This is a genomic window from Stieleria sp. JC731, from assembly GCF_020966635.1.
Classification (GTDB): Bacteria; Planctomycetota; Planctomycetia; order Pirellulales; family Pirellulaceae; genus Stieleria.
This window is the reverse complement of sequence record NZ_JAJKFQ010000001.1, coordinates 1,614,800-1,672,470: the sequence shown is the minus strand read 5'-3', so window position 1 is coordinate 1,672,470 and position 57,671 is coordinate 1,614,800. Positions and strand designations below refer to the sequence as shown.

General features: G+C 54.0%; 39 protein-coding genes and 1 tRNA gene (2 of these 40 running past the window's edge). 15 read left to right on the top strand and 25 right to left on the bottom strand.

The features are described 5' to 3' along the window. Both LOC67_RS05665 and LOC67_RS05660 read right to left on the bottom strand, forming a co-directional pair. Window positions 1-730, bottom strand: partial view of an HD-GYP domain-containing protein gene (locus LOC67_RS05665; protein WP_230261531.1) — the 5' portion only. 455 nt of this gene lie to the left of the window's left edge; only the first 730 of its 1,185 coding nucleotides appear in the window; it begins with the start codon at window positions 728-730; its stop codon lies off the left edge, out of view. Window positions 731-1,049: 319 nt separating this feature from the next. Continuing rightward, window positions 1,050-2,261, bottom strand: coding sequence for a YdjY domain-containing protein (locus LOC67_RS05660; RefSeq protein ID WP_230261530.1), 1,212 nt, complete (start codon window positions 2,259-2,261; stop codon window positions 1,050-1,052). A 281-nt stretch (window positions 2,262-2,542) separates the two neighbouring features. Here LOC67_RS05660 and LOC67_RS05655 point away from each other — a divergent pair, with 281 nt between their 5' ends. Together LOC67_RS05655 and LOC67_RS05650 are read left to right on the top strand one after the other, a co-directional pair. Next, window positions 2,543-4,522: a hypothetical protein gene (locus LOC67_RS05655; RefSeq protein ID WP_230261529.1), complete on the top strand. Its 1,980-nt coding sequence runs from the start codon at window positions 2,543-2,545 to the stop codon at window positions 4,520-4,522. Continuing rightward, window positions 4,519-5,214 (top strand): YggS family pyridoxal phosphate-dependent enzyme, encoded by a 696-nt coding sequence (locus LOC67_RS05650; protein WP_230261528.1) that lies wholly within the window; start codon window positions 4,519-4,521, stop codon window positions 5,212-5,214. The genes LOC67_RS05655 and LOC67_RS05650 overlap by 4 nt, the downstream gene beginning before the upstream one ends. On the opposite strand, the gene LOC67_RS05645 is transcribed toward LOC67_RS05650, so the two are convergent. The 6 genes from LOC67_RS05645 to rpsL all read right to left on the bottom strand — a co-directional run bounded on the left by LOC67_RS05645 (window position 5,211) and on the right by rpsL (window position 11,319). After that, on the bottom strand, window positions 5,211-6,047 hold the full coding sequence (locus LOC67_RS05645) for a hypothetical protein (protein WP_230261527.1): 837 nt from the start codon (window positions 6,045-6,047) through the stop codon (window positions 5,211-5,213). The two genes, LOC67_RS05650 and LOC67_RS05645, sit on opposite strands and share 4 nt — an antisense overlap. Before the next feature lie 367 nt (window positions 6,048-6,414). Further along, entirely contained in the window at window positions 6,415-7,104 is a 690-nt protein-coding gene (locus LOC67_RS05640; RefSeq protein ID WP_230261526.1) for a LuxR C-terminal-related transcriptional regulator, read from the bottom strand. 161 nt (window positions 7,105-7,265) lie between these two features. Continuing rightward, a complete protein-coding gene (locus LOC67_RS05635) occupies window positions 7,266-8,009 on the bottom strand; it encodes a DUF456 domain-containing protein (RefSeq protein ID WP_230261525.1) in 744 nt (247 codons plus the stop codon). Between the two features lie 110 nt (window positions 8,010-8,119). Next, window positions 8,120-10,213, bottom strand: a complete 2,094-nt coding sequence (fusA, locus tag LOC67_RS05630; protein WP_230261524.1) for an elongation factor G — start codon at window positions 10,211-10,213, stop codon at window positions 8,120-8,122. A gap of 187 nt (window positions 10,214-10,400) precedes the next feature. Next, window positions 10,401-10,877 (bottom strand): 30S ribosomal protein S7, encoded by a 477-nt coding sequence (rpsG, locus tag LOC67_RS05625; protein WP_230261523.1) that lies wholly within the window; start codon window positions 10,875-10,877, stop codon window positions 10,401-10,403. Window positions 10,878-10,953: 76 nt separating this feature from the next. Next, a complete protein-coding gene (rpsL, locus tag LOC67_RS05620; protein WP_149496243.1) occupies window positions 10,954-11,319 on the bottom strand; it encodes a 30S ribosomal protein S12 in 366 nt (121 codons plus the stop codon). Between the two features lie 105 nt (window positions 11,320-11,424). Here rpsL and tsaD point away from each other — a divergent pair, with 105 nt between their 5' ends. Beyond that, the gene (gene tsaD / locus LOC67_RS05615) at window positions 11,425-12,447 is read left to right on the top strand and encodes a tRNA (adenosine(37)-N6)-threonylcarbamoyltransferase complex transferase subunit TsaD (protein WP_230261522.1); all 1,023 of its coding nucleotides are present in this window, start codon (window positions 11,425-11,427) and stop codon (window positions 12,445-12,447) included. 33 nt (window positions 12,448-12,480) lie between these two features. Here the strand turns inward: tsaD and LOC67_RS05610 are convergent, their stop codons facing one another. After that, complete coding sequence (locus tag LOC67_RS05610) at window positions 12,481-13,059, bottom strand: class I SAM-dependent methyltransferase (protein WP_230261521.1); 579 nt, start codon at window positions 13,057-13,059, stop codon at window positions 12,481-12,483. 161 nt (window positions 13,060-13,220) lie between these two features. Here LOC67_RS05610 and LOC67_RS05605 point away from each other — a divergent pair, with 161 nt between their 5' ends. The 3 genes from LOC67_RS05605 (at window position 13,221) to LOC67_RS05595 (ending at window position 15,876) form a co-directional block, all read left to right on the top strand. Beyond that, window positions 13,221-14,837: an anthranilate synthase component I family protein gene (locus tag LOC67_RS05605; protein WP_230261520.1), complete on the top strand. Its 1,617-nt coding sequence runs from the start codon at window positions 13,221-13,223 to the stop codon at window positions 14,835-14,837. A 209-nt stretch (window positions 14,838-15,046) separates the two neighbouring features. After that, a tRNA-Lys gene (locus LOC67_RS05600) sits at window positions 15,047-15,119 on the top strand. A gap of 385 nt (window positions 15,120-15,504) precedes the next feature. Next, window positions 15,505-15,876 (top strand): endonuclease domain-containing protein, encoded by a 372-nt coding sequence (locus LOC67_RS05595; protein ID WP_230261519.1) that lies wholly within the window; start codon window positions 15,505-15,507, stop codon window positions 15,874-15,876. A 5-nt stretch (window positions 15,877-15,881) separates the two neighbouring features. Here the strand turns inward: LOC67_RS05595 and LOC67_RS05590 are convergent, their stop codons facing one another. Beyond that, window positions 15,882-20,747, bottom strand: coding sequence for a DUF4011 domain-containing protein (locus tag LOC67_RS05590; RefSeq protein WP_230261518.1), 4,866 nt, complete (start codon window positions 20,745-20,747; stop codon window positions 15,882-15,884). Window positions 20,748-20,948: 201 nt separating this feature from the next. Beyond that, window positions 20,949-21,263, bottom strand: coding sequence for a hypothetical protein (locus LOC67_RS05585; RefSeq protein ID WP_230261517.1), 315 nt, complete (start codon window positions 21,261-21,263; stop codon window positions 20,949-20,951). A 336-nt stretch (window positions 21,264-21,599) separates the two neighbouring features. Between LOC67_RS05585 and LOC67_RS05580 the strand changes: the two genes are divergently transcribed. From LOC67_RS05580 to LOC67_RS05570, 3 genes are all read left to right on the top strand, one after another. After that, complete coding sequence (locus tag LOC67_RS05580; protein ID WP_230261516.1) at window positions 21,600-21,971, top strand: carbon storage regulator; 372 nt, start codon at window positions 21,600-21,602, stop codon at window positions 21,969-21,971. A gap of 570 nt (window positions 21,972-22,541) precedes the next feature. After that, the gene (locus tag LOC67_RS05575) at window positions 22,542-23,798 is read left to right on the top strand and encodes a DUF1559 domain-containing protein (protein ID WP_230261515.1); all 1,257 of its coding nucleotides are present in this window, start codon (window positions 22,542-22,544) and stop codon (window positions 23,796-23,798) included. A gap of 146 nt (window positions 23,799-23,944) precedes the next feature. Next, entirely contained in the window at window positions 23,945-24,103 is a 159-nt protein-coding gene (locus tag LOC67_RS05570) for a hypothetical protein (RefSeq protein WP_230261514.1), read from the top strand. Between the two features lie 95 nt (window positions 24,104-24,198). Here the strand turns inward: LOC67_RS05570 and LOC67_RS05565 are convergent, their stop codons facing one another. From LOC67_RS05565 to purM, 3 genes are all read right to left on the bottom strand, one after another. Continuing rightward, the gene (locus tag LOC67_RS05565) at window positions 24,199-25,152 is read right to left on the bottom strand and encodes a hypothetical protein (protein WP_230261513.1); all 954 of its coding nucleotides are present in this window, start codon (window positions 25,150-25,152) and stop codon (window positions 24,199-24,201) included. Window positions 25,153-25,217: 65 nt separating this feature from the next. Next, a complete protein-coding gene (locus LOC67_RS05560; RefSeq protein ID WP_230261512.1) occupies window positions 25,218-26,816 on the bottom strand; it encodes a BBP7 family outer membrane beta-barrel protein in 1,599 nt (532 codons plus the stop codon). Window positions 26,817-27,134: 318 nt separating this feature from the next. Beyond that, window positions 27,135-28,193 (bottom strand): phosphoribosylformylglycinamidine cyclo-ligase, encoded by a 1,059-nt coding sequence (gene purM / locus LOC67_RS05555; RefSeq protein WP_230261511.1) that lies wholly within the window; start codon window positions 28,191-28,193, stop codon window positions 27,135-27,137. 487 nt (window positions 28,194-28,680) lie between these two features. On the opposite strand from purM, the gene glgX reads away from it, so the two are divergent. The 5 genes from glgX (at window position 28,681) to LOC67_RS05530 (ending at window position 35,094) form a co-directional block, all read left to right on the top strand. Then, complete coding sequence (glgX, locus tag LOC67_RS05550; RefSeq protein ID WP_230261510.1) at window positions 28,681-30,783, top strand: glycogen debranching protein GlgX; 2,103 nt, start codon at window positions 28,681-28,683, stop codon at window positions 30,781-30,783. 274 nt (window positions 30,784-31,057) lie between these two features. After that, window positions 31,058-31,633: a dCTP deaminase gene (gene dcd / locus LOC67_RS05545; RefSeq protein WP_230261509.1), complete on the top strand. Its 576-nt coding sequence runs from the start codon at window positions 31,058-31,060 to the stop codon at window positions 31,631-31,633. Window positions 31,634-31,662: 29 nt separating this feature from the next. Next, complete coding sequence (locus LOC67_RS05540) at window positions 31,663-32,244, top strand: DUF2141 domain-containing protein (RefSeq protein ID WP_230261508.1); 582 nt, start codon at window positions 31,663-31,665, stop codon at window positions 32,242-32,244. Continuing rightward, a complete protein-coding gene (locus LOC67_RS05535; RefSeq protein WP_230261507.1) occupies window positions 32,244-33,860 on the top strand; it encodes an ABC transporter permease in 1,617 nt (538 codons plus the stop codon). The genes LOC67_RS05540 and LOC67_RS05535 overlap by 1 nt, the downstream gene beginning before the upstream one ends. 139 nt (window positions 33,861-33,999) lie before the next feature. Then, window positions 34,000-35,094, top strand: a complete 1,095-nt coding sequence (locus tag LOC67_RS05530; protein ID WP_230261506.1) for a DUF1570 domain-containing protein — start codon at window positions 34,000-34,002, stop codon at window positions 35,092-35,094. A gap of 15 nt (window positions 35,095-35,109) precedes the next feature. Here the strand turns inward: LOC67_RS05530 and LOC67_RS05525 are convergent, their stop codons facing one another. The 11 genes from LOC67_RS05525 to LOC67_RS05475 form a co-directional block, all read right to left on the bottom strand. Beyond that, complete coding sequence (locus LOC67_RS05525; RefSeq protein ID WP_230261505.1) at window positions 35,110-37,092, bottom strand: hypothetical protein; 1,983 nt, start codon at window positions 37,090-37,092, stop codon at window positions 35,110-35,112. Window positions 37,093-37,368: 276 nt separating this feature from the next. Beyond that, entirely contained in the window at window positions 37,369-38,697 is a 1,329-nt protein-coding gene (locus LOC67_RS27530) for a L,D-transpeptidase (protein WP_230261504.1), read from the bottom strand. Window positions 38,698-38,909: 212 nt separating this feature from the next. After that, the gene (locus LOC67_RS05515) at window positions 38,910-40,511 is read right to left on the bottom strand and encodes a Na+/H+ antiporter NhaC family protein (RefSeq protein ID WP_230261503.1); all 1,602 of its coding nucleotides are present in this window, start codon (window positions 40,509-40,511) and stop codon (window positions 38,910-38,912) included. Between the two features lie 126 nt (window positions 40,512-40,637). Continuing rightward, window positions 40,638-42,032: an asparagine--tRNA ligase gene (asnS, locus tag LOC67_RS05510; RefSeq protein ID WP_230261502.1), complete on the bottom strand. Its 1,395-nt coding sequence runs from the start codon at window positions 42,030-42,032 to the stop codon at window positions 40,638-40,640. Between the two features lie 111 nt (window positions 42,033-42,143). Next, window positions 42,144-48,215 (bottom strand): hypothetical protein, encoded by a 6,072-nt coding sequence (locus LOC67_RS05505; RefSeq protein ID WP_230261501.1) that lies wholly within the window; start codon window positions 48,213-48,215, stop codon window positions 42,144-42,146. A gap of 136 nt (window positions 48,216-48,351) precedes the next feature. Next, entirely contained in the window at window positions 48,352-49,014 is a 663-nt protein-coding gene (locus tag LOC67_RS05500) for a hypothetical protein (protein ID WP_230261500.1), read from the bottom strand. A 59-nt stretch (window positions 49,015-49,073) separates the two neighbouring features. Further along, window positions 49,074-49,631 carry an orotate phosphoribosyltransferase gene (gene pyrE, locus LOC67_RS05495; protein WP_230261499.1) on the bottom strand — a complete coding sequence of 186 codons (558 nt, stop codon included), beginning with the start codon at window positions 49,629-49,631 and terminating at the stop codon, window positions 49,074-49,076. Between the two features lie 170 nt (window positions 49,632-49,801). Further along, window positions 49,802-50,869 carry a PEP-CTERM sorting domain-containing protein gene (locus LOC67_RS05490; protein ID WP_230261498.1) on the bottom strand — a complete coding sequence of 356 codons (1,068 nt, stop codon included), beginning with the start codon at window positions 50,867-50,869 and terminating at the stop codon, window positions 49,802-49,804. Between the two features lie 327 nt (window positions 50,870-51,196). Next, window positions 51,197-52,075: a hypothetical protein gene (locus tag LOC67_RS05485; protein WP_230261497.1), complete on the bottom strand. Its 879-nt coding sequence runs from the start codon at window positions 52,073-52,075 to the stop codon at window positions 51,197-51,199. Next, a complete protein-coding gene (locus LOC67_RS05480) occupies window positions 52,075-53,109 on the bottom strand; it encodes a tetratricopeptide repeat protein (protein ID WP_230261496.1) in 1,035 nt (344 codons plus the stop codon). The genes LOC67_RS05485 and LOC67_RS05480 overlap by 1 nt, the downstream gene beginning before the upstream one ends. An 85-nt stretch (window positions 53,110-53,194) precedes the next feature. Further along, on the bottom strand, window positions 53,195-56,191 hold the full coding sequence (locus LOC67_RS05475; RefSeq protein ID WP_230261495.1) for a hypothetical protein: 2,997 nt from the start codon (window positions 56,189-56,191) through the stop codon (window positions 53,195-53,197). Between the two features lie 551 nt (window positions 56,192-56,742). Here LOC67_RS05475 and LOC67_RS05470 point away from each other — a divergent pair. Next, window positions 56,743-57,671, top strand: the 5' portion of a protein-coding gene (locus tag LOC67_RS05470) for a hypothetical protein (RefSeq protein WP_230261494.1). The gene runs 319 nt beyond the window's last position; 929 of the gene's 1,248 nt are visible here — the first part of the coding sequence; its start codon is at window positions 56,743-56,745; its stop codon lies off the right edge, out of view.

Sequence of the window (57,671 nt, the reverse complement as noted above, 5' to 3'; positions counted from 1 at the left end):
CGATGTTGCGCAGGATCGTCGCAACTCGAAGCGTGTTGATTTCTTCAGGTGTGATCCGAAGCAGGCGGCCGAACGACACGGCCAATTGCGCATCAGCAGTCACTCGATTGCCATAGTAGCCATCTTTACTAGCGATCGCTTGGCCAAGTGCCAGCGCGATGCTTTCAGGACCGACCAGCTCCGCTTCGGCTTGATGAAGTCGATGGATCGATCCGATACGCACCTGCAATTCGTGCAGGTTGATAGGCTTGCTAAGCAGTTCATCAGCACCAGCCAACACCGCATCTTCCATTTCGCCGCTGACTCCCGCGGTTGTCAGCATGACGATCGGCAGATGACGGAACTGCTCGTCGCTTTTGAGCATTCGACAAACTTCGATTCCGTCGATCTCTCCGTCGATGCTCGAGTCGAGCAAAATGATGTCGGGAAACGGTTTCGTCGTTGCGACTTGGAATGCGCTGATGCCGTCCTCCGCCTCGACGACTTCATAGTCATCACCGTCTAGCGAAAGTCGCAGAAGCTTGCGAATGACCGAACTTTCATCCGCGACAAGGATACGAGTTTTGCTGGGTTGATCCACCTCCATGTCGCGAAACACATGCAGTGTTTCATCACTAGAGTCGGAGTCAGCGGGACGTACAAATGAATGATGCAACGAAGATCTCCCCGATCGATAGCGACGACATCCGTCGAGCAACTTCCGTAGCTGCAAAGGGATGTCGTCCTTCATGGCTGCTAGGCCATCGATTGCCAACTTGAGCAATCGTGACGGAAAACCCTAGGTTGCACTTTTCGTCAGCAAACGGCTTTTAGAAACCGGCCAACAATAGTCCGCTTGGGGAGTCGGACTCAGACGGACTGCATCGATCGTTCTGATTGAATCAACGTTATCGCCTGATGAAAGTTTGGCTTCACAGAACGGCAGGTCCACCGCCAATCGCGGTCAGCATTCAATACACCACCACCGGTCACGCCACTGGTCACGCTAGCGTTCGACCGGTCTGGGTCAGACCGGTCAGGGCTTGATCATCTACGGCGATCCAAGCGACTTAAGAGTTATCGCCTTCGTCTTCGCTTTTCGATGCGTCAGGCGATCGAGGAACATCGTCAGCCGTCGGCCGAACTTGATCCGGCGTTTCCGCATTTGGATCAGCGTCGTCACTGGGATTGGGCACGGGAACGAGAACCATCCGCACCGGAGTATCCCGTGCTGGGATCTTTGCTTCGAATGGTTCGAAACGTAGCGAGTCAGCATCGGCGCTGCTGCTAATAGCGACGTCCAGCATCGCACTGGAAAAGTTCGAAACGCAAATCATGTCGCCCGCGTCAGCTTCATAGTATTCCCGCTTGTCTTCCGGATCTTGCCAGAAGCCGCTGCCGGCAAAAACCCATTCAGTCTTCATCGAGGCGTTGGTATCCAAGTCGTGAATCCACTCGCGTGCGTCGGCTGTCTTGAATGCCCCATCGGCATCGTACCAGCAAACCCAAACGCGGATGACTTGGCCGGTCGGCGGCACAAACTCTGGACGAAACCGAACAGGTGTTCCTGGACTGGCCTCAACAGCCAGCAACGCCGCATGAACATCGCGCGAGCGACTTAAAGCTGCGACGATCGATTCGTGTTCCTTAGTCCCGACCGGACACGCAAACATCTCCAACGGGCCACGCGTCATCGCGACATAGCCATCGATGTAAACTCGCTTTTGCTTTGGATCGATCCACAAACGGCCTTCTTTGCTTAGCGACGTTGCTCCAGGGGGTGGCAAAAACGCTTTCTCGGCAATGTCTTCTGGTGAAGGGCCACGAGTCCAACCGGTTGTCGGTTCGCTCGTTTCTGATTCGGCTTCGTTCATCGCGGGTTGTGGCAAAGCCTTTCCAGTCGTCTCGGTTTGATTTGCATTTTCAGCCGAATCCCCCGCTTCGACTGATTCCCCCGTCGCGCTGTTGAGCGACATTTCGACGCCAGCAGTTTCGCTTTCCGTAGGTTCATCTGAATCGGTTCCGCTTTCCGCAGTTTTGACCGGGGCGGGCGCTGTCGTTTTCTCAACTGTTGCGACAGGGTTCTCCGTATCGGTCTCGCTGCTGGATTCCGGTTTCACAACTTCCATAGCAGGTTGCTGCTCCGACTGCGTCTCTTGGGAAGTCTCGCTTTGAGCAGTCGAGTTTGCCTTTAAGTCTTTCGCCGAGTCATTCCGGCTGCAGCCGCTGGCGAAAAATCCGATCAAGATGACGACGGAAAACAACGTTCGGATGGCAATCACAACAAAACCTCTTTTCAGTTGACGTCGGCACGAGCACTCGATCGCAGGCCGCGGCAATGTTCAATTTGGGGAGGTGCAAGACTGATCGAGACTAGGTAACTTGGGCAATCAGAATCGGGCGAATGGGTCTCTCCGCCGTTTCATTATGTTGATTGCGATCATCAGCCCTCAAGTGTTCGTAGCGTATCGCCTGCAGGTTGGATACCAAAGAGCACAATCGGCAGAAGCAGCGGGGAATTTTGCTCGGATTGAGAGCCCCTAATTTGAGTCGACACAGTCCAATGCCAGGCCAGTTGCCCGAAAAAGTCGAAACCGCCAACGACCAGCCCAAACTTGATTCGAACACGGAGACGCAAACACCGAGTTCGACGCCATCGGGCGCTGCAGTTGAAAGCGACTCAGTAACCGCGAGTTCGCCAGACCGTCAGCCTTGGCCCGACGTCTCGCCCCTTTCACCACAATGGACTGCATTAAAAAAACAAGTCCTGCAGCACTGTCGTGCAACCTCCGCAAAAACAGTTTTCGGCAAAGCAGCCAAGTCCGGCGAACTGTATCGCTGGGGACTGTCCATGGCGGATAATCAGCCTGGTGACGACGATTTATCCATCGACTTTTTCTCGCGTGTTGCTTGTGATGCTGCGGTTGGCGGCCACCGGTTTGCAGACATTGATCTCAACCGCATGCTGGCCGACATCAACCAGTTGGCAACGGAGCGGGGAAACGAATTACGGCAAGCGACCATCATGACAATGGTCGCCGCCGCGCTGCCGGGTTTGCTCCGCCATCTAGACGAATCGCGGTGGTGGGACCTGCTCGGCACCATCCAGGGATATCGAGAACATTGGGATCGACAGAACACCACACACCCGGCTTCGGCAATCGCAGTTGCGGAAATCGGATTGACGCTATCGATACTGCTGCAACCCTTGCCGTCTTGTCGTCGAATGCTCGATGCGGCCATCGCTTGGATCAGCGACTGGTCGCGCGAACCGGAAACGTGCATCCGCATTGCGTTGGAACACCCGGGTGAACTGCGATTGCAAGTTGCTTCGATTCTACGATGCCAAGCTTGGCTGGATCATCTAGCGGAAACGACGGCAAGTAAAAAGAAACGGCTGCTAAAACAGATTCAGCGAATCCAGAAAACACTCGACGAAATCGGCAAAGAGCTGACGTTCTGGATGCTCGCGTTGACTCGCGGTGACGGCACCGCCGGATTCAGTCGCGGTGGACGCGCATCACAAAAAGCAGATCTGGGGTCCAGTGGCTTGCTAAAGTCCGCTACCGAAATGAAGCCCGAACTGTTTGCTCCGGCGCTGAACAGTTTGCTCGGTCGACCTTCCACTAAGCGACGCTTGTCATGGATCAGCGAATTCCCAGAACCGCTCATGCATCACGAAGGTGCAAAGCTGGCATGCATGCTGCCCGAATGGGATAGCCGACGCGGGCGCGTCTTGGTGAACTACAAAGACGAGGATTTCCAGATCGAATTGTCAACCGGCAAGTCAGCCCTGATCAGCGGTAATCTGGAATGTGAAGTCATCGTCGATGGCCGTGCCAACCTGCCCACCGGCAACTGGGAACTGACCTGCGAATACACCGACGATGATGTTCACTATCTCGAATTCGAACAGCCCTATGAAAACGGCTTTTCAGTCCAGCGACAGGTCGGACTGATTCGTGATGACCGCTGTTTCTTTATCGCTGATGCGGTGATCCAAGAAGACTACTTGAGCGATGCATCCAAAGCACAAAAGAAGATCGAGTACTACGCCCGCTTCCCGGTATTCGATGGAATCGAATGCGTCGCGGATTCTGAGCTGAACGAGACGTTTTTGAATCACGAAACGTCGCAGGCTTTGGTCCTGCCCCTAGCGGCAGATGAATGGCGCGAAGCGCGAAGCGATCAAAAGCTTGCCATCACCAACGAAGGCAATCTGCTACTTTCCGATCACGGAACCGGGCAGTTGTTCTCGCCACTGTGGATCGACTTGTCACGTAAACGTTTCAAATCCCGTCGCACGTGGCGGCAACTGACTGTCGGCGAACAACTTTACGTGCTGCCTCGGTCGACGGCCGCGGCTTATCGAATCCAGTCTGGAACATCACAATGGATTCTTTATCGGTCACTGCACGAAGGCGGGCCGCGAAGCTTTTTTGGAAAGCAGATGATTACGGATTTCTTTGCCGCCCGATTTCACGCACACGATCAAAGCTGGGAACAGCTAATCATTGTCGAAGGGAATGAAGACCACCAGTGAATACGATCGATCTGATACGCAACAACTTCCGAACGGTTACCGAACAAATTCGCCAAGCCGAATTGGATGCCGACCGTGCAACCGACACCGTCCGACTTGTCGGCGTCACCAAGTATGTCGATGCGCCCACAACGCAGTGCCTTGTTGATGTCGGTTGCTTGGACCTTGGTGAGAATCGACCGCAGGTGCTCTGGCAAAAGGCAGAGACTCTTGTCGTGCCGCAAGACTTTCGCTGGCACATGATAGGTCATGTCCAGACGAATAAACTTCGTCGCTTGCTAAAGCACCAACCATTGATTCACTCGGTCGATAGCGAACGATTGCTGCTCGCGATCGACGAGGAATCAGAGCGTCAGGATCTGGTCACCGATGTGCTATTGGAAGTCAACATCAGTGGCGATGACAACAAAACCGGCCTGTCACCCGAAGAGACTAAACGGTTGGCATCGTTGAAAGCCTGGTCATCAATCCGCGTCTGTGGACTGATGGCAATGGCAGGTTGGGGGACCGAAGGCGAGGAGGCAACGAAGCAATTCACTGCTGTCGCTGAACTACGTGACAACCTGGAAAACGAACTCGGTGCACCGCTGCCGGAATTGTCGATGGGAATGAGCGGTGATTACCGCGAAGCCATCGCTGCCGGTGCAACAATGGTTCGCATCGGTTCGGCGTTATTTGAAGGTGTCCTTTAGGCGGCTTCCGCCGGTGTAGATTCCACTGGCGCAGATTCCGTCGGGGCTGGTGGCGCCGCTTCGGTATCATCCGCTGTCGGCGTTGATCCTGCAGGCAAATCCTCGGTTGGCAATTCTTCTGATTCCGAGGTCTCCTGTGTCGAATCGGCTTCGGTACGTTTGACTCGCAAGATGAACTTGCCGTCTTCGATGCGAATGTCTTCAAACTTCCGCATGAACTCAGCGTTCTCCTGTTTTTCATACATATCCTTTGCCAGGTTCTCCTTTCGAAAACCTTCCATCACTGGCTCGGGGACGGGCTCGCCGTTGACCGTTGCTTCTTGCATCGTGACGATCAAGACGCCGCCTTCCATCGAAACATCAAACGTTCCAGAGCCATTGAAGAAGCGACCTTCACCCAGCGGCATCCAGTCGAGTGGCATACTCACATCGCCTTTGACTTGATCGTCTTCGATACGAACAAAGATCCTGTCGCGCAGTCGTTCGTCGTCCGAAATCCATGCGTTGATGTCGTCTGCCGTCAGCACCAACTCCTCATCGGGCGTCTCACCGGCGTTCAGCTTTTCGCGGAATGTTTCGACTCGCTCGTTCAGCTCCGCCATTTGCTCTTCGCTGTATTCGACCGACTCCAATTCCATTGGCTCCGTCGATGTGTAAGTGTTGATCGCACCGGAAGCAAATTTGTAAACGCCGAATCCCGCACAGGCGATCATCAAAACGCACGCGCCTGCGGCGGCAAGACAACCGATCAAGCACCCTTTGCTCTTCCTATTCTGCTTGATCTCGTCGTCATAGATTGTGCCGGTGAATTGCGGCTCAAAAGCATTGGACATTGGTAGACAGCTAGCTTGGTGGTACTGATCAGAGCTTGGAAACGATTCAGACGGGTGGTGACCGGACAAACACTGCCGCATCAGTCATCTCTCGATGACCTTCAGAGTCGCCAATCCGCCCACGCCTGTGTTGTACCGTAAACTGACGTCGAGAGGTATGCGAATCCAGATCGCTCCGCTGCGCGTCCAGAATTGCCATAGATCAAAGGCGAACGAAGAAGGCGATGCACGAAAAACAGCAGTGCAGGGGACCGATCGCATGGAGTCGTCGGTCGAGCGGTTCGACCGTTAAGACACCGAATCCAACCGGATCGCACGCCTTTGCATGCGATCATCGACGAATCGATTCCCCTTTCGAAGGCAGCAGTTAGGCACTTCGTGAAAGCAGATTTGGGTTGACCTTGTTCGCGTTGACCGCTCGTCGCCAATTGGATTGACCGATGCTCTGTAGAAGCGACCGAAGCAACGAATGCTCCGCCAATTGGGACACCAACTCCGCCGCGGAGTCGACACCATAGTGGTCCATCAATGAGGCCCGCCGACGGTCGACTGTTCGCTCGGAAACTTTTAACTCGTCTGCGATTTGGCGATTCAACATGCCCGCGACGATCCGCTCGGCTACTTGGTGCTCTTGTTCACTGAGCGATCGATTAATCGATTCCAGAATCTCCAATCGCGCGACCATTGTTTGATACTGCCGAACTTCATCGGTCACGTCGACTACAACGCTGTGAAACCTAACCTCGCCGTCAACAACAACACGCTGACGTTGCTGAGACAGGATACGAGACTCCTGATTGGCACATCGCACACACAGCAAAACGTGACTGGTGTCGTTGTTCCCAAGAAAGGTCAGCGTCTCGTTCAAATGACTGTTGGGGGCCAGCAACAGACTGAGCGGTTTGCCTGACAATTCGGAGGGATCGTACCCCAAAATGTCGGATGCTGAATCGCTAACCGTCGTGATCACTCCGCTCTTGTCTTGTGACATGAACATGAATGGGGCAACGAAGTCAGCAATCCGTGGAAGATCTAAGGTGGCTGATAGATAAGACATATCTCTTCTCACTCGGATTTTCTGGTTCCGAGTAAGAGGAGCAACACAAGGGAGGACTATCCGCCGCCCAACCCGCAAACAAATGCGAAAAAATCCATTTCTTATTCGCCATCACAAGTTTGCGGAGATGCCACGCACCAAAAACAGCCCTACAGAGGGGATCAAACAGCCAACGCAACCAGCTCGGCAACGATGATCAACGATCCGATGCTGAACTTGCCGAGCGTCCCAAACAGCTTGCCGACAAACGCAGCCTTGCCTACGGTCCAATTTTCGGTCCACTTTCGTCCATCAGTCCATTCTCCGTACATCGCTCCGGCCGCCGCTCCGATTCCTCCAAAGACTATCGCAGCGATCGCCTGTCCGATGATAGGCACTGGCACTCCGACGATTCCGCCGATGATTGCACCCAGAATTGATCCGACGATTGAGTAGACCGTCGACTTTGTGCTGGCGCCAGCTTTCTTCGCACCAGCTGCTGAAGCGAAGAACTCGATCACTTCGCCAATGAAGGCGATCGCGAAAGTGACGATCAATGTCACGACACCGATCGCTGGCCGACCCTCTTGCGGGCCGACCCAGACGTATCCCCCGAGCATCAAGACACAAAGCCAATTTCCCGGCAGGGTTATTAGGTTAGTCAGCCAACTCACAATACTGGCCAATACCAGCAGCACTGCAACGATCGCGACACCGGTAGCCGACCAAGGTGTCGTCTCTGCGATGACCATCATCAAGTCATTCATTTCAGTTCGATTCAGCACGATCGCATCGAGGGGCATCAAAAAGTCACTCTCTACTCCGCTGACCAGTGTGACAAAACGTAGTCGACTGAAAACAACGCGATCTTCACGGAGTGAAAAGCGACAACGGAAAACGAACAGGCTGCCAGTGCTTCGTTCCAACTCGATTTTAGGATTAGCCGTATCGCATTAGCCACGGTTTTAGTGCAGTAACTGGGACTAACGCCCGTCGACTGATGACCCGAACCCGTATTTTCATATCGAACGAAGCACTAGTACTGAAACGCTTCCAGGTCTTCTTTCGGAGCGGGCTGATAACCGAGTGGTTCCATACTGCTGCCGGCGCGACCTTGGCTTAGACTTCGAACCGCGCTGGAATAGCCAAACAACTCCTTCAGCGGTGCGTGCGCAGTAATCACGGTCATCGCACCACGACTTTCGGTCGCAGAAATCAGTGCACGTCGCTGCTGCAAGTCGCCGACCAATTCACCCATGTAATCTTCGGGTGTGGTGACTTCGACTTTCATCACCGGTTCAAGCAACACTGGCCCGGCGTCATGAAGGGCTTTGTCAAAAGCATCACCCGCTGCGATTCGGAATGCGATTTCGTCACTGCCTTCCTCATGCACTTCTGCGTCATATGCTTCGATACGAATCCCTGACAGTGGGAACCCGGCAAGGACACCACCACCTTCGGCGCGATCTCTCAGTTCTTGAATCGCGGCCGTACGCACATCGTTCGGCAGTGGGCAGTCCGGTGGCAAGCGATCGAAAACCAACGGCGGCGAAGACGGATCGTCCGTGGGCTGAACGCGCACCTTCAGTCTCGCAAACATCTGCGACGATCCGATTTGACGATTGCACATCCCGGTCACGTCTGCTTTTCCGCCGATCGTTTCGCGGTAGTTCACACGTGGCTTATAGAACTTGACGTTCAATCCAAAGTCACGGGTCAAACGGTGCTGAATCACTTCGAGGTGCAATTCACCCATTCCGCTAATCAACGTTTGGCCAAGCTCCTCATTGTCGACCGCTTTGAAGGTCGGATCCTGCCGACGCAGCATCTCTAACGTTTCCTCAAGCTTCTTTCGATCACCGGTGTTCTCCGGCTCGATTGCCATCGACAACACCGTGTCAGCAAACTTGATGCTCGGAAGTTCGATATTGTCTTTGGTGTCACAAAGCGTATCGCCTGTGATCGCGAAACGTGGCCCAATCAAACAGCAGATGTCACCTGCACCCAGCGATTCAACTTGGCCATCGCGTTCTTTCTTCGACGCATGGATCTGCCATAACTGCGCGACGTTTTCTTTCTTGTCGCGGTTCGGGCAATAAACCCGCGAGTTTTGCTTCAGCGTGCCACTGTAAATCCGGATCCAGTAGTTATCGCCAGTCTTAGCTGGCAGAATCTTAAACACCAACGCGCTGAAAGGTTCGTTTGAATCCGGCTTGCGAGCCAATGTCTTGTCAGTCTTCTTGGGATCGACACCTTCGACAGGCGGTCGGTCGAGTGGACTTGGCAAGTAGTGTCCGACCGCTGTCATCAGCGGCTGAACGCCAATCCCGTGAAGTGCGGAACCGCAAAGAACCGGTTGGATGGTTTGCTCGATACATCCTTTGCGTAGTGCGGATCGGATGACATCGACAGGAATTTCCTTGTCCTCCATCACCAACGCCATCGCGTCTTCGTCGATTTCGCAAACCGTCTCCAGCAGCTGCTCGCGCCATAGCAGCGCATCGTCCATCAGCTCTTCGGGGATCTCGGTTTCAGTGACCGACTTGCCTTCCGTTTCTGGATCGAATTGCAATGCCTTCATTTCGACCAAGTCGATCACACCGCGAAACGGATCGTTGACATGTGACGGACCTTGCCCAACGGGCAGCTCAATCGCGACCGGACGTCCACCGAGTCTTGGTTCGATGTCGCTAAAGACCGAATCGAAGTTCGCCCCTTCGCGATCCATCTTGTTGATAAAGACGATCCGAGGAACGTTGTAGCGATCCGCTTGTCGCCAAACAGTTTCACTCTGCGCTTCGACACCTTCGCGTGCCGAAAAGACTACTACCGCACCATCGAGCACTCGCAGGCACCGCTCGACTTCGGCGGTGAAGTCCACGTGACCTGGGGTATCCAACAGGTTGATGTTGTACTTCTCCCAGTTGTATTTCACACAGGCACTAAAGATCGTGATGCCGCGTTCCTGTTCTTCGGGATCGTCATCGGTATCGGTCGTCCCGTGATCCACTCGGCCCACACGGTGCTTGGCACCGCTAAGGAACAACATCCGTTCGGTGACAGTTGTTTTACCGGCATCAATGTGGGCGATGATTCCGATGTTTCGCAGTTTGGTAATGTCAGCGGACATGGGTGCAAGTCAAAGAACGGTAGATGGGGAATGTCTTGATCGGTGCGCCGCCCGAGACCGACGCAGCCAATTGCGATAATTTATGTTGGGGAGCGGATCAAAAAAACCGCGACATCGGCGTTTGCGTGCCGAAGTCGCGGTTTCCAGTTTGTATCGTCGTGTGGGTGTTCGTGGCTGTTGGGCCCGATCACCATGCGAAGTGCGAGAACGCCTTGTTGGCTTCAGCCATACGGTGTGTGTTTTCGCGTTTGGTGTAGGCAACACCTTCTTTCTTGAAGCCAGCCATCAGTTCGTCAGCCAACTTCAGGTGCATTGGGCGACCTTTCTTGCTGCGGACAGCTTCCAACACCCAGCGAATCGCCAAGCTCTGTTGACGAGCTCGGTTCACTTGCATCGGAACCTGGTAACTCGCACCACCGACTCGCTTGCTGCGAACTTCGATGTATGGCTTGATGTTCTCGATGGCTTGTTCGAAGATCTCGATGGGCTCTTGGCCGTCGGTACCATCTCGCTTGGAAAGGTCTTCCAAGGCGTCATAAAACACCTTTTGCGCGACGGTCTTTTTGCCGTCCAACATTAGGCAGTTGATGAACTTGCTTGCCAGCAGCGAACCGTGTCGCGGGTCGCCTTTCATCTGCTTCTTACTTGCAGTGATCCGTCCCATTTCAGATCTTTTCTATACGTTTGCGTTGTGTCGGAGATAACTGTGAATGCGATTCGTAAACGAACGCGGGCGGCGATTACTTCTTCGCCCCGTAACGGCTGCGTGAACGCTTACGGCCTTCAACACCCAATGCGTCACGGCTTCCGCGAACGACCTGATAGCGAACACCAGGAAGGTCACGAATCCGTCCACCACGAACAAGAACGATCGAGTGTTCTTGTAGGTTGTGGCCTTCGCCAGGAATGTAGACGGTGACCTCTTTTCCGTTGCTCAACTTGACCCGCGAGATCTTTCGCAGTGCCGAGTTCGGCTTCTTGGGGGTCATCGTCCGTACTTGCAAACACACCCCTTGCTTTTGGGGGCACTTCTCCAGAACGGGCGACTTACTTTGTCTGCGTTTGGTTTTGCGTCGTTTTCGGACGAGTTGGTTGATCGTTGGCATGAGGTTGGATTGCTAAAAATTCCGTACGTTTTCCGTGTATCGAAGCGTGCAAGTATCGGGCCAATGGCGTTGGTGTCAAGGCCTGATTCGCGTTAAGCTCTTACTATGACAATTCTCACACTTGAATCGACTTGCGACGAGACCGCTGCGGCCGTCATTTCCGACTCCGGAGCGGTTTTGGGACAGTGTATCGCGACCCAAGAAACACTGCACGAGCGTTTCGGAGGAGTCGTCCCCGAAGTCGCCGCCAGAGCTCACCTGGAACGAATCCTTCCCGTGATCGACACCGCGATCACTAAATCCGGCGTGACCGCCACAGATTTAACCGCCATCGCCGTTGCCGACCGCCCTGGACTGGCAGGTTCTTTGTTGGTCGGCGTTGTCGCGGCAAAAACTTTGGCCGTAGCTTGGCAAAAGCCGCTCGTTTCTATCAACCACCTGCACGCCCATTTGTACGCCTGCCAAATGGCCTGCAGCGAAAGCGTTTACCCCTCGATTGGTCTGGTGGTCAGCGGAGGGCACACAAGTCTGTACCACTGCACCAGTCCGCTGGACCTGGATTACCTGGGCGGCACTATCGATGACGCCGCCGGTGAGGCCTTTGATAAAGTCGGCGCGATGCTGGAACTGGGCTTCCCCGGCGGCCCGGCTGTCAGTCGCCTTGCCGAATCAGGAAACCCCAAAGCATATGACTACCCGCGATCGATGATCGGCGATCCGGGATATCGATTCAGCTTTAGCGGATTAAAAACGGCAGTCCGCTACACCATCGCCCCGCCACCGGCAAAAATCGTCTCCGCAGCACACCTGGATCAACAGGCCAAAGCCGATATCTGTGCTTCCTTTCAAGCCGCAGTCGTCGACGTCCTAGTCCGCAAAAGCGTTCGAGCAATCAAGGAGCACCAGGCCCAGCACCTGATCGTCGGCGGCGGGGTCGCGGCAAACCCTGAACTACGCAAGCGTCTGACTGAGGCGGCAGACAAGCATCGATTCAAACTGGTCATCGCCCCACCCGAGCTTTGTACCGACAATGCGGCGATGGGCGCGATCGCCTTAGAAAAAGTCAAACGGGGCGAGTTTGCCGACTTGGACCTGGATATCACCGCAGGATTGCAACGCGGCTTTTAAGCGATTGAGTCGAATCCCGCTGGCCGCCACCGATCATTTGGCACAGCGGTAAACGAACGCCGGTGGCAAATTTCGCCAAACCGTGTGTGAACGTTCGACCTTAGAAAAACTGGAACGCAGCAACTTTGAAAAGCGCCGGCCCGCCGGTAGCACGACGCCTTGCCAATAGGCGAATGTGGCGAAATGCGCATTGTCGGCCATCCGCCCCAAAGTCACGTCCATGATTTCACGCTGCAACGATTCCGGGAATGAAGCCCATGGCAACCCGCAAAGCACGGCGTCGACTTGACCAATTCCCGCTTGATCGCAGATCGCGTCCAAGTTGGTCACGCTGTCTTCAACGATATTGGCTTCAGGACAACGCTTTCGAGCGATCGAGACCATTTCCGGGCTTCGCTCAATCGCCACAAACCTTGCCTCCGGATGCAGTCGAGCGACGACGGCTTCGGTAAAGACACCCGTTCCGGGTCCGAACTCGACGACGCCGCGGACAGAATCCCAATCGAACGAGTCGACCATCGCATGAACAAGGCCAGGGCTGCTGGGGGCAATCGCGCCGACCTTGGTGGGGCTCTTGGCGAACTCTTTTAGGAATGCAATCGATTCTCGCAACCGCTCTACCACCAATGTTGACGCTTTTGGACTCACTAGACACCACGACGTGACTTCACAACTTGAGAACATTCGTTTCAGACGTCAACCTATAGGCAACCCACCGAGAATTTCTCGACAACTTTTTTAGCCGCTCGAATCACCGCGACTTCCACCTGCCAATGCCACTGGTCACCCCGCTCGACAGTTCACTCGATCCGGTGGCAATCTTCCGATCCCTGCGACCACTTAGACGCCGCATCTGGCTGGATTCGGGTGCCGGAACAAGCCCGATCGGAAAGCCTTCCCGCGATGAAAAGTCGCCGCCCAGCGAGGCATGCGACCCGCACGCGAGATACTCGTTCTTCACGGCTGATCCAATCTTCGAATTGCAAGCCAATCCGGGTGACGAAGATCCCTGGCCGGAGCTTCGACGATTGGCCGAGTGCCTGCCCAGCTGCGATATCGCATCTTTAGCAAGCGATGCTTCGAGGTGTGATCAAGACGAACAAACTTCAGTTCAAGCACTGCCTCCCTTCCAAGGTGGATTGGCTGGGATCATCGGCTACGAATCATCTCGCTGGATCGAGCCTCATGAACTGGCCGATTGCCACCTCGATCAAGTCGATGACTTGCCCACCCCGGCAATGTCCTTTGGCCTATTCGACTGGACGATCGCCATCGACCACTTCGAGTCAAAAATCTGGTTGATTTGCCAAGGCTGGGAAAAGGCGATGTTCAGCGACACCGCCTTTGATGACGCGAACCAACAGACTTACTGCCAACAGCGAATGGCGATCCTCGCCGCTGAACGACGCGATCAGATACTGTCTCTGATTCAGCAGCACGTCGACCAAGCGAATGAAAGCGACGGCCCGTGCGCTTGTTCGGATTCTTTCTTGGAACCTAACGCAGAAACACGTTCCGGTGTGACTAACAATCTTGTCAGCAGCAACTTTGCCGACGGCGAGTTCAGAAGCTCTGTTGGTGAAATTGTCGAAGGCATCGGACGCGGCGATTCGTTCCAAGTCAACCTGGCGCAGCGTTTAACGGCTCAGCAAACGTGCTCTCCCGAAGAGCTTTATTTGTCGCTTCGCGCTGCCAACCCCGCTCCGCAGTCCGGGTTTTATGATGGCGGATCCTTTCACGTCCTAAGCTCATCACCGGAAGGGTTCCTGCAAATCCGTGACAAACACGTTGTCACCCGCCCCATCAAAGGCACTCGCAAACGGACCGGAGACGAATCGATCGATCGGCTACTTGCCGAGGAACTGATGTCGAGCGAAAAAGAGCGGGCTGAGAACATCATGATCGTTGATCTGATGCGCAACGACTTGTCGCAAGTTTGCACCGATGAAAGCGTTCAAGTCACACAGCTATGCCAACTTGAGCGTTATGAATTTGTGCAGCACTTGGTCTCGGTTGTCGAAGCCGACTTAAAAGAAGACGCCAACGTGGTCGACTGCTTGCGAGCCTGTTTTCCCGGCGGCAGCATCACCGGTGCACCGAAGATTGAGGCGATGAAGATTATCGCCAGGCTAGAGCCCAATCCACGAGGCCCCTATTGCGGCTCGATGGGCTACATCAGCTGTTCCGGGCACGCGGATTTCAACATCTTGATCCGCACCATCACCGCCACCGCGGGCGGACTGCAAATCCCGGTCGGCGGCGGCATCACCGCCCGCAGCGAGCCTGCAGCCGAAGAAGCCGAAACGTGGGCCAAAGCCGAAGGAATGTTGCGTTCGTTAGGCCCATACGAGGTGAAAACAGCTCAATTTGCTGGAGATCTTGATCAGTAATTGACGAACGAAAAGCCGATCCAACTCGGTCACGATGGTTTAAAAGGGCCCATCCAGACATTGAGCCCCGGGAAATCCATTGAAACGACTTCCGCGACGAGCAAGGATTTGCTAAAACCTCGCCCGTCGCAAGGCGATCCAACCCGCCAGCGAAACAATCGCGAGCGTTCCCATCTAAAACCAGCCGGAACGTTCACCCAAAGCGATACGCCCCTATAGCTCAGTTGGTAGAGCAACTGACTCTTAATCAGTGGGTCCTAGGTTCGAGTCCTAGTGGGGGCACTGCTGGTATCGGGAATGGCGTTCTAGCCTTCCAGTGCAAATCGCCGTGGCTGATTGAAATCGGCCGACCAACCGCAGCGATCGCCATCGTGGTTCAGAGTACTGGTGGATTCGAAGTCAGCCCCCTCACCCCCGGCCCCTCTCCCCCAAAGACTTCGCGGTTGAGTTGGTTCGTGTGGTCGCGTCTTTCTCGCGAAGCTTTTGGTGGAGAGGGGAGCCAGTATAAAAATTACGACCGCAAGTTTACTTTCCCATCCAGTTTACTTTCCCATCCAGGCTCCCCTCTCGCCCCAAACTTGTTTGGGGGAGAGGGGCTGGGGGTGAGGGGGCGTTATGATGATGCTTGTTGCTGTTTGAAGTTGAGGTCTTCAGATAGGAGATCGGCATGAAACGAACGACTCGCCGGCCAGGTGCGATTTCGTTTGCTCGTGATCAGCGGGCTCGGGCAAATGAGCTTGCTAACGATGTGTGGCAAATGGTTCGCGGACGTCGTTGCTGCGGTGAGAAGTTCCGGCGCGAGTATCCGATCGGACCGTACTGCGTCGACTTTTGCTGTGTCGCGCTGAAGCTTGTTGTTGAAGTCGACGGCGAAGAACACTTCACCGACGAAGGGCGCGTGCATGATCGGAAACGCGATCGATACTTGAGGGAGCTGGGGTTTGAAATCGTTCGTTTTGAAGGCTATCAGGTCTTGAACGAGCCCAGGATGGTTCGTGATTGCATCGTGGCTGCCATTCGAAAACGGCAATCCGACTGAACTCCCTAGCAGGCCCTTGACGTACGGGGAGCGACGAAAAGGTTTCCGGCGCGATCTTCTAGGGCGGCCTGGCTGAGTAGGTGATCGATCTGAGCTTCGATGTTCGTTTGCAGCGTTTTGCCGTTGCTGATTCCGAAGAGCTTTGCGACCGAAGTGAATGTCTCCGCCATGTCAGTGCCGATCTGATTTTCTACGACGATGACAATCGCGTTTCGTAATTCTTCCGGCGAAATGAAATCGGTGTTCCGCAACTTCGCGTTCTCAAGTTCTTTGCGATAGCGAACCGGGAAAACTTTCTGGTCGGTATGATAAACAAAGTCGCCGCGTTGAATGACCGAACCGGCGTTCTGCATCTGCTGAATCGTTTCTGCCAAGCGACTCTTCAGTGCGTTGGTCAGCCTGCCTTGACCGCACAATGCGATCATGCGACGGCCGATCTCGTCGATGTGAATCGGTGATTCGGCAAGTATCACTCGCGAGACCATCGCTTCGAATGGCGAGTCCTTGAGATCGTTCGGCCCGGTCCCAGAATCAGTCGGTTCAGCGGTCGTCTCGACGTAGTCAATACGCAGTGATTCGTAGCTATCCTCTGCATCGACCGGTTCGTGTCGCTCAATCGCAACCGGCGATTTCTGGTTAGCGTCTCGCTGCTCTTGACGGGCCGCCTCGGCGAGATGCTCACCTTCGTCAATCTTCTTCCAATGCTGCTGCGCAAGCCCCAGGGCTTCGATCGTTTTTTCGATCTGTTCGTCAGGACGTTGAAACCAGTCGGTGCTCCAGATGCGGTGGATATGCCAGCCACGTGCTTCGAGCACTTGCTGACGGATCCGATCACGGTCACGCACCCAACGGGCACTGTGATACTGCGCACCGTCGCATTCGATTCCCATCAGATATCGACCACCACGCTGTGGATCACGAATCGCTAAATCGATAAAGAAGCCACCGACACCAATCTGATGATCGACCTCCAAGCCACGGTTGCGAAGGGCTTTGGCAACCTGTTCCTCGAACAAACTATCGGCATCGCCATGGGAACGTGCCGCATCGAGTCGACCATGTTCGGCATAGTGCAAAAACATTTTCAATGCCGCGATGCCTTCACTTTGCGTTCTTGAAAGGTCGATATCGTCGGACTTGATCGAAGCGAAGACGTGACAAGCCGAAGCCGCTCGGCTGATCAAAACATTTAGACGCCGTTCGCCGCCTTTGCGATTGAGGGGACCGAAGCTATGAGCAAAATAATTGTCTTTGTCACGAGCGTATCCGATCGAAATGAAGATGACATCGCGCTGGTCCCCTTGGACGTTTTCTAAGCTCTTTACGAAGAAGGGCTCGACTCCGCCGGCGCTGAAGAATTCTTCGACAGAGTCATCTTCTTTACGACGTCGTTCGATTTCATCTCGAACGGCGTCACGCTGGGCCGCACTAAAGGTCGCAACCCCCAATGACAAGTGTGGAGTCTCGCGAGCATGCTGCAGTACTGCATCGGCAACCGCTTGAGCTTCGATTCGATTGGTCCGAGACCCACCACGATCGTAGCAACCGTCACTGACGTATCGAAAACGCAGTCCTAGATCTCCGCCCTCGCTGATCGGACTGGGAACGATATAAAGCCGATCGTCGTAGAACTGGCGATTGCTAACGGCGATCAACGATTCGTGGCGACTGCGATAGTGCCATCGCAACATTCGACTTGGCAATCCGCGAGCTTCGCATAGCCCAAGAATGCTTTCCAAATCGCTTGCGCTGCTGACTCCATCGTCGTCATCGTCAACGCGCTCGTCCCCCATTCGTCCGAAAAAGTCTGTTGGTGGCAGTTGTTTTTGATCGCCCACCACGACGATCTGCTTGCTGCGTGCGATTGCCCCCAACGCATCGACCGGCTGCACTTGGCTAGCCTCGTCGATAACCAACAGGTCAAATTCGACAGCGCCCGGCTCCAGGTACTGCGCCACCGAAAGTGGACTCATCATGAATACCGGTTTGATCTTTTGAATCGCACGACCGGCTTCACGAATTAAACGCCGCAGAGGAATATGCCGGCGTTTCTTGTTGGCTTCATGCATCACGACGCCGACCTGACCACCGTCAGCGGATCGGGCAGGCAATTGATCATGGTGCTTCCTTGCCACGTCGACTCGGCTGGCTTCGATTCGGGCAAGGTCTAAATTGGCGAACCGATCACGTAGCTTTTCATAAGTGTCACCGTGGAAGTTCGCTAGGTCGGGTCGTTCCTGCCAAGCCTTCGCGATGATCGCATCACATCGCACCAATTCCAACTGATCGGCGACGGTTCCAGAAACGAAGTTTCCCAATTCAATGTCATCGGCAAAGGCAGCCAGTTCGGCGTCACGGAACTTATTGATTCGCGCCATCGTGGCCAAGTAGTGACTTAGCTGAGCCCCCGCGTCCTGCCATGCAGTCAATCGATCGGTCCATGCGGCCAAGTCGGTTGTGCGAGAATCGCTGCATCGAAACGCTCGTTGAAAATCAATTTTCAAGGTTGCTGACAACGAACGCAAGCTTTCATCAATCTCTTTGAGAAGTGATTGAATCTGTGCGAGTGGCCCCTGCAGTGCGTTCGGTTCGGATATCGCCGCCACAAGTCGCCGAGCGTGTTGCTGGGTTAGCTTTGTTTGCTGCCCTTCATTCACCCAAGCCACAATCGCTTCGCACTTCTGAACATCGGTCGCTTCACCAGCCCAGAGTGATCCCAACATCGCACGTGCGGCTGCGTCAATCGATTCAACTTGGCGACTCGATTTTTGAATCGCGATGATACTATCGATTAGCGTTACTCGTGCATCGGCGTCCTTGGGCAACGGCGCCGCCAAAACGCCTCGCAGAGTCGCGATCGCATTCCTGTATTGCCCGTTGAAAATCCTGAGCCAGCTTTTTCCGTGTGCCGCGATGGCGATCCTAGCGGCGGACCAATCGACCGTGAACGCAATATCGTTGACCGTTTCGCCGAGTTCCTGGCGGGCTTGTTGAAGCTGCTGAACCGCTGAGAGCTGACTTTGGATCTGATCGATCCCGTTTTCCCAGGCATGATTGTCGATGGCGTTCCGATCGCCGAACTTTGGAAACCGCATCACGTGACGTGCGAGCTTGGCCACATCAACGGTCTGAGCAAGGTTGCTTGCCGGAGGAAGTCCCAATAAGCCGGCTAATTCAGAGTTGGCTTGGCGAAGCTTTTCGATCTTGTCGGCAATGGGTGAAAGCGAAGTTAACAGCCGATCAACGTTTGCCGGTGTCATCGGCGTACAACAAACGCCATGCCAGGGGTTTGCCTGCGGCGTTCCGGAAGCTTCCAACAACTGGTCAAGTTCTTTGGCCAAGTGAAGAAACTCGCCAAAGTCTTCGGGCGACCAGTCACACAGTCGATTCAGCCGGTAAGCAGGAACCGTTCGTCCGCGTTGTTGCAGCGTCAACCAACGCCCCATTACTTGATATGGAGACCGCCCGCTGGTGCCCACCGGAGTGTGCAGCACATGATCGTGCTGCCGCAGTCGGTGAGAAGACTGGCGAAGTTCGTTGGCAATGCTACTCGGCAAAGCGGCTGGCGCACCAAGTTCCAATGTATTTTTTAGATCTTCGATGATCTCTCGTTTGCGAGCTTTGTGGCTATGCAGTTCCAACGTCATCGGGCCGAGGCCAACAGCATCGAGTCGTCGCTTGACCACGTCGAGAGCGGCCATCTTTTCGGCGACAAACAGAACCCTCTTGCCAGCGTGCACCGCTGCAGCGATCGCGTTGGTAATTGTTTGCGACTTTCCGGTTCCTGGCGGACCTTGAACAACGAGATTGCGACCACGGATAATCTCTTCGATCACAACCGCTTGTGAGGAATCGGCATCGGTCACGTGGACGACATCTGCCGGGTTGATCATTTCATCAATCGGCTCGTCGTCACCGCACAGGGGCGGCAGGGCACTGCCAGGCGAAAAGCCTTGTCCCAGTAGACCTGCGATCAAGTCGTTGTCAGCCAAACTTGCTTCTTCAGGCCAGCTCGATGGCGACAAATCCCGGAACATCAAAAACTTGGTGAAGGAAAAGAACCAAAGCAAGATCTCGTTGTCCAAGACTTGCCATCCTTCACGACCGTCGATGCATTGACGGACTTCATCGAAGTATTGCTTTGGCGTCCAGTCCGGTTCTTCGCTGACGTCTTCTGGCAAGTCGGGCAGTTGCAAATCGAAGTCTTGACGCAATCGAGCTTGAATCGAAAGGTTTGTCACGACATCGGCATCGCGGAATTTCAAACGAAATTTGGTTTGCGCTGAGTGACGCGACATTTCGACCGGCAGCAGCAGCAATGGCGCGTACCGATTGACATCCGACGTTTTTGATTCACGCCACAGCAAAAATCCACAGGCGAGATAGAGGATGCTGACGCCTTGTTCTTCTTCGGCGCTGCGTGCTTCGTAGTAGATCTTTAGAAGGCGATCGTCGAGCGAATCGGCTGCAACCTGCGTTTGCAAAAAACGGTCGGTATGGCGTTCATGCACAGCACCTTCATCAACCGATTCGTCGCCTTGAAGGTCTACGTCGCCTGGTCGGTCGTCATCGGCGCGATTGGGCAGCGGGCTCTCGTCTGCCGAATCGAACTGACGGAGAAACTCGTCACGTTCCCGATCGTCGTCCTCCGTGTCAGTCGCCGAAGCGGAGTCGGCCACGGCGTTTGCGGACAAGAACGACATCGTTTTGCCTTGGCGAACTAACAGATCAAATAATTGATCGCTTCGTTCATCATCGATCTGCAACCAAGACTTTCGCTTGCCCTCCAGGGGCGTATGGATCAGTCGGTTGCGCGCGGTCAGTTCTAAGAGATCGCGCCTAGTTTTTTCGATGACCGCTTCAAGTTCCACTTCCAATCCCCCCCGGATCGCCAAACATATTTGTCTAGGCGAGCATACTACCACGGGTGGTCGAGGCGATTTGACGATCGCTGAGGGGCACCGGAATTCTTAATCTAGAAATCCCAAAAGAACCGAATGATCGGTCTGAACCGGTTGGGAAGAATTGACGGATCATCGCACAAGCAAGTTGCCGCTTGTGCGAGCGACGTCTCAGCCAGCAATCGCTGAGAAGATCTTCAGCTCAGCTGGTTTGGTCTGGTCCGCATAGGACGGTTGCTGTTGATCACCACCAGACCGAGTGGTCGGGGCTGCATTCATCAAGCTGCTGGTGAGGGTCATCTTCAGAGCGGTGGCTTGATCGTTCTCGATCACAACGCGGCTCTGAACAAACCAACCAACGTGTGGCGAGTAGTTCTCTTGTCGCAAAACGAGCTGCGATTGACTGCCGGATTCGCTTTCTTGAGCGAGGACTAGCCGTGTTCCTTCCGCCTGGCCCGGAAACACATTCAGAATTCGATTGCTCATAGACAAATCTAAGACCGCGAAGAATCTGCGAGTGTGCTGGTTTTGAAAACAATGGTTTTGAAAATGATTCTCATTAAGCCCTAGTCTACCGTATTCCGTTCGTCGGTCAATATTTCACCGAGTTGTAAAGTCTTCTTACAGTGAATTCGGTTTTCGGACGGGGCCCAAAAAACGCCAAATCACGTAAGCCCTTACCCAAAAACAACTTAAAAGCGAATCACGACAAAACTGTTGTTCGGTTGGCACGGTCTATGCAATGCTCCGCAATCACCACGGATGGTCGAGGTTGACCTCCGTCTTCATTCTCTAAGGCCGCCATCGGCAAAGGAAACTGCCATGCTCGTTCTCTCACGCAAAACCGACCAACAGATCCACATCGGCGACGACATCACGATCACTGTTGTTCGTGTCGAAGGAAATCGCGTGCGAATCGGTATCGACGCTCCCCGCGAGCTACGAATCGTTCGAGGTGAACTGGAACCCGTCAAGGAAACGATTGAATTCGAGCTCAGCGAGCGTGAATTGGCGTTTGCTCATGAGCAAGAGCCGAAGCGGGCCTCGAATGCCAACAGCGCCGACGCTGAAGATTCGGACGCACAGGTCTATACCGGCAAAGTCTCCGCCGATGGAAGCAAAGTCCAACTAAAAGCCGAATTGGCCAACCCTGTCCGTCGCTCTCCATTGGCAGGATTCGTTTCGGCATCGTGATCGCTCATCTGCCCCCCACTTCACCGCGAAAGGAATCGCGGCATTTTTCTTCTCTTGTCGTTAGGTCGTCTGGACGCAGACGTTCGTGATCGACCAGTCAACTGCGACAGTCTCTTTTCTATAACGCTACGAATCGATTGCATGCGTCATAAGTCAGCCAGGCTTTGGACGCTGAACGATCAATTGATGGCGGCCGAATAGGTGACCATCAACGTTACCGAATAGCACTGAGCTCGTTTTTATCGCTAGCAAACGTTTGGGCAGCTCTGTGCGGCACTTCGCGAGTGTCGTTGTTCTAAATGCAGCCATCTGGATGCAGTGAATGGATCGATTGCCAATTGATCAACGATCAGCCAATTGGTCACCACAAGCCACAACGGATCCTCGAAGTGGCTGGAACCAACGTTACGAACAATGGTTTTGCTCAAAAGACGATTGTTCAACTGTATTTGCGATTAGTGAATAAAGCCGACAACAGAACGGTTCGCCCGTCCCTCACAGGTGTTTGACCTTCCGCCAGTCCGTAGCCGGATTGGGGGTCTTATTTAAATACCACATCTGAGGTGCGAAATGAGAACAGGTTCTCAAAACAGGAACCGGCAGGCATTCACACTTGTCGAGCTTTTGGTTGTTATCGCGATTATTGGAATTCTCGTTGGGCTGTTACTGCCCGCCGTACAGGCCGCACGTGAAGCGGCTCGGCGAATGAGCTGCAGCAACAACTTCAAACAAATCGGATTGGCGATTCACAACTACCATTCCACCTATAAGCAGCTGCCGATTCATGGCGCTGGAACCTACGCCCAGCCTGGACGCGATATTTGGGATACCAACCCCGGACGCGAGTTGTCATCCAATCGCAGGCTTTCTTACTTGGTCGGGCTCTTGCCGTTCGTTGAACAGCAAGCGATCTGGGACCAAATTTCACAACCACTGGCGATCAACTCCGACGGTTCTGCTCACACGCCGCCTTGGCCTGCGATGGGACCGCACCCAGACCGAGTTCAATATCCGCCGTATGCTGCGGAAATTCCAACATTGCGTTGCCCAAGTGATCCCGGTCGTGGATTGCCGGCACTAGGACGCACCAACTACGCCTGCTGTGTGGGCGATTCGGCGGTCCATTCGCGTGACCCCTATCTGAATATCGATGAAAAGGGGGACGACGCAACGGTGACGTTCCCATATTCAGCCGACAACGGACACGCGACGCAGAGCAACGGTTCGCAGCGGGGCATGTTTGTGAACTGCCGAAACATGCGATTCCGCGATGTGCTCGACGGCTTATCCAATACCATCATGGGCGGTGAAATTGCCACCAGTTTGAATGATGCCGATTCGCGAACGGTGCTTCCAACTAACACCGGTGCTCATGCGGCTCCATCGGAAAAGAACGAGTGCCGTTTGGATCCCATGTACGCAGAACCTTACTTGAATCCTGAGCGACCTAGGTTCTGGAGCACCGACAACGGATACGCGTTCAACACCACTTGGGGTCGTGGCTTTCGTTGGCATGACATGATGCCTCCGTACACTCAGATGACCACAGTCCTTTCGCCAAACAAGTTGCTCTGTTCGGATGGACGCGATCACCGCGATGTGGTCTCACCGCCGTCGAGCCGTCACCAAGGTGGCGTCCATGTCATGATGGGCGACGGAGCAATCATCTTTATCACCGATTCGATCGAAGCGGGTAATCCGCGCGCTCCTCAGGTTTCGCATCGCGCCGGATCGCCACCTCCAGGAAGCCCCAGCCCGTACGGCTTGTGGGGATCACTGGGTTCACGTGATGCGTCCGAAGTCATCGACGAACCGTTGAATCAATAGAGGTCGGTTAAATCCGTCGAGGTCAGGTGACTCGATCGAAGTCAGGCGAGCTTGACCAATGCGATTCCCCACGGTCCACACGTGTCTTTCATGGCACGCGTGGATCTTCCGTCTGTATTACGCCCAAAGTGAAAGGAAATGAATTGATGAAGTACCTGTTGTTGTGTGGTTGCCTTGTGTTCGCGGCTGGCTGTTCATCCGAACCGACCAATGTGGTCGGCGACGCGGACGCGCAAGCCCTTGCGGACTATGAAGCCGCGCTTGCAGAAGCCGATAACATGCAAGCCAGCGATGCAGAGAAATAGTCGCTCGGCTGAAGAACTGCCGAAGCATTCGACAGCCAGCAGATCCGTCTGCTGGTTTTAGATTCGAAAAGCGAATCGCGAAGGCCGTTCGCTGATCAAGCGGCCGCGCGACCGTTTTGTCGCAATCGCAGTTCTTCGTTTTGCAAAACGTTTCGATGCGAATTGCCGTCCAGTGCGGCGGCGATTCGCTGTTCGACGCTGCGACGCATCGCCTTGTGATACCCCACCGAAGCGGCAAAGAGGGTGATCAGGTTCATGAAGCTTCGCTGCTGAACCAAAGGGTGCGGATCGAAGACGAGATGGCTGTCGCTCCCAAAGGAAAACAGCTTGCCATCGATTTCGCCGACACCTTGACCATCGACTTCAACCTCAAAGTCGGCTCCGATCGACAGCCAGTGGCGTCGCATCACGATGTTCCACATCTGATCTTCGCTGTGATAACAGAAGCTAAAGATGGATGGGATGCGAAAGGTACGATGGTTCTGTTGGACGTAAGTCACATAGTCGCTACGCGCCAGCATGACGGCCATCGTTAGCAGCGTCTTGCCGGTACCGATCGAATTATGAACTTCGGTTGCGGTGATCTCTTCAATGGTCCCACACCAGCGAACGCTTTCACCCGTGGTGCGAAATAGCTTTAGCACCAAACGGCGAGTTTGGATATCGCCGCTTTGCATGTTCATGATGTCGTCTTCGGCAAGCTCGTCTTCCAAACGCTGCTTTTGTTTCTCCGTCAGTCGTCCGCTGCGTTTGATTGTCCGTTTGACTTCGCTGCGTCTTTTGTCCTTCATCGACTCCAGACAGCTATGCATTTCCTCGGCATCGGGTTTCCAAATGTCTGTCCGCAAACCAATGAGGTGGGTCTTTTCCCAATCGCCGTTGTCTTGATTGAGTGTGTTGACGGTGCCAACACAATCCATGTTCTTTGTGAAATGGTTCGTGTCGGCGGTCTTTAGACGCTGCAGCAGTTCGACGTTGCTGGCGTGGACACCGGGCAACGCCCACATATCAACGAAGCGTTCGCAGCCACGCAGTTCTTTTCCAGCCATGGAGTTAAGTTTCGTTGCGTTGGATGGGCTTCTAGTACTGGATGGGCTTTAAAAATTGGACGGGCCTAGTAGATATACGAAAGGCCGAAGTGCAGGCCTTGGAGATAGACGGTGTCCTTACGGAACACGGCAAGCGGGCGATTGGTCGCGTCCGACAAGTCGGTTCCTAATTCCGGATCGATGACGCCCGATGGACGCAACGCATGTGTCATCGCGATGATGTGATAACCGAATGTCACGTCGAACGAAGGGAATCGTTGCCATCCCAATGTCAGGTCCAATTCAGGAACCCATCCAAACGTATTGTCGTCATGGACACCGGAGTTGCTGTCACGTACCAGCAAGCCGCTGGGTGTTTGTGCGGTATCGCCATCGATGCTGATCGTTTGATTGCCGCTTAAATCCACACGACGACGGGTGTTTCCGAATGCCGCTTTGGCAAGCGTGCTAACGGACCAACAACCTTCACGGTAAAAACTGGAAACACCGATTTGAGCCCCATGGAAATCGTTTTGGATTTCGAAGGCGTCTTCCAACGAAAGGATTGCCCCTGCATCGACGCCCGAGAGTGAGGTCGAACGGCTATTGATGGTCAAGTTTTCTTCGACCCGCATGTACTGATATCCGTATAGCAAGTCGACCGTGGCACCATGATTCTTGTACCACAACTGGCGGATCGAAACGTCGCCACCGAAGATCTGGCTATCGGCGTGAACACTGACTTCGCCGGATGCGATCCCGGGTTCTGCAATGACTTGGAATCCTTGCTGGTCCAGTTCGACGTCAAAGAACGGTCGGCCAAACGTGGACGCGGTCGAATCATTGGCGGTGAAGTCGTAGGTCTCTTCACCGGCGAACCACAGCCGCCCTACAACGCTGCGATCTTTGTACGGGTCCAGCCACATACCGAGTGTCAAGCGACCGCCTACGGTCATATCGTCGAACACTTTCTCGGCACCGGAGAGAACTTCAAAGCTCGCGTCGAGCTGATCGGTCGTTACCAGTGGCGGTAGGTGATCGCCATTTCGAAACATCAACAGCAGCTCGACCGAACCGAACCAATCACTGGGACCACAAGGATCGCAGCCCATCGAATCACAACCGCCTGCGTCACAAGCCAAGTCGTAACCGGAGTCTTGATAGACGACATCTTCGCTGAAGGTATCGTGGCTATAGGCAACATCCATCGAAGCCCCAGACTGACACGATTGGCAACCACAGGTCGCGACTTGCTGTTCAGTTATCGGCTGATGAATGGGCACGGCGTGTTTTGTCGTCGCAACACGAGTCGCCTTTCGTACCGCAGCAGCCTCGACGGCGTCGGTTCCTTCGTAGGAGACCGTTTGCACGCCGCGGTTGTCGGACTGAAGATCGACAGGGTTTTCTGCCAAAACAACGGGAAGCGGAATGCCCTGGACTTCGACTGCAGAGTCTCGCTGGCGATCAACCACGGGTGACTTGACCAGCTGGTTCCGGATGCCGGCATCACGTGGTGGAGCGGCTTGAACCTGGCCGGCGACCAATGTTGGCGGCTGATAGACCTGACGATCGGGAGTCTTTTTCCGAATCAGCCCATCAGCGAAACCGCCGTTTGTCATTGCCAAAATGCAGCTGCCCGCAAGCAAGGCTCGAAGGTATCGATGTCCAGTAGCGTCGTTTTTCATTGGCTCGCAATCGTTGCGTCGAATCCTGTTTGGCCAAACGTCACGTCGCGAATCTGCGACGACGGACCGTCTGCCATGGAGTTCTTCGACATTGCCGAATGTTCCGCTTAAGGGAATTTGGCAAAGTTTGCGGGCTAGGCTGAGGATGCTGGCGTGGCCTGCTGGTAGTGAATCGATACCAACAGTCCCTGAAACCACCCTTGCTGGGGCGGATAAGTGGCATGGCAATGCGAGCATGTGCAGTTGCTCGGCATTGCTTGCAACGCTTGACTCTGCAGCCAACAGAGTCACTTGCTATCAATCACGAGACTGATTGCGTTAGACGTAGCGAACTTTGCCGCTGCCGAAGACGATCTTACCGATTGGCATCGCATCGATTCCGACGCTTGCGAGGCGTGACTGGATACTGGACGAATAGAATTCACTGACAACCATTGCCATCCCGATGCCCATGTTGAACACACGCCGCATTTCGGATGTTTCCACGTTGCCGGTTGATTGCAAGAACTTGAAAATCGCGGGAGCGTCCCAGCCTTTGCTATCGATTTCCGCGTCCAACTCTTTCGGCAAGATCCGGTCTAGGTTTTCCTCGATACCACCGCCGGTGATGTGAGCCAGTCCGTGGATGACTTGTTTCACGCGATAGTGGGTTTGAACGGCTCGGATGGCCGAAACATAGATACGAGTGGGAACCATGCAAGCCTCTGCGAGTGACTTGCCGCCGAGTTCCTGCGGTGTATCGGACCAGTCCAGCCCGGCATCGGCGATGACTTTTCGGACAAGCGAGAAACCGTTGCTGTGCAGACCGCTCGCTTCGATCCCCAGCACGACATCGCCTTCGCTGATCATCTTGCCGTTGATGATCTTTTTCTTTTCGACCACACCGACAGCAAAGCCGGCCAAGTCGTAGTCATCGATGCCATACATATCAGGCATGATCGCGGTTTCGCCACCGAGCAACGCCATATCGCCTTGGACACAGCCATCGCTGATTCCGCGAACCACCTTTTCCAGACGCTCCGGGTCATCTTTCCCCATCGCGATGTAGTCCAGAAAAAACAGCGGTTCGGCACCGGTGCACATCAGATCGTTAACGCACATCCCGACCAAGTCGATTCCGACGGTTTGGTGCATTCCGGTCTGCTGAGCAATTTTCAGTTTTGTGCCGACGCCATCGGTCCCACTGACCAAAACGGGGTCGTCGTAATTGCGTGCAAAGAGCTTGCCTGGAAAATCCAATTGGAAGAGTCCGGCAAACCCACCATCGCTAGGAATGACGCGAGGGCTGAAGGTTCGATGCATCAACTGGGGAAGTCGACGCATGGATTCGGCATAAACGTCCAGGTCGACGCCGGCATCTTTGTAGGTCGCAGCCATGTAGCGAATTCGGTGAAGGGATCAGTGGTTGGTGGATCTAGCAAGCAAAGCGTCCAGTTTGACATCGATCAGCAAAAATAGGTAGCCGTCTGGCCTGCAAGACGCCATTAAGGGCGGCTAGTGCGCAACCAGGGCACCGGCAGGTGACAGATGGCCACAAGGGTGGCAGCTGAAGCGGTCAAAATGCCGACATAACAGTAAACTCTAACAGTTAGTCAGCATCTTCCGGGGGGAATTGCCCGTCCGGCGGCTGCAATCATCAGCGTTTCACTGACCCGTAGGTGAGGTTTCTTCGTCAATCTATCGCCAATAGTTATTGCAGGTTCTGTTACTCGTCCTGTTTACGACTCTCCGCTTTGTCGCTGAGAGCTAAAAGGTAGCCGAGTGGTAGGCTTTCGGGCAGTCGCCGTGCTCGACAAGGGTTCGGTGAGTTCGAAGCACTGCGACAGACTTAGCAAATATTGGGATTGAAGGAGACCCCCACGACATGCTTATGCGACAACCTACCGGAAACCTCCAATTCACTTATCAGCCGCCTTTTGGAGCCACCGTCCAGGATAGCGGCGTTCAGTTTTCGGTATTTAGCCGTTCGGCAACGGCGATGCGATTGTTGCTTTACAACAAGGTTACCGATCCAGAGCCCGCCGACATTATCGAATTTGACCGTGACACCGACCGCTGGGGCGATGTCTGGAGTCTATCGGTGCAGGGACTGTCCCCGGGACAGCTCTATCATTTCCAAGCCAGCGGGCCTTGGGATCCTGACAAAGGACAACGATTTGATTCGGCCGCGCGATTGATCGACCCTTACGCGCAGGCTCTCGCCGGCACGTTCCAAAAGGGAACCGATGGCGTGATCCGCCCGCCGAAGTGCGTCGTTGTCCAAGACGACTTTGACTGGGAAGACGATCGACACATTCGTCGTGACCTCAGCGAATCGATCATTTACGAAATGCACGTGCGTGGCTTCACCCGAAGCCGCACCGCCAAGATCAAATGCCCAGGGACTTACCTCGGCGTGATCGAAAAGATCCCTTACTTGAAAGAGTTAGGGATCACCGCGGTTGAATTGATGCCGGTCAACGAATTCCCGATTTTGGACATCTGGGGCAACAACCCCGAACGTCCCAATTACTGGGGATACGATCCGATGGCGTTCTTCTCGCCTCACCGAGGATACGCGCACGATAAGCGTCCCGGTGCCCAGGTCAACGAGTTCAAAACGATGGTCAAGGCACTGCATGCCGCCGGCATCGAAGTGATCTTGGACGTGGTCTTCAACCACACCTGCGAAGGCAACGAAAACGGACCGACGCTGTCCTTCAAAGGCTTGGAAAACCAGGTCTATTACATCCTCAGTGAAGGCAAGCACTTTTCCAACTACAGCGGTTGCGGCAACACGATCAACGGCAACCACCCGGTCGTTCGCGAGATGATCTTTCACTGCTTGCGTCACTGGGTTCACAACTACCACATCGACGGATTCCGGTTTGACCTCGCCAGCATCCTGTCGCGTGACCGTGGCGGTAACTTGATCCCCAATCCGCCGATGGTCGAATTGATCGCCGAAGATCCTTTGTTGGCAGACACGAAGATCATCGCCGAAGCCTGGGATGCTGCCGGAGCTTACCAAGTCGGATCGTTCGGAAATCACCGCTGGGCAGAATGGAACGGACGCTACCGCGATGACGTCCGTGGATTTTGGCGAGGCGATGGCGGAACGCTTGGTGCCTTGGCAACTCGATTGGCAGGCAGCAGTGACTTGTATGAACACGCGGGACGACCACCGTTCTGCAGTATCAACTTCATTACCAGTCACGACGGTTTCACGCTAAGCGATCTTGTTTCCTACAAGGACAAGCACAACCTGGCGAACGGTGAAGACAATCGCGATGGTGACAACCACAACATCAGCGACAACTATGGCATCGAGGGCCCGACGCGACGCAAGGGTGTGAACACGATCCGTGCCCGTCAGGTTCGCAACATGCTTGCGACGTTGCTGTTGTCACAGGGTGTTCCCATGCTAGTCAGCGGCGACGAAATCCGCCGCACGCAACGGGGCAACAACAACGCCTATTGCCAAGACAACGACATCAGTTGGTTTGATTGGCGACTGGTCGAGAAAAACGCCGACGTTCTGCGATTTGTCAAAGCACTGACCAAATTCCGTAAAGGCCAGCCAACGGTTCGCCGGACGAACTTCCTGACCGGTCAACCGGTAGACGGTCGTTTGATCAACGATGTCGCGTGGTACTCCGATGACGGAAACCCACTGGACTGGAACCAGCATCACCTGAGCATGGTTGCCTACATCGCCGCACCAAGCCGTTTGGAAGATCCGACCGGACAAGGCCGCGACATCGTGTTGATGTTCAACAGCACAGGTGAAGACCGCATTCAGCATCTACCCGAAGTTGGACGCGGAATGAAATGGAACTTGTTCATCGATACCGCTGCGGAATCCCCCAAGGATATCTATCCGAATAACGACGGGCCGATGCCGCCGAGCAACCGCCAGGTCAACATGCCTTGCCATAGCTTGAAGGTATTCGTCAGCGGACGGATTGCCAACAAACGACGCAAGTAATCGATCGTCACCGGTCGAGTCACCAGCGAGACATCACCCCAATCGCCACCACGGCGATTGGGGTTTGTTTTTCGACTGACACATGCGGCCGCCGTCCCTGGGTGGGAAGTCGTTTTCACCCACACCTGGTCTTTCGCCATTGATGGCCATTCTGCCACTTCGAAAACGAATCGACTCCTGCAGGTGTCGTCGCACGTGATTTAGCACCTGCGGCGGATGTGCTAGAATCTGGCTTCGTCGTCTATCCTGTTCGTCCTCCTCAAATATTTCGACGATGCTGCTTTCTTCAAACGAAATCCGCCGACGTCTGGAAGACGGAGAGATCCGAATCGACCCGTTTGATCCCCAACGTCTGAATCCCAACAGCTACAATCTGGCGTTGCACGACGAATTGCTCGTCTACGAGGAAATCGTGCTCGATGCGGCCGTCCCGAACCGCTATCGGCGATTGACGATCCCCGAAGAGGGACTGACACTGCAACCGAATATTCTGTATCTCGGTCGCACCGCCGAGTACACCGAAACCCAAAATCTTGTCCCTCTGATTCAGGGTCGCAGTTCGCTCGGTCGATTGGGATTATTCATCAACCCAGGTGGATCGATCGGCGATGTGGGCTATCGTGGAACGTGGACCCTGGAGATGCACTGCGTGCAGCCGGTTCGGATTTATCGCGACATGCAGATTTGTCAGATCTACTACCAACAGTTGTGCGGTGAAGGATCGAATTACTGCAGCGACAAATATCAAAACAGTCGCGATATTCAGCCGAGTTTGATCTATCGTGAATTTGGCTGCGGGGTCGACGATTCACAGCTTGAATTGAACTTTGGCGATTCGACAAGAGAATGAATGACGTCGCTGGCGTCAACGGAATCTAAATGCCCAACCCTACATTCAAATATCCCGTCGAAACTCGGCGGAAAGGTCAGCTAAAACGCGCGTGGAAAGAAAGCCATGGGACGGCGTTACTTGGGTTCGCATTGGTGATTTTGCTGGTCGGATTGATCCTGATTTGGACCAGCCCACCTCGCGAAGAAACGGTTGACCTATCGACACTGGCAAATGAAACCGAAAGCGCGCCCGAGCTTCCCGAAAACTCGCTGCTGATTCGCGTCGCGACAGATCAGTCGGCTTCCACAGGCCCGATCCGAATTGCGATCTACGATTCCCTTGAAGCTTTCGGCAATCCGGAAAAAGCGATCGTTAAAGACGCATTGCAGCCGGTCGACGGTTTCGTCGTCTGGGAAATCGACCTCAGCTTTTTGCCCGAAGAGTTTTCGATTGCCGCGTTTCATGACTTGGACAATAACGGGCAACTGAATCGCGCGTTGTTGAATGCTCCCGTTGAGCCGTATGGCTTTTCCAACAACGCACGCAACCTGTTCGGTCCGCCGACCTACGAACAAACTTTGGTCAGTCGGCCAAGCAGTCCGCAGGTGATTGAGATTCGAGTTTATTGATGGCGTGGCTAAGACCGCTGCTGCTGACGCTTGAACTGATGTCGCTGTCGATGATCAGTGCTGTCATCATCGGCGTCTGCCTCGCGTTCGCTTTATCAACCGTTCGTCGCGACCGTCCGATTGGCAAGCTGGTTTACCTGTTTTGCATGGTCGGGTTGGTCGGATGCCTTGCCACACCATTGGTCATGCATGCGGCCGCGTGGGAATCGACGGCTGGTAAATTCGGTTGGTTGTCGTTGTCTCAAACTGCAGCGCGGACCTACAGCGGAATCGCTGGCCGATACACCGGTGTGGTAGCCAGCGTTTGGATACACGGCCTGTATGGCAGCTCGATCGTTGCGCTGGCCACGTTGTACGGTACGGCGCGCGTTCCCCGATCGATCCTCGATACCGCAATGATCGATGGTGGCCCCATCTGGTGCTGGTGGCGCATCCGTTTGCCGATTGCAAAGAACTGGGTGTTTGCGGCAGCCTTGGCAACGGGAATATTGGCTGCCTCCGAAATGACTGTGGTTGACTTATATGGGATGCGGACACTTGCCGATGAGTTTTACCTTTTCCACACCGTCGATCCCTCGCTGACGTCAATCTTGATCGTGCTCGTCATTCCCTGTCTTGTCGGGCTGACGTTTCTAAGTGTGTTATTCTTCCGCCTCGCCAAACAAGTCGACTCGCGTTTGCTGGACCAAAGGCTGATCGAAACGCGAGAATTCAAAACCGAGCGACGATCAGTCGACTCTTTCCCGGGTCAATCGGCAGATGTGGAACTTGATTTCGTATCGCGGACCATAACCGCGGGATTTGCCTGTTTCGTTACCACGCTTATGTTTGCCTTTCCACTAGCTGGCATCGTGGTCAAGGTCGGGCAACAAACCCAAGTCGTTCACGTTGGAGAGACCAGCCACGTCGAGGTGCAATGGAGCGTCAGCCGAACGGCTGAAGTCTTAGCACGTGCCCTGCATGAGTTTTCATCGGAATACCTGACAACAATCATGCTTGCCGTCTGCACCGCAACGTTATGTGTCGTTGCCGCTTGGGGCGTCGTCTCAAGAACTCAGCACCGTTCCGGCTGGAAACTTTTGCTTGATGGGCTGTCGGTGATGTCGTTCCTGATCCCAGGACCATTGGTCGGATTGGCGATCGTGCGGATGTTTAGCTTGCCGGTTCCAGGTTTGACGATGCTCTACCAGCAAACGCTGCTTCCAACCATTCTCGCACTGTCAGTTCGCACACTTCCGGTCGGATACTGGGTCTTGCGATCCGCCTATCTTGGCATCGACCAGCAGGTCAAAGACGCTTCACAATTGGACCTTGGCTGGATCCAGCGATTTTGGATCATCGAACGGTCGATGATGACGCGTCCCCTAACGATTGCCTTTGTCGCGACGCTGATCATGGCAAGTGGTGACGTTCCCGCGTCATTGCCTGTCATCCCCCCTGGGGTTGTCACGGTAGGAACCCGTCTATTCGGGCTACTACACAGTGGTGCTCGATATCAAGAAGCATCGCTGGCGTTCTGGTATTTGCTGTTCGTCATTATCGCTGCGATTGTTTTGGTCCAATTTACTTGGCGTGTTCCAAATCCGCTGAAGCGTTGGAAGCGACCGAGCCAATGACGTAGACTGGACGGCGTGAACCAAGCCGAGGGCCGAGTTTTTTCGATACGAAACGATTCCCCACGCCAGCCCCCGACGTATTCCAAGTCCCTTCAATTCCCCTTTGTGACGACGAATGATCCTTCCGATTCGGCCAATCATGATGTCGTTGGCGTTCGCCGCGGTGTTGCAAATCCCGCCGGCAAATGTGTCTGCGATCGAAATCATCAAGTTCAATTCGGACAAGAATGATCTCGTCAATGGTGTCCCCAAACCCGTCCGGACAGTGCATGGCCGAATCTTGGTCGAAGCCCAGGATGGCGGGGTCATGCTGCAAAGTGATGACGGAAGAATATGGACGGTTCAGCCCGATCAAATTATCGAGCGATCTTCAAACAACGAGAAATTCAAGCCGATCTCGACAAATGAGATGGTAAAGCGTCTGCAGGATGAACTGCCACCAGGGTTTACGATCTACCGGACGGCCCATTACTTGATCGCCCACAATTCAAATGAAACGTATGTCAAACAAGTGGGGCTGCTGTTTGAGCAGTTATACAAGGGCTTCTATGCGTACTGGCGAAATCAGCGCTGGCGACTGCCCGAGCCTGAATTTCCTTTGGTCGCATTAGTCTTCGCCGACCATCAAGACTTTTTGAAACATGCCAGTGTCGAAGTGGGCGATACGGCAAACGTCGTCATCGGCTACTATCACCTTTCGAGCAATCGAATGACGACGTTCAATGTGCCAAACTTGAATCGCAATGTATCGACGATCATTCACGAAGCCACGCACCAGTTGGCTTACAACTGTGGCTTGCAAACGCGATTCGCTGACAATCCGATGTGGGTTAGTGAAGGGCTCGCGTTGTTCTTCGAAGCGCCCGACTATAAAAGCGCATCAAAGTGGCGAGGAGCAGGACGCGTCAACCAGGTGAACTTACAGCGGTGGAAAGACTATGCCCGATCACGCAAGAACGACTCGCTTGTCTCACTAATATCCAGCGATGATCGATTTCGAGCAGCCGATTCAGCAACGGATGCTTATGCCGAATGCTGGGCCTTGACTTACTATCTGCTAAAGACCCACCGCGAAGAGTACGTTGAGTATTTGAAGCAGCTCAGCAGTGGTAAACCGATGCGACAATCATCGGCGAGAGACCGAATCGAAATGTTTGAAGAAGCGTTCGGAGATTCGGTCGCGAACATCGACGAAGACTTCTTGATGTACATGCGGCGGTATCTCGGTGGCTAAAAAGTGAAGCTGGCATCACCTCGGCTTCGCCTTGATCGTTCGCTTGCTGTCATCGATCTCGATGAACGTCAGATTTGAGAATCCGGATTCCAGTTCGATCAGCGGCTGATCAAAGTTCGAGACTCGAATCGTCATCTGATTGTTGCTTTGCGACATCGAAATCGCATACTTCCGAACCCAATCCGGAAGCGAACGATTCATCGTTGGTAGATGAATCCCCGAAGCATCCTCAACCGTAATCACAACGTCATTTGGTCCCGGTTCAGGGAAGCCGGTTTGACGCTGAGAACTCCCTCTTCGCCCACCGTCCGAAGTCTCACCAGAACCGGGCTGCTCTGCAAATCCTGGTGCTGGCCCCATCGAGCCACGACGCCCTGAAGGACGAGGACCGAAGGATGGAGGTCCGCCGATCCGACCCCGCATTCCACCAAAACCCGGTGTCGTCCCCATAGTATCCACATCGTTGCTCGCAACGGAATCCGTTTTTTCCTCAGCCTGTTTGACTTTGCGTTCCGCTTCAAGCCGACGGCGTTCTTCTTCAGCCTGCTTTTTCTTTTCGGCGGCAGCGATCGCACGGCGTTCTGCCTCAGCTCGCTTCCTCTCGACTTCAGCGAGCCGTTTTTTCTCAGCAGCCTCCCGATTTCGTTGGAGAGCTTCGAGTGCCGCAACGCGTTGTGCCGCAGCTTTGGCGGCTTCGGCTTTGCCATGTTCGAAACGCGCGTACGAGTCCATTTCATCGACGACAATCCCCGTTCCCCTTGGGTCGTACATCAGATCATCAATGTCGTCGTCCAGCGATCGAGTGCTATGGATCAAGAACTTAAGCTCGATGTTCTCTAACGCTTCGCCTTCTTTCAGCCACGCACCGATCGTTGTCCAAGCCATCTTCGATGCGTTGTCTTGGCGATTGTAGATAGTCCCGCGCGGCACTGGCACCAAAATTCTCTTCTCACCATTTGGATCGATTAACGCTCGAGAACGCTCGGCATAGCGATCGATCAAATCGTGGAGCTTTCCTAGTGTTGCATCCGAAACGTTGTCTCGGTCCAGCGAAGCAATAATCCGAGTCGCGTCCCGTTTCAGCTCCGCTCTGGTTTGAATGATCGCCAGTAGCCGGCGGTCATGGTCTTCCCAATCGAGCTGTTCATTCTGGTAGCTCCGCGGATCTGGCAGCTGAATTGCACAGTTTTCAACGATGCCCCGGATCGAGAGCTGAACGAGAGTCAGCATTGTCACTGCGCGGGTAACATGCTTATCAGGAGTCGAACGAATGTTCGGTGACCAGAAAGGCTCCGACGGGTCGGGGGCTTTAAGAGTTTCGACCGGGCTGACATTAAGCTGGTTTTCATCATGCAGCTTGATCGATTCGATCGTCAGATCTTCAGATTGTGGTGACAGACGACAGGCACGTAGCAACAGGCCTTCAAAGTCTTTGGTGAATTTAAGAAGCTTCTTCGCAGACTCTTCGCTTTGGTCACCCGCAGGAATCTGCTTCGCAACGGCCTTCGCACGATCGGCAGTCGATTCCATATCCGAAAGGATGCTCTTTGGCGAATCAATCGCGGCTTGCAGGTCTGAAACGATCCCAGAAGGGCTGAAGTTTTTCAGATCAACAAAGCTGACTACGACTCCGACCAAAATCACCAGCGACAAAACCCCTCCGCCGATGGCAATGGGCTTGATCGGTAGCTTGCCAGCTGGGTTTCGGAACTTTGATTTCTTTTGTTTTGCCGCCTGTAAATATGCCGGCGTGCTGGCTGACGGATTGAACACCGGAGCCGCGTTCGGTGTCGAAGAACCAAAGGGATCTGCAGGAAAGCCGCCTTGTCCGCTAGTGCTGTTGCCGGGCATCGCCGGCGGTAAGCTGTCAAACACGTTTGCCGGTGGAGCCACAGGTGCGGCGTCTGGCGCGGAAGCGGGAACGTTGATCTGAAACGACTTTTGGCAAGTCGGACACGTTGTTTTGACCAGTCCGGAAACTTGCACATTGAGCCGCATCGAAGCCTTGCAAAACGGGCACTGACACTGGAATTGGGGCATCGAGAATAGGCCGACCAGATGATGACAATCGAAAACAAGATGAGGGGTTCAATACCAGCACCATTCTAGATTGATTCAGCCCTTTCGCCCATCGCTAGTTTTTCAAAGTCGAACACTTCGCCTACCACAATTCGGGACCCTACTGACATCGGGCAAAAAAAAACGGCCGTAGGGACTACGACCGTTGTTTTTCGTCAATGAACTGGAATAGCGAGCAAGTGCTACGCCGACGGCTTAGCGTCGGATGGTGACTGTGGAACCCTGACTTAAAATTCCGTAAACATCTTTAGCGTAGTCACCGGCAACGCTGATGCAGCCTTTGTCGGTGGGCTTGACGGTATTTGGGCTGCCATGAATGCATAGTTGCCCGCCGAGGTCGAGCCACGCAGTTCCATAGGGATTGCTAGGCTGTCCCGCATCGATAGTTTGTCCGTTAGGACCATAAAATGTGCGTGACGTTTGCTTGTCTTGAACGGTGAATGTGCCGACCTCGGGGGCAGGCTCCTTGCCGACTTCGATTTCGAATTGACCGGCGTAGAGGTCACCAAGAAACATCGTCATGACTTTGCCTGTCAGGTCGACTTCGGCACGGAACGGTCCGCGTACCATCTTCAGTTCGGTCCCTGGCAAAACGGCGATCGGATCTTCGATTCCGTTGATGTTCGTGATCAACTGCCAAGGCACTTTGTATTCTTTGGCAAGCTCAACTAAAGATTCGTTGCCGCTTAGCTTGTGTGGTTTTTCCAGCAGATGGCGTTTCGAATAGATGACTTCACGGGCAAGGAAATCAAGCCGGCTCATCAACTGTTCCTGCTGAACGTCGTTGGTACCAGGCATGCCGCAGAAGACACTTAGGGTTGCCAACGCTTCTTTCAACTGACCCTTCCCATAAAGTTCGTCAGCCGCGGAAATCGCATTGATCAAACCGAGGTTTTCAGAACCGTTGTTGCCCTGATCGGTCAGGTTTGGCGAAGCCGAATTGAGCGACATCGATTCACCGCCATCAAACGGCTGACCTTTCGAGGGATCGAAGTTGCTATTCGCTGTAGCTGGATCTGGCAATTGAAACTGACTGGAGGTCGACGCATAGGAGTCGATCGGACCTGGCGTCACAGTAGGGGCTGACAAATCAACAGCAGGCAAAGCACGTGGGGCGTTGGACTTTTCCGCTTCGCCATTCGGCTTGGGTGTAACATCAGCGAAGGCGGTTCCAGGCATTCCCATCGCAGAACTTGACGGCGGCGTCAGCATCGCTGTTGCCGTCGAGCTTGGCGAATTCGAGTGGCTCATGCCAGCTTCGATGTGATGCTGATGCCCCGACATCTCATCCAGCAATCCGGCCGGCGGCTCGCCAAGTGACAATGAGGCATTTGGATCTTCTGTGATCATTACGCCAGGAATGATTGGCTCGGCAGTCAAATTGCCGCCACCAGCCTCATCGATGACTAAATAATCTGCAATATCCTCCGAGAGAGGCTCTGGAGGGGTCGTCATTGAAACATAGCCGCCGTAAAGCACGGTCAGCATCAGAACAACAATTGCGGCGGTCTTGATCGTTTGCACGACAGTCCTCCATGACGGATTCGTGCGAGTAATTCCAGTTAAAAGCCTTGCTCGAACCAATGTACATCGCCGAAGCGACGTTTCCGGATCACCGAACAAAGTCGCACTTTGAACGCGAATCATGTGAACATTGGATTTTCAGGCAAAGCCTATTTGGCACTCGTAGCGGATTGCCTCTCTCGGTCGCTAGCCCAATTTGGATCGTAACAAACTCAAGCCTCAATTTCGGACACATCAGCGGGCTGTGATTCCGAGTTTGACTGGCCCAGCCAACGAACGATTGCCCACAACACGACCGCGCCGACAACCAGGCTGATCCAGGGTGATATTCCCCAGGCGGCCGGCAGGGTACCAAATAAGATGCACACAACTGCAACGACGACGGCATAAGGCAACTGAGTCCGCACGTGATCGACGTGATCACATTCGCTCGCCCGGCTCGAAAGCACCGTCGTATCGCTGATCGGTGAGCAATGGTCGCCAAAAATTGCACCGGCCAACACGCTGCCACACGTTGCCAAGCAAATCGAGCTGCTCGCTGTTCCGGAACCGCCCGTCGCCAAGTCCAATTGAATCGCCAAGGTAACCGACAATGGGGTCAGAATTCCCATGGTTCCCCAGCTGGTGCCAGTCGAAAATGCCATCAGTCCGGCAATGATGAAAACGCAGGTTGGTAGCAACTTCGGACTTAACGTGTCGCTTAGCAAACTCGATAGATAGCCTCCGGTATCGAGAGCTTCTTTCCCTGTCATCGCCGATAACGACCATGCCAACCACAAGATGACAATCGCCGGCATCATCTGCCAAGCACCGCGTAGCGATGACTTGACCAAAAACTCCGGCGCCGATTTGCAGATCAGTCCGTGAGTCACGATAGACATCAGCCACCCGGCACCGCCACCAGCGACCAATGCCCAATAGGACTGCCCGTTGCCGATAATCAAGCCAAGATAACGTAGTGATGAAATGCTCGGATCTTTTTCGCCAATCTCTTGATGACCGGTGACGATTAGCACAACGAGCACCGCCAAAATACAAACCGCAACGGGAACGATTGTCGGAATCCAACTGTGACGAATCGGCTGCCGCTTGGCCTTTCTTTTATTCTCACCCTGAGGCAAATCGAGATTCATTTCGGCACGTCGCATGGGACCAAAATCACGATCGGTCCGCGCGACGATGAACACCATCACCAATGCCAACAGCGGATAGAATCGATAGGGGATCGATTGCATGAAAAGCTCGAAACCGGCAGACGCCGTGGTGATGCCCGCATCACTAAGCCCGTCCGACATATAAGTGATTTCAGTGGCCGCCCAGGTACTGACCAATGAAAGTCCGGCGACCGGTGCGGCGGTCGAATCGACCAAATAAGCGAGCTTACTGCGAGAGATTTTGTAGCGATCCGCCGTCGATCGCATTGTGCCGCCCACCAACAGCGTGTTGGCATAGTCGTCAAAGAAAACGGCTAAACCGGTCGTCGCGATCATGGTCTGAGCACCGCGGCGAGTTTTGATCCTTGAGGCGATTTTGGTGACCAGGTCTTCCATCGCGCCACCAGCTTCAAGCACACCAACCATTGCGCCAAGCAACAAGCTGAACGTCAGAGCCAGTAGGTGATCGTAGTCACTGATCGATTCCCAAATGGCAATGACCAAACCCATAAACGGTTGGTCCCAAGTCGCATCCGGTTCGGACAGAATGAATGCACCGACCCCTACACCAAACAGCAGGGGAAAGACGACTTGGCGAGTCAGTATCGCCAAAATGATCGCCACCAGTGGTGGCAACAGCGAAGCGGCTCCGTATTCCATGCTAGCTATCGTCGACGATTCTATCGGCAGCGTCCAGTCCGGGTGGGATGAAGGTCACATCCTGACCGATGAAAGCACCCACGGTAAACGCGCGCCCCAAAGTCAGGCGAAGAGATGACAAGCCAACTAAAACTCGGCGTGCCCGGGTGTCCGCGGGAACGGGATCACGTCACGGATATTGCTCATCCCAGTAACATACTGGACAGCTCGTTCCAGCCCCAATCCGAAACCTGCATGCGGCACGGTTCCGTATCGTCGCAAGTCGACGTACCACCAATAGTCTTCTTCGGGAAGCGACTGTGCCGCCATCCGTTTTTGCAGGACGTCTAAACGTTCTTCACGCTGGCTTCCGCCGATGATTTCACCGACACCGGGAACCAGAACGTCCATCGCCGCGACCGTTTTCTCGTCGTCACTGAGACGCATATAAAACGGCTTAATCGATGACGGATAGTCGGTCAGAATCAATGGGCCACCGACATGCTTCTCCGTCAGATATCGCTCGTGCTCCGCCTGTAGATCGCTTCCCCATTCGATTTGATATTCAAATTTTTCGCTCGAAGATTCGAGCACCTTGATCGCGTCGGTATACGTCATGTGTTCGAATGGTTTTTCGATGACCGATTTGATTTGATCAAGCTTTCCTTTTTCGATCATCTTGTCAAAGAATTCCATGTCCTCCTGACAATTCGAAAGCGTTTCGCTGAAAACAAATTTCAAAAACCCTTCCGCCAAATCCATGTTGTCGGCGAGATCGAAGAACGCAGCTTCGGGCTCAACCATCCAGAATTCGGCTAAATGACGACTGGTGTTGCTGTTCTCGGCGCGAAACGTCGGACCAAACGTATAGATCCGGCCCAATGACGAAGCGTAGGTTTCGCCTTCGAGTTGCCCACTGACGGTTAAGAACGTTGGCTTGTCAAAAAAGTCATACGAATAGTTAACCGGACCACCTGAAGAGGCGAGCCTTTCGAGGTCCAATGTGGTCACGCGAAACATCTCGCCCGCACCCTCGCAATCACTCGCCGTGATGATCGGGGTATGCACATAAGCAAATCGATTTTGGTGGAAGAACCCGTGGATCGATTGGCTGATCTGGTCGCGGACTCGCATGACCGCACCGAGCGTGTTGGTGCGTGTTCTCAGATGAGCCCACTCGCGTAACTTTTCGAACGAGTGTCGTTTCTTCTGCAGGGGATAAGTCTCTGGGTCGGCCCACCCGAGCACACGAATGCTTGACGCGTGCAGTTCCGTCGCCTGTCCCTTCGCGGGAGATTCTTTCAGTTCCCCCTGGACGATGATGCTGCAACCCGCCGTCAGCTTCTGAATTTCACTCTCGTAATTGCCAAGCTCCGCCGGCGCGACAACCTGCAAGTTGCCCAGGGAAGACCCATCGTTGAGTTCAATGAAACTGAAACCGCCCTTGCTGTCACGTCGAGTGCGTACCCATCCACGCACTTCAATACGTTCCGCGATCGAATCAGCCTGACGGGCCTCTTTGACGGAAATCCAATCAGCCATGTTGCAATCTTCCGGTGCGAGTGAAATGACATTCGATCTCCGAAAGTTATCGTGCTCGGCCTGCTGTCGCAATCGGGAATCGAGCTCCCTGGAAACATCGTCATGGACGACTTAGGTGTCCCACTGCTGCATGGATGTCGCGATTTGCCTGAGCTTGGGCTTGTTTTTTTCGATCGCCATCAACGCGACCATCAAGCCGATACCGGTACCAATCCCGAATACCCACCACGGCCAAACGGCATTCATCTGCTGGCCCGCGTGCCAAACCATGCTTGTCACGCCGATGAAGACGAAAATCGTGCCCAAGTACAAAAATGGACGGATGCGCAAAACCACACCAGCGCCGGCTCCCGCGAGCGCCAAGCAGATCAGAACGATTGGCCCAGCCAATGTGCTGCCGATACCTTGAATCAACATATCTGCTGAACTTGAAATGTAGATCAGCAAGGTTGTGGCATAGCGGATCGCCTGAGTCGCTTCTTTGCCAAGACGATCACGATGCATGTGCGATAGCACTAAGACACAGACCGCAGGTGGAATCAGCCAGGCTTGAGGGTGTGTGAGAAAACTCCATCCTGGGACTTGGATCAACACAACCCACAATGCAATGTTGCCTAACAAGATTGACAACAATCTCGATTGAGGACTTTTCCAGATAACAGAGATCACTCCATAGTAAAACGCGGCGACAATCAATAGCGTTTGATAGGAAACATGTCCGCGGGCGAACGTCCATGACGATTCGTCATAGTCACCAAACAGATTGCTTACGAGCGATCCGCTAAGCCAGAATCCCAACACCGGAATCAGAGGCAAAAATAACGCGGTCCGTTTCAACACCGCTGACAGTACTTCGTCCTGACGACGACGAGACCATTCGGTAATCCCAACGCTGACAAACGCCAGTATCATCACGATATAAGGCCAATACGCTCGCAGCCCCAAACTGGCAAGAGGGCTTTTGCAAAGGAATAGATGAAACCACGTCAAGCCTCCTATCGCCTGAGCCGCGACGACAAGGATACCTCGCTGCTGGTCAGACAATTTCCAAATCTCGCGATAGCGAAAACCCGGGCCGCTGGCGATCGATGCGAACGTCGTCAGGACCGTCATCGCGCCAAGCACCACGGCCACCCCCAGATACAAGGGACGTGACAACAACTCAGTCTGATTGTTGGTCCGAATGAGAAACTCCTGGACCAATGTTGCAGCCAAACTGACCGCGGCAAGCAGGATCGCAAGACCGGTCCCATGACGAACCACTCGCCCCCAACGTTGAAGCATCCCTTCGGTGAATAGCTTCGGCAGTGCCACGCTTTGAATGACTGCAACAACGATCCAAGCGACAAACCATCGCGTCGTAAGTACCCAAGTTGGCAAATCTTGATCGACGATCGATGTGCTGCACCACATCGCCACCGAACTAAATCCGAGCCCCAAAGCGACATATCGAAAGCGAGGCATCATCGCCCGCTCCGCAAGTTCGCCGGCAGCAACGGCGAGTAGTACCAAACTACAAATCGATAGCGGTGTCGCCGAATCATTGTTTTCGGTGACCAACAAGGTCAAACACAGCCCACCGATCAAGATCGCTACGAAACCAACCACTCGCACCAACGCACGAGCCAATGTTTCAATGCGAAGCGAGTGAAACACAAGCGAAGCATCCGAGGCACCTACCGCAATATTCGTGTTTGATTCTTGAAGGGAAGCTGTCTTGTCGCTTACAGCTTTCACCGCACATCGCATCCAATCATGATAAGACCGACGAATCTGATCGATCCCGCGACCGATCAACGGAAGCCAATAGGCCTGAAGAACGATCGTCATCGAAACGGTCAACGCTGTCGTCGTAACGATCGAATCAATGCCTGCATTCACCGTGCCTGCGATGTGCACGGTTGCCAAAGCGATCGCTGAAAGAATCGTTAGCATCGCGACTTCAAGTGTGCCTTTGCGATTGCAGCGGAAGATGACCGATGCCGATGCAATCAAGTATCCTGCGATCCGTGCTAGTGACCAGCCATCAAAATCCAATACGTGTTGTGCGGTGGATAGATAGGTGAATGGCGTCATCACCAATTCGACAACGACCGCCGCTAACAGCAGCACGGATGCTTCGCGATCAGCAAGCAAACGACATCGTCCACTCAGTTGCGGCGAATCGCTGATATCCGGCGTACAGCATCGCCAGATCACCAAACAAACGAAGGCCCATCCCAGCACACATGAAATTTGCAGGGCAGGGGACCACGCCATCATTTCGCAAACAAACCCCGTCAGAACACAGCCAACGAACAAACAGTAGAGCGAAAAGAGCCGACTAAGAATGATAGATGTTTTGCTGATCGCCGATCGCGACTGGTCGGCGTATCGCATCATCGCATGGTGGCTGATCATCAGCACACCGATGGCACACGCAATTAGGCCAATCAGATTGTCAATCCGACTCAAGCCTCCGACCAAAGTCAACATCGTCAGCACGATCACCAACACGGCCGTTTGGTAGCGTCCCAATCGATGACTGTCGGCAGCAGCACACCAAACCTGAAACAGAAACGAAAGTCCACACACAGATGTCCAAACGATCTTTAGCGAAACCATGTCGGTCATCCATCCGATTGGTGCCGCGGCCAACAGACATGCGAAATGCCCTGACAGCAAGAGTCCATAAAACTCAATCGGAACATTCCATTTTCGAATGCTTGGGTCTAGCCATTTCAAATTGGCTGAAATCAATACGGCAGACGCTGACAACGCGATGCCGAACGGCCAATGGAATGCGTGAGCATCCAAGTTTGGCAGAAGTATTGCGACCGTAACCGCAACCGAGTTTGCCACAGCTGAAACCATGCAGATCGCGGCAGCAAGGTGAATTGCTGTGGTGATTTTAATCCCCAGCCAATGCACCGAAACGGCATACACACCACATGCCAGTGCGGCCACTTGCGCGGTAAACAACCAAGTGTGCCCGTCGAAAAGTGGTCCTACGAGCACAGCGATTGCAGGGACAAGTATGACGCTTCCGACTTCGAAATAGGATCGTCCAGACCGTTGCCCGACCCATGCAAACGCCATCGAAGCCATCGCCCACCACCCGGCGATCCAACACGTCGTTGCCAGGACGGGCTTCGTCCCTTCACTGACTGCCGGCATCCAATCCGTTGACATCAGCGACATCGATGAGCACGCCAAAACCGCGACCGCAACCGATGCCAATACTCCTGGCTGCGGTACACAGCGTTGAAGTTTTGGCAATCGATGGATGACCAATTCGAGCAACAAGTATCCCGCAAACGAAACCGTCGTCATGAAGATGATTCGATTCGAACCGGGTTGGATCAAAAGGATAGCTGCTTGCAGTGCGATCCAACCCACCGATGCTGCCAATATCACTCCATTAAAAGCGGAGAACAGTTCAGACTCTCCGGACCGACGAAACCGCATCCACTGAAAACCAGCAAATAACAGAAACACGACTCCAGGAAGAAGCAGACTTCGCGGTGCCGGCATCAGTTCGAAATACAGTGGTTCGATCCAAGAGGTACCGAGAACCGTTGCAAAACCATGTATTGTCGCTAAGCACACACCTACGACTGCTAACACGACATAACCCATCATGGACGAATGATCCCATGCGTGTTGCGCCGGCTGGTACCAAGCCAATCGCTCTGTAACTCTTTCGACGATTCCCGAGGACTGACGGAGTTGATTCTGCTGCCAACGACCGGCAAGGATCAACGCCTCGTTCCTGATGACGATTGCAATCGCGAGGATCCAAAACAGCAGACTCCAAGACCAGATCGCGGTACTATCCTGCCAACGACTGATCATGAACAACCAGTCATATCCATAATGGAATGCCGCAATGCCAGCCATCACAGCAATTGCAATACGGGACGAACCAATCAGTTCGGACAACCGATCACCAAACCCAACAATGGCTAGGACGGTGGCGGTGAACAGTAAAACGATGATTGATTGTTCGGCCGCGCCGATATGTAGTAGTGATTGCCATCCACCTTCATCGACTGTTCCGATCACAAAGCTGCCGATGGTGGTCGCCGATGCGAAAACGGCGAACATTGCAGCGGACATCCGCAACGGTTTCATCCGTGCACGTCGGCAATTCCAGAACTCGCCAAACAATAACAGAGTCATTGATGAGGTGAGCAATACCAAGGTCACCGGCAACAGACCTTCAAACTCTTGGCCAATCTGTATCGGCTTAATCACCGACATCCAGAATGCGGTCGTCGCACCGATGACCAGCCACTGTGACGGAACGATCAACGATGTCTTTCGTAATAATCGAAGACCGACGAAACTTGCGGCGGCTAGAATCAGACTGATCACCGCGGGCGGAACGATCCCCATTCGTTCGACCGGCAATACGATTAATGCTGCGGCAACGATGGACGTGTAGACGAACCATCCTGCGCTCGAACAAAGCAGTGGAGATGGTCCCGTCGAAACCCTCTGGCCAGTGTTTTGACGATGGGTCAACCATAAAAACGCCGTGTTCACACAGCTCACCAAGACTGCCGCCACCATGGCTTCGCCCGAGAGCAGCTTTTCAAATAAAGTCGTCGATTCCCAGAGAGCTCCCCCCAACATCGTTGAACTCAGCACAGACGCGAGTCCCAGCGGTGCGATGACAACGGCTACCCATTGGGCTTGTCGCATCAACCATCCCGATATTCCAGCAGTGATGCTTAAACAAATCGCCCAGGCCCAAATCCAACCGACTGACTGCAGCGATGGAATCGCAATAACGCTTGCCGCTCCGAACAACAACACGCAGCTGACTTGTGCAACCAAAGAAAGCTTTGGAAGCGACCGATGGGAAAGTAACCGTACGGCGATCGTGGCTAACAGGACGTAACCAATCATGGTCGCGTCAGCAACGGCGAGCCACCCTGAAGCCTGTGACCTCACAACAAATGCCGCATAGCCAGCCAAGACGGTCAACGAGAAAGAGGTCACCGCGAGTACCAATCCGCTTCGGACCGCCCGTCCCGATGTCGGTTTCGCAACACGTTGTCGCGTCAACATCCACAGGACCAAAGCGATCGAAATCGAGCCACCGAGCGAGAACCAACCGGCCGCATCACCGAAGGCACGAAACGCTGCGGGTAGAAACGGCAGGAACATCGATGGTCCAGCAACACCCAAAGTCATCGCCGGTGCTAGCGATCGACCGACCAAAGCCTGCGATGCCTTCCAAATCAACCAAACATAGACCGCCCCGCATCCCAAGATCGCCGCGACCGTGATCGGATCGGTCAATTGAACCGTCGAACTTCCAATACCATCGGTTGATAGACCGGCCAGAATCCCTAGCGGTACCAACAACGTTCCGATCACCAGCGTCGCTCGACTGGAACTTTGTAGCTTCCATCGAAACAGTGTGTACAAGCCCGCGAAGAAGATCGAAGCGTTGCCCAACATGAAGATCATCGAGGGCACGACGCGGTGCATGTCGGTTATTGTTGACCACAAGCTAACGACCAGCCCGATCGAACAGACGACGATCAAGATCCCCGCGATCAGCTCTCCCCAACGAACATTGTGGTCGGCCATCAGTTCGGCAAATGAACGTCCCGCTTTGGCTTTGACCGTTCCTCCCGCCGGACCTAACTCTGTTCGATTCGGTGAACCAATCGGCGGAGTCGATACGCGATCAAATACCGAATCGCTTGCTGGCTGATCGACTGAAAACTCATCGAAGGGATCGACACAGACATCGGAATCGAGGCTTGCATCAGAATGCACTTCCGTTTCATCCGATGTAATCAACGTCGCGGTCGCCAGACTGTCTTCTGCCGAAATTTGGCTCGGATCGATGACCTGCCAATCGGCAGACTCCGAATCAGGTTGGTTCGGTTCAGCTTGACTGACGAGCGGCTGATGCGACTCACTTGAGAATGATTTGTTTGTCGCCAGGCTTCTTAGACCGGTTCGCCACTGTTCAGCTTCATCGGGTGAAATGACACGTTTGGCAACCAGTTGGCTAACAACACGATGGGCCGCCGCGACGTCCGATTCCGCCTGTGGAACCTGCGACAGTTTCTGCTCGGCTCCAGCAAGGGCTTTAAAAAACCAAGCCAAGATCACCCATGAAAGGTGCCCCAGTAAGGTGATGACCAGCCATACAAAAGCGATCCCTAGCAGAATATCCATCGCATTCGACCTTCGTGCCTACGTTTTCCCAAACCGCATCTTAGAAGATGCTTCAGGTAGAAGAGCCTGTCAAAGGATCAAACTGCGCACCGAGCCATTTCAAAGAGCCTGCACGGTGTAATGGAAAGGCTGATGCCTAGGCGGCACGATACTGAATGCCGCTTCGATCGCGTCCGATGGGCGAGATCGCGCCCGTGTGTTTAAGAACGTAGGCGATTTTCTGTGCAAACCATCGCGGCCGATTCGTCAGACTAGCGATGTCTTCGGTGGTAAAGGATTCGACGTCTGGAGCAAGTCCGACCAATTCGAAAAGATCCGCAGGCGTGCGAATTTCGACGGTCGATTCGATCTCTTCTAGCGAGACGTCTTCGACGCGATAATCTTTGCGTCGCCATCCGCGTTTTCGGGCGGCGGGAACACGCGTTTGCTGCACGTTGACAAACGGCAGCTCGAGAACCAAGTTTTCGTGTGGAAAGACGCGGGTGAAATAAATCAGATCATCAAAAACATCGATCAATTCGCCTCGTTTGGGGCTCAAGCGATACGACGAAATCTTCGATCGCTTGGTCTTCTTTTTTGCGATGCGAATTCGGTGCACCACCGGTTTGACAACCCGCACCGTGTGTCGCTTTAGAAGCGTTTTGACCTTCCCACGAATCGCAGAAAGTGAAGCGCACTGAATTTCGATCAGTTCGTCCTGCCGAACCGCGTCGATACGGTAACGCCCCATCAGAACTTCAGTTTGCGATTCATCATTCGCATAGTGAAGTTTCAGTTGTTGGTGGAGCGTCGTTTCCATCGACTACGGTGGGCTGTATCGCAGGGCCGCCGTCCTACGATCGGGTACGTCCGATCGGCTTACTCCGGCTCGATGCCGAAATCGCGAATCGTGGACAGGGTCTTTAAAGTCAGCCCGCGTTTGGCAAATGCCTCTTCACCGCCAGCCAACCGATCAATGATGCCAATGACTTCTCGGACCTTTAACCCAAATGCTTCGGCCGCGTCAACAGCCTTCAACGCGCTTCCGCCACTCGTGATCACATCTTCGACGATCACAACCTCTTGACCAGGCTCGACAGGCCCTTCGACTTGCTGCCCCATTCCGTGGCCTTTGGGTTCTTTGCGAACCATGAACCCTTTCAGAGGCAAATCTTGCTGACCGGCGAGGGTGACAATGGATGCGGTGATCGGATCGGCACCGATAGCCATCCCCCCCACCGCAGCGGGAAGTTCTCCGCCAGCTTTGATGACTTCCAGCATGCCTTCTGCAACGAGGTTGGCACCCTTGGGATGCAGTGTGATCTTGCGGCAATCCAGGTAGTACGACGCTTTCTTGCCGCTGGCGAGGGTAAACTCCCCTCGCTGCAGTGCTTCGGATTCAAGCAAACGGAGCAGATCTTGTTTGTCGTAGGCCATGGGTCTTTGGGTGTGCTGAAAAGGAGCGTTCAATCTGGCGATGACCGTAGATTGATCTTCACAACCCTGCAAGATGCCAGAGCCCGTTTATTGCCGCAAGTGGCAGAGCTGGAACCCGGCTTTCCAGTCGATCCAACCCTAGGTTTCGACTTATCGGAGCGTCAGCAACCCTATCGGTTGATCGCCGAGTTCCTGCGTCGGGTCATCCCAAACATGGCTAAACCGAACAACGCAACCAACGCCCCACTGGGCTCCGGCACGGCTGCCGGGCCATCGGATGGGGGCTGCGTGATGTCGTCATCATCGTCTTGCCCCGTCGTCGAATTCGACGTCGAAGTGGCTCCACCGATTGTGCCGCTGTTTGTAGTGACAACACCAATCGGATCTTCGGGAAACAGCATGGTGCTGGCGAGCCCTGTCAGTCCAGACGGCGGAACAAAGCCGCCGCTACCACCAGCAAATCCAAATCCAGACATCGGTTGCCCGAAGCCACCTCCTGTGACCCCCGTTGGCGTGGATCCTGTTGGTGTGGATCCTGAACAAACTTGGCAGCCAGCCATCGAACTGATCGGTTGAGACGTTCCACAGCCAACCGCACAAGACGAATGACTAGCCATCGAATTTGATAACGGCGCTGGCCCCGTCGTCGTCGATACGAAGATCGGTCGGAATTCTGATCGATCACTGTGACTGGTCATCGCCGAACGGGTCGGATCGTCAAAGGCATAGCCTTCTGAAATGGACGTGCCACTGCCAAATGACTGCCCCGATTGCACAAACGTTGTGTAATCGTAGTATTCCAGCGGCATGGTGGCGACTGAGATCGATACCGGAGTCGGCTTGGCCATTACAGGTTTCGGCAGAGGAAGATTCAGCGAACTGCCAATCGCTCCGTTATCCCAATCTCGATGCCACGAAGACTGATCACCAGCGCTGATGGAAACCAGCTGCAGATGACGTTGCCCGCCGACTTGTGTTTGATTGCCAAGTCGAAGTTGATCAAGCGAATCAGTTTTGAAGCTTTTGACTGGTTCGGCACAACGCTCAAGAAACGAACGGGCTGTGCCTGCTAGCGAGGTGTCCGCTGGCGAGGAAGCCTTTCCGTTATTTACACGGTTTGGAGACTGTTGCACCGACTGCAGGTAATGGTCGCCAAGCGACGAATTGATCACGCCGCCGTGAACCGATTGGCCGGATAAGGCCAATATGCAGACTAGAAGGACAGCGATTCTTGCCATCGGGTGGGTGCAGAGCTGTGTTGGGAGCGATTACGAAAACGTCGGACGCGAACGTCTGAGCGTTCGGACGCCTGAGAGCCAGGATGCCTGAACGCCCAAATATCCGAGCGCTAGGGTGCAGCCCCCCGTAAAAGCTTCAACACCAAGTCGCCACACTAGGTCGAAAACACAGCAAGTCAACTAGATCGTGATTTTTTCCAACAAACTTGGACAGAGCGACCACGCGTTTTGACGATTGGCAATCTCCAGTTCGATGTACCACACGAGAATTCCTCTTACAAACCGAGGCTCGTACAAAACGAGATTTGATTGCCGACGGAACCGAAATTATTCAGCAAGCTTGCGACGCAGATCTCGCGCCGCTTGCTGCAAAACCAGCGGCAGTTTGCTTCGAAGAAAATTTGACCCTGAGAACCAGCCCTGGGGCTCGTGCATCGCGATCTGGGCTTCGATCACCACCGCATCGCTGCCGATTAACTCTGTCGCGGTCAACCAAGCTTGGAATCCTGAATAGGCTCCCTTCGAATCTGTATCCAAAGACACATCCGTTTTGCCCGATTCAACTGACGACCAAGTCGCCGGGAAATGGCCATCCAAAACGACATCGATTCGATTCTGCTTCGCCGATTCGCTGTTTTCAATTCGCAGCACCGCGTTCAATTCGATCTTATCTAGTAAGACCGTTTTCACACGTCGAAATCGCTGATTTGCATCGGTCGCCACGATTCCGTTTCGGGCCAACTCATCCGATGCGACTGCCTGTGCGAACGAAGCCTCGCCATCGCTAGCCTCGTCGGTTTCTCCAGAAAGCTGCTGTGCAAAATCGCCCTCTGTAAATGAAGACAACGGGCAATGCAGCACAAACAGCACATGAACCAAGTGACCGACTCGTGCCCCCGAGTCATCTTTGATGTAGCTCAGGTCAATCCGGACAGGAGCGACTTGCGAGTCACGAGTGAATTGGCGGATCGACAACCCACCAATTTTCGACTTTAGCTTTTCGGTCTGCCGCTCGGCGTCTTCGGAGCCATCCAATGTCGGCTCCGGTAATTGGACTTCGACACCGCCGATCGACAACGTTTGCGGAGGTACGACAAGCTGCTCTGAGCCCGAATCCTGGGACGCTGGCGTTTGTGCGTTGACGCTGCAAACGTACAAACAACCGCCAAGCAAGATGCAGACGAACCGTTGCAGACGCGGCGACATCAGTTCGCAAAACCTGGGTAGCGTTGTTGAAGTTCTTGTCGCGCCTCGGCGGCTCGTTCCGTCCGCCCGACTTTTGGCCAAAGCTGGACGAGCTGAGTTAAAGCTTCAGCATGAGCGTCAGCGGCACCGGAGAACATGAGGTGTGTGTGCAGATAAGCGAGGATTGCACCTTCGATATCGCCACCCGCTTCATAACATTGCCCTTGTGCGTTGTAGATCTTGGCGCACATCTCGATATCGGTTGGATTTAACTCGGCGATCAACTGGCCGACCGCATCGACGCCTTGTTTGGTTTGTCCGGCTTTGGACATCGCGATTGCTTGGCCAGCCTTAGAAAGGATTTTCAATCGCAGTGCTTCTGACGAATTGACATCGACACCCACCACTTCGCTAAACATCTTCTTCGCGCCTTCGACGTCGTCTTTGCGAAGCATCGCGACGCCGGTTAAGTATCGCGACAGGATTTGTGTTTCGGCAGACGGTGCTTTGCTGAGGTAGCCGTACATCTTCACCGCTCCGTCAAAATTCTTTGACGCAAGCTCCAAATCGCCCAATAGCTTGACGACGGAAAAGAAGTGATACGAGTTGCCGTGATTTTTGCCAAACGCAGTCGCTTCGGCTTTAGCGGCATTGCGATCGTACTGGCCGGCGAGCGCCATTTTTGCGCGTGACAACAGACGGTAGTAAGCGATATCCGCTTTGATCACGTCACGCGAAACCTGATCCATGTTCAGCGACTTAAGTTCCTCAATCGCTTGATCGTACTGCCCGTCGATCGCCAATTCGCGTCCACGTGTCAATTCAGGTGGATCACCTTGAAACAAGACTTTGCGAATCTCACTTTCCAAAAAGTTTTTGTCGCTGCTACCGACTTTTAAAGTGATCCCATTCTTATTGACGGTCTCAACTTTGCCCGCAGAAGCGCTGGACGAATCGTACGTATAAATACGATCAATTTGTGCACTTGCCGGCTGCGCAAGGGATAGAAGCGATGCGAATGCGAAAGCACAGAAGCAGAGTTGTCGAGTGTTCATCGCGATGAGTGGGACTGGAGTCAGATGAGTATCTTGAAGTTTGTTTCTTAGAAGTCAGTAGCGATCGAGGCCTTTCGCTGCCGTTTTACTTGGCGGCGACACCGGTAGGTTTTTCGCCGGCGTTCCGCTGGGCTTCCTTCATCAGTGCGTCATATTTCTTAAAGTTGGCGGGGCCGCCCAGATCAGGGAACAGGGTCGCAGCCTCACGAATGATTTTGATCGCTTTCTTGATGTCCGTTTCACGATCAGCTGCCTTACCCATCAGGTAAAGACACAGTGCGACGTGGTATCGAGATTCGAAGAACTTCTCTTTAAAGTTCTCACTGCGGCGAATGTTCTTGCTGGTTTTGCTGCTGATCTCTGCCCAACCCCAGATGATGTTCTTTCCGTTTTTGCCTTTCCGCGAACCTTCCAGTGCAGCGGTATAGGCTTTGTAGGCGATCTTTGGACTAAGCGAAGCCGCCCATGATTCGTAGGCAAGCGCCCCTTCCATTTGTGCTTCCAACATCATCGGATTCGCTTCCAAAAGCTTCGCGATGGTATCAATCGAATCCTTGTACTGACCGGACAACCGCTGCGCTTTCGCGGTCAGGTAGACGGTGGTCACGTTGGATTGGTCATCGAGCGATTTGAAGGTCGCGATCGCTTGCGTCATCAGCTCGGCAGCTTGTCCTGTCGCTTTTGTCTGGTTGGCATCCATCCCAGATTCGCCCAACGACATCAGGGTCTGCCCAACCCATCGCAACGTTGCCTGGTCATCCGTCGCATCCCGAACACGTTTAAGCATTTCCAAAAACGCGGTCGTTAGCTTTTGTTTTTTCGCGGGGCTCGCGGTATCCAGCTGTGTTTTCAAGTCCGTCGCCAATCGCATGTAGGTCTGCGTCAAACTGGCTTGGGCTTCAGGCCCTTTGAAAGCCTGACGCAGCTTTTCCATAGTGCCGGTCATGCGGTCGAGGTATTCGCCCGGATTGTCGCTGGCCAGCATGACGCCAACGAGTGCCTTCAGTTCATTGCTATACAAGTCACCAAGGAATGACTCCGAAGGTTCTTCTAGCTTCGTCGCAAGTTCAACCGGTCCATATTTCGGATGATCAAGCACTTCCAAGGCAGACTTGTGTGCATCAGCAAGTAGATGAACTTTCGCGAGTACTAACGCGGCCTGCAATGCTTCGAATTCAACCAAGTTGCCTTCGATTTCCTCGAGGCCTTCGGTCAAATTTTTCTTTGCACGATCGATCAATGATTTTGACTTTGCGTCATCACCTTCGGTACGGGCGACGATGGACTGGTTCCAAAACAGTTGCCCCAACAAGCGTTTGAATGAAGCCCGTTCGCTACCGGCACTCATCTCATCGATCAGCTTTTGAGCGCCGTCGAAATCGTCTTTCGTCAATAGCAAACGGATTTGCATCCCTTGTGCTGCGGCGGCATTCGGATCGTCTGGCCAGGTTTTCGACAAGTATTTCCCGAGCGATTCCAACTGGCGGATCAAACCGTCGTTTTCTTCCTCGGGGACTTCGCTGAGCAAAATCTGCATGGAAGTCAGTGCCATCAAACCGCCTTTTAACCCGACGTCGGTACCCGGTGAGGCGTGGGCCAGGAAGCTACCAACGACGACAGCTTCACGATTGCGTTTGGATTGATAGAGGAAGTAGGCCAGGATCTGACGAGCTTGGTTGACCGTTTCGATATCCGATTCCGAATTGATCATCCCCAAACCGCCACGAAGCACTTGGACTCCGATTTGGTAGGCCTGTTGAATCTGAGCTTGCAGATCAGTTTTCTGCTTCTTCAGATCCTCGGTTTCCTCTTGCGAATCGAGCAACTTCAAGGTCGACTCGATCTCACTGATACGATCTAAAATGGTTTTGGCGGTTTCAAATGATTCGTCAAAACTCTTCGGCGGTTCAGCCGTCGGAAGCTCTGTCGCGGTGGGCTCGATGCCAAGTGTTTCCAGCATCGCGTCGACTTCCTCAACGTGTTTGCCGGGCACCTTCTTAGCAGCCTGCAACAATTCCCGTCCGGATGATTTCGCGCGACCGATTTCGCCTTTCTTCAGTGAAGTATCGGCGGCCTTTTCAAGATAGGCCTTCGCGAGCGAGACACGAAACTCCTGCACCGAAGCGGTCTTTTCTTCGTCGGGGCGAACCTGCTTCAGAAAGCCTTCGGTTCGGTCGATCGCTTCCTGGTACTTGGGAGGCGATTCTTTCAATTTCATTCGCACGATTCCGGCAGCCGCCAAGAACTTTGCGTCGCGTAGAACATCGACCTCCGGCTCTTCGATCATTTTCAAGTAGTTGTCCAAGGCCGCACCGTTGTCGCCCAACAACTCATTGACTTCGCCTAGGTGCACCAAAGCGATCGCACCGGGCGGATACTTGAAATAGATCTTGTTTAGTTCAGCGAGCCGCTTGCGTGCGTCTTCCAACCCCGCTTTGTCGTCTTCGGCAGGTGACTCAAATGTCTTTGCAGCCAGCTTGATCGCATCTGCAGCGTTCAACTGCGATTGAAGAAACTCAAACCGATATTGATCGCGACGTGCCGCGGCATCGGGGTCAGTGGCCGCGTCGATGTTCTGGCCTTTCATTTCAGCCAATTTGCTACGCAGATCCGCCACAATGGCGTCAAACGTTTTTGCAGCGGCGTGATAGGACGCCCGAGCTTGGTTTGTCTTTTCGGTTGTCGGGTTGCCGGCGAGCAGTTGAGCGGCGCGAATCATTTGCAACTTGCCCAGCTGCAATCTCGCTTCACTAACACGGGGGTGGGTGCTTTGTGACGAAATAAAATCGTTCAGCGTTTTCTCTGCGTCTGCGAACGCTTCGTCCCGTGATTCACTGTTTCGCGTATTGAGCGCCTGCTCGATGTACGTCTGAGCTTTTTCCAGCGGGATCGCTTTGACAAATGAATCGTCGATTCCCGCGATACTGGTCGCCCGATCCAAATAGGTAATTGCGGTGTCGAAATATCCTACATTGCGAAGCTGCTTGACAAACAATTCGGCAGGTTCGCCGTCACCGCGTGCGACACCAGCGCCCAGCCCGTTGATTGCCAGCGCAACCGGTACAGCCAGCGCAATCAGCAAGCGTGAACGGCGACGGCGGGTCCGTCGTAGTTTTGTCGCATGCTGACGTCCGCATCGAGCACGATCTGCAGAACAGGACTCGGAAGAAGTTTCGCCCAATACAAAACTGGTAAATCGGGTCCGATCGAGCTGTCTGTTTTTTGAGAGATCTTCAGTGGTCGCACGAAATCGACTCGTTGCAAGATTCGTCATAATGAATAGCTAAATCAAAGACAGGTAGGGCGAATCGATTGCCATCGAGGGCAGTGATTCGACAATAAAGAAAAGCGGATCGGATAGGATCAAACTAGTCGGTGCGGAAGGCACCGCAGTTTCGCCGGTCAATTTTATCGTAAATTCGAACAATCGTCATTCAAGCGTCCAAACGGCTTCGATCATCTTGCCTTATGCGGATTCCCTCGCAATTTAACGATTCCAGCCTTTATGGCACGCGTTCAAGCGACCCCCGTTCAAGGGACGGAGGCCCGTCGTCGCGTCGGAGGGTTCCCCCCAGTGGAATCTCGCGGCGGCTGATTCGTTTGGCCGTCGCGTTCGCACTGATCATCGTTGTGATGCGACAAGCACGTCAGCCGGGCCTCTATGAAGTGTTCTTTACAGCTTCGCCGGATGCCGTGTCAGAAGACGTCGATTCGAAAAGTTTGATCGCTTTGCCGAATTCTAACACCCTGCCAGGACCGGTTGCGTCGCCGACGAACGACGAATCACAAAAAACTGCTCGCGAATCGAACAGCATCACGAACCTGTGGACCGACGCCCGTCCGTGGGTCGCATCGATGGATCTTGCGCTGCAGCGCGACTGGATCAAAACCCTGGTGCCAATTGAAGGGCAACTGTCCCGTCCCAACGCAAGCGACAACGCGTCCTTCGACTGGGAAGGGGTTTCCACCCAGCAGATCGCCAAATCGAGTGAACTGCTAACACAGCTGCGACCATCGCAACCAGAGAGAAAGGCGATGGCGGAACGCGTCATCGAACAACTGAATCAACTGTCCAACATCGCTGGCCAATCTGACATCACCGCCGATCAATTACCTCCCATGGCGGCATGGGCGACCGCGACATTGGACGCATTGGATCAAGAGGCTTTGTCGAGAGTTCAGGATGGCACGTTTTGGACGAACGACGATAGTGATGCGTTCTACCTGCAACTGGCCCGAAGCGAACGTTTGAGCATACGCGATGCTTCATCGATCGGGACCTTGCCATTGCTGCAGCAACCCGATGTTTATCAAGGACAAACGCTTCAGATCATCGGGCTCCTTCAACTGGCAGAGAAAGTTGAAGCAAAATCGAATCGCTCGGGCATCCGCGAATACTGGAAATTATGGATCGTTCCCAATGACGGTGGCGTTCGTCCTTTGATCATGATGGTTCCTTCGCTGCCGACGTCCTATCAAAACATCCTTCTTGCTGACGGCACACCTAATCGGAAAGGAAACCGAGACGTGTCAAATCAGCTGAAGTGCGTCGGGCGGTTCGT

Excerpts from the sequence above, each read along its gene's own strand:
- LOC67_RS05655 (WP_230261529.1), top strand. The coding sequence starts at position 2,543 with ATGCCAGGCCAGTTGCCCGAAAAAGTCGAAACCGCCAACGACCAGCCC.
- LOC67_RS05645 (WP_230261527.1), bottom strand. The coding sequence starts at position 6,047 with ATGTCCAATGCTTTTGAGCCGCAATTCACCGGCACAATCTATGACGAC.
- LOC67_RS05640 (WP_230261526.1), bottom strand. The coding sequence starts at position 7,104 with ATGTCTTATCTATCAGCCACCTTAGATCTTCCACGGATTGCTGACTTC.
- fusA (WP_230261524.1), bottom strand. The coding sequence starts at position 10,213 with ATGTCCGCTGACATTACCAAACTGCGAAACATCGGAATCATCGCCCAC.
- rpsG (WP_230261523.1), bottom strand. The coding sequence starts at position 10,877 with ATGGGACGGATCACTGCAAGTAAGAAGCAGATGAAAGGCGACCCGCGA.
- rpsL (WP_149496243.1), bottom strand. The coding sequence starts at position 11,319 with ATGCCAACGATCAACCAACTCGTCCGAAAACGACGCAAAACCAAACGC.
- tsaD (WP_230261522.1), top strand. The coding sequence starts at position 11,425 with ATGACAATTCTCACACTTGAATCGACTTGCGACGAGACCGCTGCGGCC.
- LOC67_RS05605 (WP_230261520.1), top strand. The coding sequence starts at position 13,221 with ATGCCACTGGTCACCCCGCTCGACAGTTCACTCGATCCGGTGGCAATC.
- LOC67_RS05595 (WP_230261519.1), top strand. The coding sequence starts at position 15,505 with ATGAAACGAACGACTCGCCGGCCAGGTGCGATTTCGTTTGCTCGTGAT.
- LOC67_RS05585 (WP_230261517.1), bottom strand. The coding sequence starts at position 21,263 with ATGAGCAATCGAATTCTGAATGTGTTTCCGGGCCAGGCGGAAGGAACA.
- LOC67_RS05580 (WP_230261516.1), top strand. The coding sequence starts at position 21,600 with ATGCTCGTTCTCTCACGCAAAACCGACCAACAGATCCACATCGGCGAC.
- LOC67_RS05575 (WP_230261515.1), top strand. The coding sequence starts at position 22,542 with ATGAGAACAGGTTCTCAAAACAGGAACCGGCAGGCATTCACACTTGTC.
- LOC67_RS05570 (WP_230261514.1), top strand. The coding sequence starts at position 23,945 with ATGAAGTACCTGTTGTTGTGTGGTTGCCTTGTGTTCGCGGCTGGCTGT.
- LOC67_RS05565 (WP_230261513.1), bottom strand. The coding sequence starts at position 25,152 with ATGGCTGGAAAAGAACTGCGTGGCTGCGAACGCTTCGTTGATATGTGG.
- LOC67_RS05560 (WP_230261512.1), bottom strand. The coding sequence starts at position 26,816 with ATGAAAAACGACGCTACTGGACATCGATACCTTCGAGCCTTGCTTGCG.
- purM (WP_230261511.1), bottom strand. The coding sequence starts at position 28,193 with ATGGCTGCGACCTACAAAGATGCCGGCGTCGACCTGGACGTTTATGCC.
- glgX (WP_230261510.1), top strand. The coding sequence starts at position 28,681 with ATGCTTATGCGACAACCTACCGGAAACCTCCAATTCACTTATCAGCCG.
- dcd (WP_230261509.1), top strand. The coding sequence starts at position 31,058 with ATGCTGCTTTCTTCAAACGAAATCCGCCGACGTCTGGAAGACGGAGAG.
- LOC67_RS05540 (WP_230261508.1), top strand. The coding sequence starts at position 31,663 with ATGCCCAACCCTACATTCAAATATCCCGTCGAAACTCGGCGGAAAGGT.
- LOC67_RS05535 (WP_230261507.1), top strand. The coding sequence starts at position 32,244 with ATGGCGTGGCTAAGACCGCTGCTGCTGACGCTTGAACTGATGTCGCTG.
- LOC67_RS05530 (WP_230261506.1), top strand. The coding sequence starts at position 34,000 with ATGATGTCGTTGGCGTTCGCCGCGGTGTTGCAAATCCCGCCGGCAAAT.
- LOC67_RS05525 (WP_230261505.1), bottom strand. The coding sequence starts at position 37,092 with ATGCGGCTCAATGTGCAAGTTTCCGGACTGGTCAAAACAACGTGTCCG.
- LOC67_RS05515 (WP_230261503.1), bottom strand. The coding sequence starts at position 40,511 with ATGGAATACGGAGCCGCTTCGCTGTTGCCACCACTGGTGGCGATCATT.
- asnS (WP_230261502.1), bottom strand. The coding sequence starts at position 42,032 with ATGGCTGATTGGATTTCCGTCAAAGAGGCCCGTCAGGCTGATTCGATC.
- LOC67_RS05505 (WP_230261501.1), bottom strand. The coding sequence starts at position 48,215 with ATGGATATTCTGCTAGGGATCGCTTTTGTATGGCTGGTCATCACCTTA.
- LOC67_RS05500 (WP_230261500.1), bottom strand. The coding sequence starts at position 49,014 with ATGGAAACGACGCTCCACCAACAACTGAAACTTCACTATGCGAATGAT.
- pyrE (WP_230261499.1), bottom strand. The coding sequence starts at position 49,631 with ATGGCCTACGACAAACAAGATCTGCTCCGTTTGCTTGAATCCGAAGCA.
- LOC67_RS05490 (WP_230261498.1), bottom strand. The coding sequence starts at position 50,869 with ATGGCAAGAATCGCTGTCCTTCTAGTCTGCATATTGGCCTTATCCGGC.
- LOC67_RS05485 (WP_230261497.1), bottom strand. The coding sequence starts at position 52,075 with ATGTCGCCGCGTCTGCAACGGTTCGTCTGCATCTTGCTTGGCGGTTGT.
- LOC67_RS05480 (WP_230261496.1), bottom strand. The coding sequence starts at position 53,109 with ATGAACACTCGACAACTCTGCTTCTGTGCTTTCGCATTCGCATCGCTT.